General features: G+C 68.9%; 56 protein-coding genes, 6 pseudogenes and 1 riboswitch (1 of these 63 cut by a window edge). Of the genes and pseudogenes, 32 read left to right on the top strand and 30 right to left on the bottom strand.

The features are described 5' to 3' along the window. A protein-coding gene (locus tag ACFVIU_RS28265) for a purine-cytosine permease family protein (protein ID WP_385845930.1) crosses the window boundary here: on the bottom strand, window positions 1-1,529 show its 5' portion. 121 nt of this gene lie to the left of the window's left edge; the window shows 1,529 of its 1,650 coding nt (coding positions 1-1,529); it begins with the start codon at window positions 1,527-1,529; the stop codon falls past the left edge of the window. Window positions 1,530-1,849: 320 nt separating this feature from the next. On the opposite strand from ACFVIU_RS28265, the gene ACFVIU_RS28260 reads away from it, so the two are divergent. The 4 genes from ACFVIU_RS28260 (at window position 1,850) to ACFVIU_RS28245 (ending at window position 3,887) form a co-directional block, all read left to right on the top strand. Continuing rightward, complete coding sequence (locus ACFVIU_RS28260; RefSeq protein ID WP_385845929.1) at window positions 1,850-2,248, top strand: (2Fe-2S) ferredoxin domain-containing protein; 399 nt, start codon at window positions 1,850-1,852, stop codon at window positions 2,246-2,248. 97 nt (window positions 2,249-2,345) lie between these two features. Continuing rightward, window positions 2,346-2,488, top strand: a riboswitch (cobalamin riboswitch). A 36-nt stretch (window positions 2,489-2,524) separates the two neighbouring features. Next, entirely contained in the window at window positions 2,525-2,746 is a 222-nt protein-coding gene (locus tag ACFVIU_RS28255) for a CbtB-domain containing protein (RefSeq protein ID WP_385845928.1), read from the top strand. Window positions 2,747-2,768: 22 nt separating this feature from the next. Continuing rightward, window positions 2,769-3,521: a CbtA family protein gene (locus ACFVIU_RS28250; RefSeq protein WP_385845927.1), complete on the top strand. Its 753-nt coding sequence runs from the start codon at window positions 2,769-2,771 to the stop codon at window positions 3,519-3,521. A 126-nt stretch (window positions 3,522-3,647) separates the two neighbouring features. Beyond that, a complete protein-coding gene (locus ACFVIU_RS28245) occupies window positions 3,648-3,887 on the top strand; it encodes a hypothetical protein (protein WP_385845926.1) in 240 nt (79 codons plus the stop codon). A gap of 35 nt (window positions 3,888-3,922) precedes the next feature. On the opposite strand, the gene ACFVIU_RS28240 is transcribed toward ACFVIU_RS28245, so the two are convergent. Further along, window positions 3,923-4,786 carry an SDR family oxidoreductase gene (locus ACFVIU_RS28240; protein WP_385845925.1) on the bottom strand — a complete coding sequence of 288 codons (864 nt, stop codon included), beginning with the start codon at window positions 4,784-4,786 and terminating at the stop codon, window positions 3,923-3,925. Between the two features lie 152 nt (window positions 4,787-4,938). On the opposite strand from ACFVIU_RS28240, the gene ACFVIU_RS28235 reads away from it, so the two are divergent. The 5 genes from ACFVIU_RS28235 (at window position 4,939) to ACFVIU_RS28215 (ending at window position 9,207) form a co-directional block, all read left to right on the top strand. Then, window positions 4,939-5,316 carry a winged helix-turn-helix transcriptional regulator gene (locus ACFVIU_RS28235; protein ID WP_385845924.1) on the top strand — a complete coding sequence of 126 codons (378 nt, stop codon included), beginning with the start codon at window positions 4,939-4,941 and terminating at the stop codon, window positions 5,314-5,316. Between the two features lie 467 nt (window positions 5,317-5,783). Further along, window positions 5,784-6,026, top strand: coding sequence for a DUF5302 family protein (locus ACFVIU_RS28230; RefSeq protein ID WP_028424692.1), 243 nt, complete (start codon window positions 5,784-5,786; stop codon window positions 6,024-6,026). Between the two features lie 687 nt (window positions 6,027-6,713). Continuing rightward, window positions 6,714-6,917 (top strand): cold-shock protein, encoded by a 204-nt coding sequence (locus ACFVIU_RS28225; protein ID WP_385845922.1) that lies wholly within the window; start codon window positions 6,714-6,716, stop codon window positions 6,915-6,917. Window positions 6,918-7,263: 346 nt separating this feature from the next. Beyond that, complete coding sequence (locus tag ACFVIU_RS28220) at window positions 7,264-8,760, top strand: DEAD/DEAH box helicase (protein WP_385845921.1); 1,497 nt, start codon at window positions 7,264-7,266, stop codon at window positions 8,758-8,760. 45 nt (window positions 8,761-8,805) lie between these two features. Then, window positions 8,806-9,207 carry a CBS domain-containing protein gene (locus tag ACFVIU_RS28215; RefSeq protein ID WP_385845920.1) on the top strand — a complete coding sequence of 134 codons (402 nt, stop codon included), beginning with the start codon at window positions 8,806-8,808 and terminating at the stop codon, window positions 9,205-9,207. Between the two features lie 166 nt (window positions 9,208-9,373). On the opposite strand, the pseudogene ACFVIU_RS28210 reads toward ACFVIU_RS28215, so the two are convergent. Beyond that, window positions 9,374-9,481: pseudogene (locus tag ACFVIU_RS28210) on the bottom strand (IS30 family transposase); the annotation flags it as partial. Window positions 9,482-10,096: 615 nt separating this feature from the next. Here ACFVIU_RS28210 and ACFVIU_RS28205 point away from each other — a divergent pair. Beyond that, complete coding sequence (locus ACFVIU_RS28205; protein ID WP_251097368.1) at window positions 10,097-10,441, top strand: MerR family transcriptional regulator; 345 nt, start codon at window positions 10,097-10,099, stop codon at window positions 10,439-10,441. 276 nt (window positions 10,442-10,717) lie between these two features. On the opposite strand, the gene ACFVIU_RS28200 is transcribed toward ACFVIU_RS28205, so the two are convergent. Beyond that, the gene (locus tag ACFVIU_RS28200) at window positions 10,718-11,836 is read right to left on the bottom strand and encodes a fatty acid desaturase family protein (protein WP_385845919.1); all 1,119 of its coding nucleotides are present in this window, start codon (window positions 11,834-11,836) and stop codon (window positions 10,718-10,720) included. Between the two features lie 7 nt (window positions 11,837-11,843). Further along, the gene (locus tag ACFVIU_RS28195; RefSeq protein ID WP_385845918.1) at window positions 11,844-12,899 is read right to left on the bottom strand and encodes a ferredoxin reductase; all 1,056 of its coding nucleotides are present in this window, start codon (window positions 12,897-12,899) and stop codon (window positions 11,844-11,846) included. A gap of 87 nt (window positions 12,900-12,986) precedes the next feature. On the opposite strand from ACFVIU_RS28195, the gene ACFVIU_RS28190 reads away from it, so the two are divergent. Next, window positions 12,987-14,126 (top strand): PucR family transcriptional regulator, encoded by a 1,140-nt coding sequence (locus tag ACFVIU_RS28190; protein ID WP_385845917.1) that lies wholly within the window; start codon window positions 12,987-12,989, stop codon window positions 14,124-14,126. Window positions 14,127-15,029: 903 nt separating this feature from the next. On the opposite strand, the gene ACFVIU_RS28185 is transcribed toward ACFVIU_RS28190, so the two are convergent. Next, window positions 15,030-15,200: a hypothetical protein gene (locus ACFVIU_RS28185; protein WP_055495969.1), complete on the bottom strand. Its 171-nt coding sequence runs from the start codon at window positions 15,198-15,200 to the stop codon at window positions 15,030-15,032. A gap of 139 nt (window positions 15,201-15,339) precedes the next feature. On the opposite strand from ACFVIU_RS28185, the gene ACFVIU_RS28180 reads away from it, so the two are divergent. Then, complete coding sequence (locus tag ACFVIU_RS28180) at window positions 15,340-15,513, top strand: CsbD family protein (protein ID WP_079102980.1); 174 nt, start codon at window positions 15,340-15,342, stop codon at window positions 15,511-15,513. Window positions 15,514-15,728: 215 nt separating this feature from the next. Here ACFVIU_RS28180 and ACFVIU_RS28175 read toward each other — a convergent pair whose 3' ends face one another. Next, the gene (locus ACFVIU_RS28175) at window positions 15,729-15,884 is read right to left on the bottom strand and encodes a hypothetical protein (protein WP_159039827.1); all 156 of its coding nucleotides are present in this window, start codon (window positions 15,882-15,884) and stop codon (window positions 15,729-15,731) included. A gap of 17 nt (window positions 15,885-15,901) precedes the next feature. Between ACFVIU_RS28175 and ACFVIU_RS28170 the strand changes: the two are divergent. Beyond that, window positions 15,902-16,090 (top strand): annotated as a pseudogene (locus ACFVIU_RS28170) (ATP-binding protein); the annotation flags it as partial. Window positions 16,091-16,209: 119 nt separating this feature from the next. Here ACFVIU_RS28170 and ACFVIU_RS28165 read toward each other — a convergent pair. Both ACFVIU_RS28165 and ACFVIU_RS28160 read right to left on the bottom strand, forming a co-directional pair. Further along, window positions 16,210-16,632 carry an STAS domain-containing protein gene (locus ACFVIU_RS28165; RefSeq protein ID WP_385845915.1) on the bottom strand — a complete coding sequence of 141 codons (423 nt, stop codon included), beginning with the start codon at window positions 16,630-16,632 and terminating at the stop codon, window positions 16,210-16,212. Window positions 16,633-16,714: 82 nt separating this feature from the next. Beyond that, the gene (locus tag ACFVIU_RS28160) at window positions 16,715-19,045 is read right to left on the bottom strand and encodes a SpoIIE family protein phosphatase (RefSeq protein WP_385845914.1); all 2,331 of its coding nucleotides are present in this window, start codon (window positions 19,043-19,045) and stop codon (window positions 16,715-16,717) included. A 915-nt stretch (window positions 19,046-19,960) separates the two neighbouring features. On the opposite strand from ACFVIU_RS28160, the gene ACFVIU_RS28155 reads away from it, so the two are divergent. Further along, window positions 19,961-20,197 carry a hypothetical protein gene (locus tag ACFVIU_RS28155; protein ID WP_385845912.1) on the top strand — a complete coding sequence of 79 codons (237 nt, stop codon included), beginning with the start codon at window positions 19,961-19,963 and terminating at the stop codon, window positions 20,195-20,197. 183 nt (window positions 20,198-20,380) lie between these two features. On the opposite strand, the gene ACFVIU_RS28150 is transcribed toward ACFVIU_RS28155, so the two are convergent. The 3 genes from ACFVIU_RS28150 to ACFVIU_RS28140 form a co-directional block, all read right to left on the bottom strand. Next, window positions 20,381-20,809, bottom strand: coding sequence for a DUF3147 family protein (locus ACFVIU_RS28150; RefSeq protein ID WP_385845911.1), 429 nt, complete (start codon window positions 20,807-20,809; stop codon window positions 20,381-20,383). Continuing rightward, window positions 20,806-21,150: a DUF3147 family protein gene (locus ACFVIU_RS28145; protein WP_385845910.1), complete on the bottom strand. Its 345-nt coding sequence runs from the start codon at window positions 21,148-21,150 to the stop codon at window positions 20,806-20,808. Before ACFVIU_RS28145 ends, ACFVIU_RS28150 begins: the two co-directional genes overlap by 4 nt. 131 nt (window positions 21,151-21,281) lie before the next feature. Next, a complete protein-coding gene (locus tag ACFVIU_RS28140) occupies window positions 21,282-21,437 on the bottom strand; it encodes a DUF6131 family protein (protein WP_167528460.1) in 156 nt (51 codons plus the stop codon). A 320-nt stretch (window positions 21,438-21,757) separates the two neighbouring features. Here ACFVIU_RS28140 and ACFVIU_RS28135 point away from each other — a divergent pair. Beyond that, a pseudogene (locus ACFVIU_RS28135) lies at window positions 21,758-22,178 on the top strand (alpha/beta fold hydrolase). Between the two features lie 313 nt (window positions 22,179-22,491). On the opposite strand, the gene ACFVIU_RS28130 reads toward ACFVIU_RS28135, so the two are convergent. After that, a complete protein-coding gene (locus ACFVIU_RS28130; protein WP_385845908.1) occupies window positions 22,492-23,187 on the bottom strand; it encodes a PP2C family protein-serine/threonine phosphatase in 696 nt (231 codons plus the stop codon). A gap of 65 nt (window positions 23,188-23,252) precedes the next feature. Here ACFVIU_RS28130 and ACFVIU_RS28125 point away from each other — a divergent pair, with 65 nt between their 5' ends. The 3 genes from ACFVIU_RS28125 to ACFVIU_RS28115 all read left to right on the top strand — a co-directional run bounded on the left by ACFVIU_RS28125 (window position 23,253) and on the right by ACFVIU_RS28115 (window position 25,550). Then, window positions 23,253-24,128, top strand: coding sequence for a serine hydrolase domain-containing protein (locus ACFVIU_RS28125; RefSeq protein ID WP_385845906.1), 876 nt, complete (start codon window positions 23,253-23,255; stop codon window positions 24,126-24,128). Between the two features lie 153 nt (window positions 24,129-24,281). Then, complete coding sequence (locus tag ACFVIU_RS28120) at window positions 24,282-24,758, top strand: transposase (RefSeq protein ID WP_106979999.1); 477 nt, start codon at window positions 24,282-24,284, stop codon at window positions 24,756-24,758. A gap of 342 nt (window positions 24,759-25,100) precedes the next feature. Then, window positions 25,101-25,550, top strand: a complete 450-nt coding sequence (locus tag ACFVIU_RS28115) for an ATP-binding protein (RefSeq protein ID WP_385845905.1) — start codon at window positions 25,101-25,103, stop codon at window positions 25,548-25,550. Window positions 25,551-25,603: 53 nt separating this feature from the next. Here ACFVIU_RS28115 and ACFVIU_RS28110 read toward each other — a convergent pair whose 3' ends face one another. Further along, window positions 25,604-26,062: an ATP-binding protein gene (locus ACFVIU_RS28110; RefSeq protein ID WP_385845904.1), complete on the bottom strand. Its 459-nt coding sequence runs from the start codon at window positions 26,060-26,062 to the stop codon at window positions 25,604-25,606. A gap of 184 nt (window positions 26,063-26,246) precedes the next feature. On the opposite strand from ACFVIU_RS28110, the gene ACFVIU_RS28105 reads away from it, so the two are divergent. Then, window positions 26,247-26,606 carry an STAS domain-containing protein gene (locus tag ACFVIU_RS28105; protein WP_037664513.1) on the top strand — a complete coding sequence of 120 codons (360 nt, stop codon included), beginning with the start codon at window positions 26,247-26,249 and terminating at the stop codon, window positions 26,604-26,606. 80 nt (window positions 26,607-26,686) lie between these two features. Here ACFVIU_RS28105 and ACFVIU_RS28100 read toward each other — a convergent pair whose 3' ends face one another. Then, window positions 26,687-27,529 carry an RNA polymerase sigma factor SigF gene (locus tag ACFVIU_RS28100; RefSeq protein WP_385845902.1) on the bottom strand — a complete coding sequence of 281 codons (843 nt, stop codon included), beginning with the start codon at window positions 27,527-27,529 and terminating at the stop codon, window positions 26,687-26,689. A gap of 281 nt (window positions 27,530-27,810) precedes the next feature. After that, a complete protein-coding gene (locus ACFVIU_RS28095; RefSeq protein ID WP_051850793.1) occupies window positions 27,811-28,170 on the bottom strand; it encodes an STAS domain-containing protein in 360 nt (119 codons plus the stop codon). Between the two features lie 358 nt (window positions 28,171-28,528). Between ACFVIU_RS28095 and ACFVIU_RS28090 the strand changes: the two are divergent. Continuing rightward, a pseudogene (locus ACFVIU_RS28090) lies at window positions 28,529-28,675 on the top strand (IS630 family transposase); the annotation flags it as partial. Here ACFVIU_RS28090 and ACFVIU_RS28085 read toward each other — a convergent pair. Beyond that, window positions 28,672-29,016 carry a type II toxin-antitoxin system PemK/MazF family toxin gene (locus ACFVIU_RS28085; protein ID WP_037664509.1) on the bottom strand — a complete coding sequence of 115 codons (345 nt, stop codon included), beginning with the start codon at window positions 29,014-29,016 and terminating at the stop codon, window positions 28,672-28,674. The pseudogene ACFVIU_RS28090 and the gene ACFVIU_RS28085 sit on opposite strands and share 4 nt — an antisense overlap. Window positions 29,017-29,184: 168 nt before the next feature. Here ACFVIU_RS28085 and ACFVIU_RS28080 point away from each other — a divergent pair, with 168 nt between their 5' ends. Beyond that, window positions 29,185-29,721 carry a GNAT family N-acetyltransferase gene (locus ACFVIU_RS28080; RefSeq protein ID WP_385845900.1) on the top strand — a complete coding sequence of 179 codons (537 nt, stop codon included), beginning with the start codon at window positions 29,185-29,187 and terminating at the stop codon, window positions 29,719-29,721. A gap of 54 nt (window positions 29,722-29,775) precedes the next feature. Here the strand turns inward: ACFVIU_RS28080 and ACFVIU_RS28075 are convergent, their stop codons facing one another. Then, on the bottom strand, window positions 29,776-30,336 hold the full coding sequence (locus tag ACFVIU_RS28075; RefSeq protein ID WP_055495989.1) for a hemerythrin domain-containing protein: 561 nt from the start codon (window positions 30,334-30,336) through the stop codon (window positions 29,776-29,778). A 257-nt stretch (window positions 30,337-30,593) separates the two neighbouring features. On the opposite strand from ACFVIU_RS28075, the gene tkt reads away from it, so the two are divergent. Further along, window positions 30,594-32,807: a transketolase gene (tkt, locus tag ACFVIU_RS28070; RefSeq protein WP_385845899.1), complete on the top strand. Its 2,214-nt coding sequence runs from the start codon at window positions 30,594-30,596 to the stop codon at window positions 32,805-32,807. 4 nt (window positions 32,808-32,811) lie between these two features. On the opposite strand, the gene ACFVIU_RS28065 is transcribed toward tkt, so the two are convergent. Continuing rightward, window positions 32,812-33,003: a hypothetical protein gene (locus ACFVIU_RS28065; protein ID WP_385845898.1), complete on the bottom strand. Its 192-nt coding sequence runs from the start codon at window positions 33,001-33,003 to the stop codon at window positions 32,812-32,814. Between the two features lie 31 nt (window positions 33,004-33,034). Between ACFVIU_RS28065 and ACFVIU_RS28060 the strand changes: the two genes are divergently transcribed. Further along, window positions 33,035-33,169, top strand: a complete 135-nt coding sequence (locus ACFVIU_RS28060) for a hypothetical protein (protein WP_267887667.1) — start codon at window positions 33,035-33,037, stop codon at window positions 33,167-33,169. Window positions 33,170-33,504: 335 nt separating this feature from the next. Here the strand turns inward: ACFVIU_RS28060 and ACFVIU_RS28055 are convergent, their stop codons facing one another. The 3 genes from ACFVIU_RS28055 to ACFVIU_RS28045 form a co-directional block, all read right to left on the bottom strand. Beyond that, window positions 33,505-33,996, bottom strand: a complete 492-nt coding sequence (locus ACFVIU_RS28055) for an STAS domain-containing protein (protein WP_385845896.1) — start codon at window positions 33,994-33,996, stop codon at window positions 33,505-33,507. Continuing rightward, on the bottom strand, window positions 33,996-35,480 hold the full coding sequence (locus ACFVIU_RS28050) for a PP2C family protein-serine/threonine phosphatase (RefSeq protein WP_385845895.1): 1,485 nt from the start codon (window positions 35,478-35,480) through the stop codon (window positions 33,996-33,998). Before ACFVIU_RS28050 ends, ACFVIU_RS28055 begins: the two co-directional genes overlap by 1 nt. Window positions 35,481-35,979: 499 nt before the next feature. Then, a complete protein-coding gene (locus tag ACFVIU_RS28045; RefSeq protein ID WP_385845893.1) occupies window positions 35,980-37,176 on the bottom strand; it encodes a flavin-containing monooxygenase in 1,197 nt (398 codons plus the stop codon). 290 nt (window positions 37,177-37,466) lie between these two features. On the opposite strand from ACFVIU_RS28045, the gene ACFVIU_RS28040 reads away from it, so the two are divergent. Then, a complete protein-coding gene (locus ACFVIU_RS28040; protein WP_385845892.1) occupies window positions 37,467-38,102 on the top strand; it encodes an ABC transporter ATP-binding protein in 636 nt (211 codons plus the stop codon). Beyond that, complete coding sequence (locus ACFVIU_RS28035) at window positions 38,099-38,890, top strand: hypothetical protein (RefSeq protein WP_385845890.1); 792 nt, start codon at window positions 38,099-38,101, stop codon at window positions 38,888-38,890. The genes ACFVIU_RS28040 and ACFVIU_RS28035 overlap by 4 nt, the downstream gene beginning before the upstream one ends. Window positions 38,891-39,323: 433 nt before the next feature. Here ACFVIU_RS28035 and ACFVIU_RS28030 read toward each other — a convergent pair whose 3' ends face one another. Next, on the bottom strand, window positions 39,324-41,054 hold the full coding sequence (locus tag ACFVIU_RS28030) for a SpoIIE family protein phosphatase (RefSeq protein ID WP_385845888.1): 1,731 nt from the start codon (window positions 41,052-41,054) through the stop codon (window positions 39,324-39,326). 310 nt (window positions 41,055-41,364) lie between these two features. On the opposite strand from ACFVIU_RS28030, the pseudogene ACFVIU_RS28025 reads away from it, so the two are divergent. Continuing rightward, window positions 41,365-41,877 (top strand): annotated as a pseudogene (locus ACFVIU_RS28025) (ArsI/CadI family heavy metal resistance metalloenzyme). Between the two features lie 16 nt (window positions 41,878-41,893). Here the strand turns inward: ACFVIU_RS28025 and ACFVIU_RS28020 are convergent. Beyond that, complete coding sequence (locus tag ACFVIU_RS28020; protein WP_385845887.1) at window positions 41,894-42,082, bottom strand: hypothetical protein; 189 nt, start codon at window positions 42,080-42,082, stop codon at window positions 41,894-41,896. Window positions 42,083-42,426: 344 nt separating this feature from the next. Between ACFVIU_RS28020 and ACFVIU_RS28015 the strand changes: the two genes are divergently transcribed. Continuing rightward, entirely contained in the window at window positions 42,427-43,524 is a 1,098-nt protein-coding gene (locus ACFVIU_RS28015; RefSeq protein ID WP_385845885.1) for an IS110 family transposase, read from the top strand. 512 nt (window positions 43,525-44,036) lie between these two features. Next, window positions 44,037-44,549 carry a GNAT family N-acetyltransferase gene (locus tag ACFVIU_RS28010; RefSeq protein WP_385845884.1) on the top strand — a complete coding sequence of 171 codons (513 nt, stop codon included), beginning with the start codon at window positions 44,037-44,039 and terminating at the stop codon, window positions 44,547-44,549. A 538-nt stretch (window positions 44,550-45,087) separates the two neighbouring features. Here ACFVIU_RS28010 and ACFVIU_RS28005 read toward each other — a convergent pair. From ACFVIU_RS28005 to ACFVIU_RS27990, 4 genes and pseudogenes are all read right to left on the bottom strand, one after another. Beyond that, a pseudogene (locus ACFVIU_RS28005) lies at window positions 45,088-45,349 on the bottom strand (dipeptidase); the annotation flags it as partial. Beyond that, entirely contained in the window at window positions 45,256-45,597 is a 342-nt protein-coding gene (locus tag ACFVIU_RS28000) for a hypothetical protein (protein WP_177232881.1), read from the bottom strand. The gene ACFVIU_RS28000 and the pseudogene ACFVIU_RS28005, both read right to left, overlap by 94 nt. Before the next feature lie 179 nt (window positions 45,598-45,776). Further along, window positions 45,777-46,109, bottom strand: coding sequence for a cupin domain-containing protein (locus ACFVIU_RS27995; RefSeq protein WP_359378571.1), 333 nt, complete (start codon window positions 46,107-46,109; stop codon window positions 45,777-45,779). A 658-nt stretch (window positions 46,110-46,767) separates the two neighbouring features. Beyond that, the gene (locus tag ACFVIU_RS27990) at window positions 46,768-47,727 is read right to left on the bottom strand and encodes a helix-turn-helix domain-containing protein (protein ID WP_385845882.1); all 960 of its coding nucleotides are present in this window, start codon (window positions 47,725-47,727) and stop codon (window positions 46,768-46,770) included. A gap of 223 nt (window positions 47,728-47,950) precedes the next feature. On the opposite strand from ACFVIU_RS27990, the gene ACFVIU_RS27985 reads away from it, so the two are divergent. From ACFVIU_RS27985 to ACFVIU_RS27970, 4 genes are all read left to right on the top strand, one after another. Continuing rightward, window positions 47,951-48,796, top strand: a complete 846-nt coding sequence (locus ACFVIU_RS27985; RefSeq protein ID WP_385845881.1) for an SDR family oxidoreductase — start codon at window positions 47,951-47,953, stop codon at window positions 48,794-48,796. 75 nt (window positions 48,797-48,871) lie between these two features. After that, a complete protein-coding gene (locus ACFVIU_RS27980) occupies window positions 48,872-49,354 on the top strand; it encodes a nitroreductase family deazaflavin-dependent oxidoreductase (protein WP_385569123.1) in 483 nt (160 codons plus the stop codon). A 377-nt stretch (window positions 49,355-49,731) separates the two neighbouring features. Then, window positions 49,732-50,712 carry an aldo/keto reductase gene (locus tag ACFVIU_RS27975; RefSeq protein ID WP_385845880.1) on the top strand — a complete coding sequence of 327 codons (981 nt, stop codon included), beginning with the start codon at window positions 49,732-49,734 and terminating at the stop codon, window positions 50,710-50,712. Between the two features lie 91 nt (window positions 50,713-50,803). Beyond that, window positions 50,804-51,346 (top strand): NAD(P)H-dependent oxidoreductase, encoded by a 543-nt coding sequence (locus tag ACFVIU_RS27970; RefSeq protein WP_385845878.1) that lies wholly within the window; start codon window positions 50,804-50,806, stop codon window positions 51,344-51,346. A gap of 266 nt (window positions 51,347-51,612) precedes the next feature. Here ACFVIU_RS27970 and ACFVIU_RS27965 read toward each other — a convergent pair whose 3' ends face one another. Continuing rightward, window positions 51,613-52,020 carry a hypothetical protein gene (locus ACFVIU_RS27965; protein WP_385845877.1) on the bottom strand — a complete coding sequence of 136 codons (408 nt, stop codon included), beginning with the start codon at window positions 52,018-52,020 and terminating at the stop codon, window positions 51,613-51,615. After that, a complete protein-coding gene (locus ACFVIU_RS27960) occupies window positions 52,010-52,297 on the bottom strand; it encodes a hypothetical protein (RefSeq protein ID WP_385845875.1) in 288 nt (95 codons plus the stop codon). The genes ACFVIU_RS27965 and ACFVIU_RS27960 overlap by 11 nt, the downstream gene beginning before the upstream one ends. Between the last annotated feature and the right edge of the window lie 1,554 nt (window positions 52,298-53,851).

Genomic DNA, 53,851 nt, shown 5'->3' with positions numbered 1-53,851 from the left:
ACATGGCAGTCGAGGGTGAGGGCGCTGGGGTTGCCGTCCGCGTCCAGCAGGGGCTCGTCCATGCCGTCGTCGGTGCGGCGGAGGTAGTACCTGCCCTTGGTGACGATCGCCATCAGCGGGGTCAGGGCGAAGGCGATGACGGCGGAGGCGACGGGGGAGTACGGCTGGAGGGTGTCGCCCAGCAGGTGGAAGTACATGGCGATGGACAGGCCGGAGGCGGCGACGAAGGCCACGACGCCGACCGGGTTGACGGCATGGAGCATGCCCCGGCGGAACTCCGGCTGGAGCGGGGAGAGCTTCAGCAGGTACTTGTTGACGCCGATGTCGGTGGCGACGGTGACCACCCAGGCGATCGCACAGTTCGAGTAGAAGCCCAGGATGCTGTTGAGGAAGCTGAACATGTCGGCTTCCATCAGGACGAGCGCGAAGCCCAGGTTGGCCAGGACGAAGACCATGCGGCCGGGGTAGTGCCTGGTGATGCGGGTGAAGGAGTTCGTCCAGGCGAGCGAGCCGGAGTAGGCGTTCGTGACATTGATCTTGATCTGGCTGATGACCACCAGCGCCACGGCGAGCGGGACGACCATCCAGGAGGGCATCATCGCGTCGAAGGCGCCGCGGAACTGCTGGATGGGCTCGGTCGCGGCAGCCGGGCCGACCTTGGCGAGGATGTACACCGCGAGGAAGACGCCGATGGCCTGCTTCAGCGCGCCGAGCACCACCCAGCCGGGGCCCGCCATGACGACGGCCGTCCACCAGGTGCGCCTGTTGCTCTCGGTCTTGGGCGGCATGAAGCGCAGGTAGTCGATCTGCTCGCCTATCTGGGCGATGAGCGAGAGGCAGACACCGGCGCCCAGCAGGACCGAGGCCGTGTTGACGCCGCCGTCGCCGTCCGTGCCGGTGTAGGCGAGGAAGCGGTCGACGGTGCCCGGGTCGGTGGCGATCAGGTAGACCAGCGGGCCGACCATCAGCAGCAGCCAGATAGGGGTGGTCCACACCTGGAGCTTGCTGAGCGCCTTCATGCCGTAGATCACCAGCGGGATGACCATGAGCGTGGAGACCAGGTAGCCCAGCCACAGGGGCAGCCCCAAGCCGAGTTTGAGACCCTGGGCCATGATCGAGCCTTCGAGGGCGAAGAAGATGAAGGTGAAGCTGGCGAAGATGACGCTGGTGAGGACCGAGCCGTAGTACCCGAAGCCCGAGCCGCGGGTGATGAGGTCGAGGTCGATGTTGTAGCGGGCGCCGTAATAGGCGAGCGGGAAGCCGGTGACGAAGATGACCACGGCAGCCACCGCGATGGCCACGAGCGCGTTGCCGGTGCCGTGCGCCAGGCCGATGCCGGCGCCGATGGAGAAGTCGGCCATGTAGGCGATGCCGCCCAGGGCGGTGGTCGCCACGACCATGGGGGTCCAACGGCGGTAACTGCGCGGAGCGAAACGGAGGGTGTAGTCCTCCAGTGTCTCCCTGACCGCCTGGTCGGCGGCGGCCTTCGGCGCGTCTGCCGTTTGCGTGCGTGACTCGGTGGTGCTCATGCCGCGCCTCCCGATGCTGCTGGTGCGGGTGCCTCTGTGGGAGGGAAAGCCCCGCTTGGCGTCATCGGCAGGACGGGGGAGCCGACGGACCGTCATGCGTACCGTTCGGCCGTCGTGTACACGACTCTGATCCCACGGCCGGTCACGCTAGAAAGCGGCTGTTACTGTCGGTGCTCGCCATCGTGAACGCGAAGTTTCCGAGAACTCACCTGCTGCCGCGCGGCGTTGGTCCAGCCCCGGTGACGCGACACCACTCCTCACGGGCCGGCCTCGCTCGATGAGATCATGACCGTGACAACAGGCGACCGGAGGGGTGTGCCATGCCGGAGACGCCGTCGGAAGCGACATCGGCCCAGGCCGTGCAGGTGGGCGAACCGGTGCCGTGCCGGGTCGTCGTGTGCCGGGACTGCTGCTGCGGGAGCCCCAAGGTGACCGGAGTGGATCACGCCGCGCAGACCGCGCGACTGCGGGCGGAGGTGCCGGTGCGCATCTCGGAGTGCCTCGACGTGTGCGATCAGGCCAACGTCATCGTCGTACAGCCATCTGCCGCGGGCCGTGCCGCCGGTGCCCGGCCGGTCTGGCTCGGGCTCGTCAACGACCCCGACGCGACCGAGGACATCGTCACCTGGGTCCGTGCCGGTGGTCCAGGCGTGGCGCCACTGCCGGACATCCTCGACCTGTACGCCTTCACCCCACCGCGGCGCACCGCGGCTCCCTGAACCGAGGCCCGTGGAACCCCTTTTCCCAGGAAGTCCGTTACGCCCCGCACCCGGTGCGAGAAGAAGATCACGCCAGGATGAGGCGGTCTTGGCCGTGCTCGTGGCACGCGGTACGGTCTGTCCGATATCGACGACGGCGAGACGGAAGCCGGTGGGAATCCGGCACGGTCGCGCCACTGTATGCCGGACACCGCGGGGTGTCCGGTGAGTCAGACCCGTGGCCGTCGTCCAGTGCACCACCGAGATGGGACGCGAACTCCCAGAGGAGGTTCTGCCATGGCGCAGACCGTCGCCCAGCCGACAGCCACCACTCCCGCCATCCCCGCCACGCTGCCGCTGAAGGCGATAGCTCCCTGGGCGGTCTTCTTCGGCATCCTGATGCTGGTCCTGCTGTACTTCGTCGGCGCCGAGCAGGGCGCCACCTCCGTGTTCAACGGCACGGACGTCCACGAGTGGGTGCACGACGCCCGCCACCTGCTGGGCTTCCCCTGCCACTGACGCGAGGGACGCCCCGACTCCCATGAACTCCGCAACGGTAAGAAACCTCCTCGTGCGGGGCATGCTCGCCGGCCTCGCGGCCGGCGTGCTCGCCCTCGTCGTCGCCTACCTCCTCGGTGAGCCGAACGTCGACAAGGCGATCAGCTTCGAGGCGGCACACTCCCACGAGCACGAGAGGGAGGTCGTCTCCCGCTCCCTGCAGTCCACGGCGGGCCTCGCCACCGGCGTCCTCGTGTACGGGGTCTCCTTCGGTGGCATCGCCGCGCTCGCCTACTGCTTCGCGCTCGGCCGTGTCGGCCGGTTCGGGCCGCGGGCGACCGCGCTGCTGCTGTCCGGCTGCGCGCTGCTCGCGGTGTACGTCGTCCCGTTCCTGAAGTACCCGGCCAATCCGCCGTCGGTCGGTGACCCCGACACCATCGGCCAGCGGACCACCCTGTACTTCCTGATGATGCTGCTCGGCGTCCTCCTCGCGGTCGCCGCCACCCTCCTGGGCAAGCGCCTGGCGCCCGGCCTGGGCACCTGGTGGGCGACGGTGGTCGCGGTGGCCGCCTTCGCCGTCGCCGTCGGCCTGGCCTACCAGTTCCTGCCCGCCATCAACGAGGTGCCGAGGGACTTCCCGGCCACCTTGCTGTGGCGGTTCCGGCTCTCGGCCCTGGCGATCCAGCTGAGCCTGTGGACAGGTTTCGGCCTGCTCTTCGGTGAACTGGCGCAGCGCCTGCTGAACCCCAAGCCGGCAACGGCCGCGAGCAGCCGCCCGGTTCCGGCCGCGCACTGATTCCTTCCGGACAACAGAGGGCCCTTCGGAACCATCCGAGGGCCCTCTGGCGTTCCCGGACACCGCCTGCGCTGCGAGTTGGCTGCGCTCCTGCGCCGACACCGGGATACGACGTCCTGAACCACGGTGCTGACGGCCGAGTGGGGATACCCGGCCGTCAGCGACCACGATCCCTCGGCATGCCCGGCGCCGGAGACCACCTTCGCCACGGCTGACCGCGCGCCGGCGCGCACCCGCCAGACGCCGCTGGTGACGGCGTTCACCGGATGGTGCAGGAGCGGCACACACACCGGGTCGGGCGTCCGCTGGCCGAAGACCACCCTCACCTCCCGGATGAGGGCCGAACTCGCGGTGCCGCGGGCGTGATACCGCGACGACGGGGCTGCACACCTACGGGCGTCTCAGTGATGCAGGGCGGCCGCGAGTGCCTCGGCCAGGGTCAGGGGCGGGCGGCCGATCAGGCGGTGCAAGTCGCCGGAGTCGGTGTACATCTCGCCGTGGCTCATGCCGCGGTCGGCGTCGGCGAGGACCTCCGCCAGCTCGGCGGGCAGGCCCGCGGCGGCCAGCGCCTGGGCGAAGTCGGTCACCGGGAGGTCGGCGTAGGCAACCTGCTTTCCGGCCGCGGCGGAGATCGCGGTGGCGAGCTCGGTGAGGGTGAAGGACGCGTCGCCGCCGAGCTCGTACACGGCGCCGGTGTGGCCGTCGGCGGTGAGGACGACCGCTGCGGCCTCCGCGTAGTCGGCGCGGGCCGCGGCGCTGATCCGCCCCTCGCCCGCGGCGCCGACGACGGCGCCGTTCTCCAGGATCTGCGGCAGTTGGCTGGTGTAGTTCTCCAGGTACCAGCTGTTGCGCAGCAGCACGCTGGGGATTCCGCGGTCCCGCAGATACTCCTCGGTCTCCCTGTGCGTGGCGCCGATGACGGTGGTGGCCGCGTCCGCGTGCGTCGTGCTCGTGTACGCCACCAGCGACACCCCTGCGGACACCGCGGCGTCGATCACGCGGCGGTGGTTGGCGACCCGCTCGCCCACGGGGACCGAGGCCGAGACCAGCAGCAGCCTGTCCGCCCCCGCGAATGCCTTCGCCAGGCCGTCGGTGTCCGCGAAGTCGGCGCGGCGTACCGTGATGCCTCGGTCGGCCAGGTCCTGGATCCTGCCGGTGTCCCGGCCGGTCGCGATGATGTCCCCGGCCGGGATCCCGCGCCGCAGCAGTGCCTCGACGGTGAGCCTGCCCAACTGGCCGGTGGCTCCGGTGACGACGATAGGCATGAGGGTCGTTCCTTCCTTCCGCGCGTGTCTCGCACGCCTGCCGTGGTCCGTCCGCGGCGGGATGGAACAAGACTGACCTGGACACTCTCTGCTGGGAAGTAGCCACTTCTTGGTAGGGTACTTACCCGACCGATAGCATCGAGGTGAGCCGTATGGCTGCGTCATTCGATCCGTACGAGCGCGGCTGCCCGTCGCGGGACCTGCTCGACCAGATCGGCAGCAAGTGGGCGGTCCTCGTGCTGGGCGAACTCGGCCGGAACGGAACCTCCCGGTTCGGCCAGCTCCGGCAGGCACTGGCGGGCGTGAGCGAGAAGATGCTCACCCAGACGCTGCGCACCCTCGAACGCGACGGGCTGGTCAGCCGTACCGTCTACCCGGAGGTGCCGCCGCACGTGGAGTACGAGCTGACCTCGCTCGGCCAGACGCTGCGGGAACCGCTGAAGGCGCTCACGGAGTGGTCGGTGCTGCACATCGAGGAAGTCATCACCGCCCGCGAGGAGTACGACGACCGCACGGGGCGCACCAGGTAATCGGCACCGACCGTCTTCGGGCGTCCACGTCAGTCCAGGCCGGGCGCGTAACAGCAGGTCAGGCACCGAGGTCCGGGGGAGTCGACGTAGTGGGTGACAGACGTGTGAGAGTGCCGGTGAGAGCTGCGCTCGACGGCAAGCGCGTCCTCGCGTCGAGTGCTCGGCAAATCCGGCCGCGGCTCTTGGCGACCAACAGTCATAGTCTTCGCCCCTGCAAAGTCGAACGCTCCGGGAGTTGTCTGAGTCGAGCCTGCCCCCGCCGAGGGGCGCAACGTGGTCACGCTCGTGCTGGCGGGCCAGCGCCGCCCGCTCGACGGCGGGCCCACCGTCCCCCGACCCAAGAACACCAACGCTCCCTTGGCCGGGGGAAGGACGCCCGCCGAAACGGAGCAGGATGATGTCGCCGGCGCCTCGCACTGCGCCCGGCATGACAAGCTGTGCTTCCCCCCGGAACCCAGGAGGTCACCATGACCGCAGAGCCCGTATCCACGGAAGGTTCGGAGCCGGCTGTCCCCGAGACGTCCCCTCTGGAGCCGGACAGTGACGGCAACTACGACCTCAAGCGCAAGTTCCGCGAAGCCCTGGCGCGCAAGCGCGGTGCGCAGGCGGATGCCGCTGATGTTGCCGCCAAGTCCGATGCATCGAAGGTGCGTTCTGCGCACGGCCCGGCTGCGAGCCAGCGGTCGTTCAGGCGCAAGAGCGGCGGCTGAGTCGCTGAGTCCGGCGATCCAACCGCTTCACCGGCCCTCGCGCCATCCACTCGCGCGTCCCGTGCAGTGGCCCGCGACATGCGCATGCCCGTGCGCGCGTTGCGGGCGGGCATCGCCGGGTGCTCGCCTGGGGGAATGGCCCAGATGCGGTTGGCTCGGGTCGGCGGCGCCGCCGAACCGGAATTCCGGGATGAGGGCACTGCCTTGTCCGACGTACCCGGCCGGTGTTGCGCGCCTTGCGTGCCCCTGTACCGCGGTGAAAAACGACTGCGGCTGTCGAAGTTCCTCGCCGTCCGGGCCTGAGGCTCGTACGGCGGGCCACAGCACCGTACGTTGCCGCACCAGGATGCTGCTGTTTCCACCGAGCTGATCGAAAACTTCCCGAAGAGTTGCGCTTCGGCTGGGGCAAAATCTGTGCCCGCGAGCTGAGGTTTCAAGGGGACAGGCAGACAGATTCTCTATCGCATTAAGTGGGGTGGGATTCTTCACCGTACACAGGCCGCTTCGGCGTGCTACTGTCGATCTCAGTTGCAGTTGTGGTCCCAAAACTTCAAGTGCTCTCCGGGCGGCGCCTGTGCCGCTGGAAGCACTTTTGTTATCCGGTCTTTTTCCCGGCGGGGTGATCATCGCGGCGACACGGGGTCCGTGCAGTGCGGATCCCGATGCACTGCCCAGAGGAGAAAAGACATGGCTACTGGCACCGTCAAGTGGTTCAACGCGGAAAAGGGCTTCGGCTTCATCGAGCAGGACGGTGGCGGCGCTGACGTGTTCGCCCACTACTCGAACATTGCCGCCCAGGGCTTCCGTGAGCTGATCGAGGGCCAGAAGGTGGCCTTCGACATCGCGCAGGGCCAGAAGGGCCCGACGGCCGAGAACATCGTTCTCGCCTGACGTCGACTGTCGCGTACGTGTAGCTGGGGCCCGCGTCCTTCGGGGTGCGGGCCCCAGCTACTCGCGTTTTCCGCAGTGGTTTCACCTGCGGACGACAACCAGGAAACCCGTAGGCTCAGCGCATACGGAGCATCCTTCAGGGGTGTACGCACCCTTCATGGCTTCATCGCGGCGGACGCCCGAACGTTGCGTCCGCTTCGCGCCACTCATTCCAGCGTCTGTGCCCGCACGGATTTTCCGTCGGTCAGATTCGCTGCCGCATTCCACCGGTCCATTCTTGCAATTCTCTGTGCTGCTGATCGCTGTGGGAATTCCTTGATATGTGCCGCATCGAGGAAGGTTCCGCATGAACCGCACACGCACGAACGACCGCTTCACCCGCACCCGTAACGGCAGTACCGACTCCGGCAGGGGCGGCAGCCGATTCGGCTCGTCGGCCAGGAGCCGCTCCGGCGGGCCGAGCCGCTCCGGTGGTTACGGCCGCCGGCCCGCCGCGGTCCAGGGCGAGTTCGCGCTGCCCAGGACGATCACACCCGCGCTCCCCGCCGTGGAGGGCTTCGCCGATCTCGACATGCCGGGGGCGCTGCTGGCTGCGCTCAGCTCGCAAGGCGTGACCGTACCCTTCCCGATCCAGGCCGCGACCCTGCCGAACTCCCTCGCCGGCCGGGACGTACTGGGCCGTGGCCGCACCGGCTCCGGCAAGACCCTCGCCTTCGGGCTGGCGCTGCTGGCCCGTACGGCCGGGCAGCGCGCCGAGGCCAGGCAGCCGCTGGGGCTGATCCTCGTACCCACGCGTGAACTGGCGCAGCAGGTCACCGACGCGCTCGCCCCGTACGCCCGCTCCGTGAGGCTGCGGCTGGCCACGGTGGTGGGCGGAATGCCGATCGGCCGACAGGCGAGCGCGCTGCGCGGTGGTGCCGAGGTCGTCGTCGCCACGCCGGGACGCCTCAAAGACCTCATCGATCGTGGCGAGTGCCGGCTGAACCAGGTTTCCACCACCGTCCTCGACGAGGCCGACCAGATGGCCGACATGGGCTTCATGCCGCAGGTCACCGCCCTCCTCGACCAGGTCCGCCCCGAAGGGCAGCGCATGCTGTTCTCCGCCACTCTCGACCGCAACGTCGACCTGCTCGTGCGCCGCTACCTCAGCGACCCCGTCGTGCACTCCGTCGACCCCTCGGCCGGTGCGGTCACGACGATGGAGCACCACGTGCTCCACGTTCACGTCGCCGACAAGCACACGGCCACCACCCAGATCGCCGCACGCGACGGCCGCGTGATCATGTTCCTCGACACCAAGCACGCCGTCGACGGCCTCACCGAACACCTCCTGAACAGCGGGGTACGGGCCGCCGCCCTGCACGGCGGGAAGTCACAGCCACAGCGCACCCGCACGCTGGCACAGTTCAAGACCGGACACGTCAACGTGCTGGTAGCGACCAACGTCGCGGCGCGCGGCATCCACGTCGACAACCTCGACCTCGTCGTCAACGTCGACCCGCCGACCGACCACAAGGACTACCTCCACCGCGGCGGCCGTACCGCCCGTGCAGGAGAGTCCGGCAGCGTCGTCACCCTGGTCACCCCCCACCAGCGCCGCGGCATGACCCGCCTCATGGCAGCGGCCGGCATCGTCCCGCAGACCACCCAGGTCCGCGTCGGCGAAGAGGCCCTGCACCGCATCACCGGCGCCCAGACACCCTCCGGCATCCCGGTCGTCATCACCGCACCGGTGGTCGAACGCCCCAAGAAGCGCGGCGCCACCTCACGCGGTCGGCGCCGCCCCGCCTCGGCGGCTCGCCGTGCGCTCGTACGGCAGTCCACCGCCGGTGCGGCGGCATAGAACCTTCGTGTCAGGAAGCCCGCCCAACTTCGCAGGAGGCACCCTTTGACGCTGGACCAGACGCAGTTCCGCTCAACACGTACCAACGTCGTGCAGACGGCGGCCGATCCCGCGGACGCGGCCGGACCGCAGGTCTGGGAGGACATGACCGTGGAGGTGGCACTGTGCGTGATGACCGCCGCCCGTACAGGTCATCTGGTCGTCTGCGACGAGGACGGTCTGCGCACAGGTCTGGTCACCCGGGACCGGCTCACGGCCGTTCGTGACGGCTCCGGATACACGGACCGGATCCGCCTGCGGGACATCGCCGACGTCATCGGGCCCTTCGCCCCACCGCCGGCCACGAGGGCCGAAGCCGAGCGTGCGATGCGCTGCCGCCGGCTCGGGGCCCCGCCCGTCGTCGACGGACACGGCAAGGCTCTGGGCGTCCTCGCCCTCTCTCGCTGAACCGTCGTCACCCCTGCCCGGCCCCGTCTGCGCCCCTGGCCGACCCGTACGGGCCGGCTTGCGCAACGCTCGGCGCTCCCCCTGTCCGCCTGACGTACGGACAGGTGTGAGCCGAACCGAACCGTGAGGCCCCACCGGCGTGGGCGAATTCCAGGCGGTGAGTTGATCAAGCCGCGAGCAGTGTGGACAGACGCTCGGCTGGGGTCTCCCAGCCGAGCGTTGTGCGTGGGCGGCTGTTGAGTTCCGTGGCGGCAGCGTCCAGGTCCTCGCGGGTGTGATCCGGCCGGCCGCCTGCTGTGACCGCCCCGGGGCGCCGGAACCTGCCGCAGGTGTCTACCGGCCCGCCAGGTAGCCGGCGCCCGCTCGGCTACCTCATGGAGAGTCCGCCGCCGGGCCGGGAAGCAGCCAGGGACAGCCCTCTTTCGAGTGTATCTACGGAAGAAGTTCAGACACTGACCGTGGAGAAAACCTGTCGTGACGACAGTAGACATTGGCCCGTCGCAAGGTTACTGTCTTTGTCGTACCCAGGAAGTCGAAGTGGGCACGGCAGGCACGAACTGCCGTGCCGGCAGCTCAAGCAGGACACGGCCCAAGAGGGGCGTCAGCAGTACCCGCGGTATCCAGCAGTATCACCGAGTAACCGAAGGTGAGGAGCGAGACGCCATCAGGATCGCCCGGGCGAGGAAGCAGTCCGCCCGGGTACCGCAGGCCCCGGATTGGAAGGTGGTCCCCGGTCACGCATCCGCGATCCCCGCAGTCCTGCCCTCCCAGGCGGACCCTGCGGACATACGAGGCCGGCACAGTTCGCCGGTAGATGGTGTTGAAAGCTCGGGGCCCGGGTGCCAGTGCGGCGCCCGGGCCCCCCGACGTCCCCCGGAAGAAGAGGTCTATGCCCCCTGGCAGTTCCCGCGCCGTCACCCCTCTCGATGACGACGACTATCCCGCCTACACCATGGGCCGGGCCGCCGACATGCTCGGCACCACCCCCGCCTTCCTTCGTGCCCTCGGCGAACACCGCCTGATCACACCTTTGCGCTCCGAAGGCGGCCACCGCCGCTACTCCCGCTACCAGCTGCGCATCGCTGCCCGTGCCCGCGAACTCGTCGACCAGGGCACCCCCATCGAAGCTGCCTGCCGCATCATCGTCCTCGAAGACCAACTGGAAGAAGCGCAGCGCATCAACGAGCAAATGCGCACACAAGGCTCCGAGCCGCAGTCGAAGACCTCAGCCTGACCGGGCGCCGGCACGAAGACACGGACGACGCTCCCGGCCCGCCACCGACTGACCCCGCCACGGCCCCTGAAGCGAGCGCCCCTGACTCCCGCAGGGCAAGGACCCCGGCGATCATGACGCTGGGGTCCTTCTCCGTACAAAACCGTTCCACCAGTCCCGGGCCGGAGCCCTGCCGGCGCGCCGGTTGCCCATCGGCGGCCCGCCAGGCGTGGCGATCCTGGAGCCTGCGGACACGGGCGCCTGACCTCGGGTTCGTGAGCCAGGCGTTTGTGACCATCAGGCGGCGACGAGCTCCTGCTCCCGGTCCGGCGTCTTGACCTCGGGCTTCCTGTTCGGCAGCGAGAGCCGGAAGACCTTGCGCCACGCGGAGAACACCTGCTTGGGCAGCGGTCCGGTGACGTACTCCAGCTCGTACTTCTCGAACAGCGCGCGCACCTTCACCGCGACCTCGGCGTACCGGTTGCTCGGCAGGTCCGGGAACAGGTGGTGCTCGATCTGGTGCGACAGGTTGCCGGTCATGAAGTGCATGGCCCTGCTGCCGCTGATGTTCGCAGAGCCCATCATCTGGCGCAGGTACCACTGGCCGCGCGTCTCGCCGTCGATCGACCGGCGCTCGAAGACCTGCACGCCCTCGGGGAAGTGCCCGCACATGATCACGGAGTGGGACCAGATGTTGCGGACCAGGTTCGCGGTGAACGTGGCGGCGAGCGTGGGGAGGAACGACGGGCCCGACAGCAGCGGGTGGATCACGTAGTCCTTGAGCACCTGCTTGCGGATCTTACGGCCCACGGCCTTGGCCCGCGCGCGGAACTCCGGGTTCTTGCGGCGGCGCTTGTCCAGGTTCTTGCCGAGCTCCAGGTCGTACGCCGCGATGCCGTACTCGAAGAAGCAGGCGTTGACGAAGTTCCACAGCGGCTGGCCGAGGTGGAACGGGTGCCACTCCTGGTCCTCGTCGACGCGCATGATGCCGTAGCCGAGGTCGTTGTCCTTGCCGATCACGTTGGTGTACGTGTGGTGCAGCTCGTTGTGCGAGTGCTTCCACTGGTCGGCCGGCGAGACGTGATCCCACTCCCAGGTCGTGGAGTGGATCTTCGGGTCCCGCATCCAGTCCCACTGGCCGTGCAGGATGTTGTGGCCGATCTCCATGTTGTCCATGATCTTCGCCACGGACAGCCCGGCGGTGCCGAGCAGCCACGCGGGCGGGAACATCGAGAACAGCAGCACGCCCCTGCTGACCAGCTCGAGCTTGCGCTGCGCCGAGATGACCTTGCGGATGTAGGCGGCGTCCTTCTCGCCGCGGCCGGCGATCACCTCGTCACGGATCGCGTCCAGCTCGCGGCCGAGCTCCTCGATCTGCTCCGCCGTCAGGTGGGCGGTGGGGTCGATGGCGGTCAAGGTGCTCCTACCGGTCGATGTCGCAAGGGCCCGCCGCGGCGGACACGCAGGTCTGGATGAGGACGCCCGGCTCGGCCTCGGTGATCTCGCCGGTGCGCAGGTCGCGGACGGCGCCCGCCTTGAGCGGCGTGACGCAGCCGAAGCAGATGCCCATGCGGCACCCGGAGGGCATGAGCACACCGGCCTCCTCGCCGATGTCCAGCAACGGCGTGGTGCCGTCCGCGTCGACGGTCTTGCCGGTGGTGCTGAACGTGACCTCACCGCCGTCGCCGGTGGCGACGATGCTGGGGCGGAAGCGTTCGGTGTGCAGCCGCTCCGGTACGCCGTGCTCGCTCCAGTGCTTCTCGGCGGCGTCGAGCAGGCCCGCCGGCCCGCAGGCCCAGGTCTCGCGCTCGGCCCAGTCGGGTACGAGTGCGTCGAGACGGGTGATGTCGAGCGTGCCGTGGGTGTCGGTGTGCAGCTCGGTGAGGCGCAGCTTCCCGGCCGCGACCAGGTCGTGCAGTTCGCTGCGGAAGATCACGTCCTGCGGCTGCGGGGCGGAGTGGACCATGACGACGTCGTCGAACTCGGAGTCGCGCAGCATGCCCATCACGGGCGTGATGCCGCTGCCGGCCGTCAGGTAGAGCACCTTGGCGGGCTTGACCCGCGGCAGCACGAAGTCACCGGTCGCCTGGTCGAGCTGGATCAGCGTGCCCGGCTTCACCCTGCGAACCAGGTGGTTGCTGACCTTGCCGTCCGGGATCGCCTTCACGGTGATCGTGACGCGGCCGTCGGGGCGGTTGGCGGGCGAGGTGAGGGAGTAGGCACGCCACAGGCGGACCCCGTCGACGTCGACCCCGATCCGCACGTACTGACCGGCCATGTGGCCGCGCCAGCCCCGTCCCGGCCTGATCACGATGGTCGCGGCGTCATCCGTCTCGGGGTGCACGGCCTCGATGCGCCCCCGCAGGTCAGCGCCCGCACGCAGTGGGCTGACCAGGTCGAGGTAGTCCGACGGCAGCAGCGGCGTCGTGACCATCTCCAGCAGTTTCCACGCCCTGCTGCGAAGGGCTGCACTCGTCATGACTCCAGCTTGCTGCGTCTCAGGGCGTAAAGTCCTGACCGTAGGACGTGAATCTGGCGGGTTGAATTGTTCGCAGGGAATAGAAACGTGAGTCGGGTAACCCAGAGGGCTAGCGAACTGGCCCTCGATGAGACGACGGTCACGGCACTTCGGGCTGCGCTGAAGACCACCGCCGACGAGGTCGTCCAGGCGATCATCGACGAGGTCCCTTCCTACGCAGGCGCCCTGTCGGGCAGCATGGGCGGCACCATCCGCCGAGCCGTCCGCACCGCCCTCGGACACTACCTGGACCTCGCGAGCGGGAACGCCACGGGCGGCGACGGCGGTGACGCGGCCTACGAGCTGGGCCGCGGCGAGGTGCGCGACGGCCGTTCGATGGACGCCCTGCTCAGCGCCTATCGCGTCGGCGCCCGCGTGGCCTGGCGAGGCCTGGCAGCGGGCGCCGTGTCCGCAGGTCTGCCCGCCGTCGAGGTCGCCAAGTTCGCCGAGCTGACCTTCGCCTACATCGACGAGCTCTCCGCCGCGAGCGCCGCGGGCCACGCCGACGAACTGGCCGCCCGGGGCAGGGCCCACGAGCGCCATCTGGAACAGCTGGCCCGCGACCTCCTCGCCGGCGCGAGCCCGGACGTGCTGCTGGCCTCTGCCCAACGGGCCGGATGGCAGCCTCCGGTTACGCTGACGGCGGTCCTGCTGCCCGCCGCCCAGGCCCGGCCTGCCTATCGCGCGCTCGACCCGAGCACCCTCGTCCTCGACGATCTGCCCGACGCCACCGGTGTGCTGCTCGTCCCCGATGCCGACCGGTCACATCTCCTGCGGCAGCTGACCGACCGCACCGCCGTGGTCGGCCCGGCCCGGCCATGGACTCGTGCGTCCGCCTCGTACGCACGAGCCCTACGCGCGCGCTCCCTCTCCTCTGATATCCGCGACACCGAGGACCACCTGCCCGAGCTGGTGCTGAGCGCCGACGCGGACGCGTTCGCAGACCTGCGTGCCCGAGCCCTCGCACCGTTGCGCACCTTGCCTGTCTCGACCGCACAGCGGCTGGAGGAGACGTTGCGGGCGTGGCTGCTGCACCAGGGCAGGCGGGACGAGGTGGCGGCGGCGTTGTTCGTCCATCCCCAGACGGTCCGGTACCGGATGTCGCAGCTGCGGGAGCTGTTTCCGGATCTCGCATCGCCGCACCGGGTCCTTGAACTGACGCTGGCGGTCGGTCTTCGGGCCGGTTGACGCGTACAAGCGAACGCGGCCGGGAGGTCTTCCGCCTGGTCAGACCTGTGCAGTCGTCACCTCCGTTACAGGGGCAGTCGTGAGACGTGAGAAGGTCTGGGGCGTGAGTGAGACACCCCCGAACACCCTGCAATACCGCTTCGACGGGCCAGAAGACGCTCCGGTCCTGATCCTGGGTCCCTCACTGGGTACCACATGGCACAGGTTGTAGAGACCGTCTTCGGGCGTCCACGTCAGTCCAGGGCGGGTGCGTAGTAGCAGGTCAGGGCACCGCGGTTCGGGGGAGTCGGCGTAGTTGGTGACAGACGCGTGAGAGGGGCGTTCGATTTCAAGCCCCTGCAAAAGCGGCCGGCGGGGGATCCAGAGTGGGTGCGCTGCAGCTCCAGCCGCGGCACCGTACCCGTCGGGTTCTCCTCGACTGAGCACTCGATGCGACGGTGCTGTGATGACACACATCTTGGTGAATGCCGCCGGAGACCCTTCGTGATTGAACCGGCGTAGCCTTCGCCTGCGCGAAGCATCTGCAAGGTGTACCTCCCTGCCATGAGGGCGCGCCCGCCGCCGACATCGCTGCCGCCCGCCTGCTGCCTCACGTGTCTGGCAACTTGTCGACCAGGGGCATGTGGTGCTCGTTGTAGCGGTCGCCCTGGAAGTCGATCCGGCCGGTCAGTTCGTCGGCGAAGAGAGGAAGCCGAATGGCGCCGATGTCCTCCTCGACGGACGTCGTGTACGGGGCGCCAAGCCCCAGAGGGGAGAGTGTGCGATTCCGCGAAGGGCCTCCGCAGACGCCTGTTGGAACGTGATGGTGCGCGGTCCTCGGCCGGCGGCCATTCGGCATAGCAAGACGCCCGCAGGGCCCGTACCGGGACGGTACGGGCCCTGCGGGCGTGACGGGTGGTCAGGTCACCACCGATACCAGCGGCCGCGACCACCCCCGGCACTGGTGGATCGCATGACGAAACCGAGCAGCCACACGACCAGGACGGCGAGGGCCACCCACCAAAGGATCTTGACGGCGAAACCGGCACCGAAAAGGATGACCGCGAGAAGCAGGACCAGAAGCAGGGGAACCATAGTTATCGACCTCCTGCCCGCCCGTCTTCCCTGCCTTTTCTTCGATATTCGAGATCAGCACCTTGTTTATCAAGGGGAAGCAGGGGCACGAGCCGATTACCGCGACAGCGGTCCCGAAGCTACGAGGAGGCGTTGTTCTGTGACAGCCAACGAGAAGGCAAAGGCGAAGACCGAGCAGGCCAAGGGCAAGGCCAAGGAGGCTCTGGGAAGCGCCATCGGCAACGACCGTATGGCCGCCGAAGGTCAGGCAGAGAAGAGCACCGGGGACGCCCGCGAAGCCAAGGAAAAGGCCAAGGACGCCTTCAAGCACTGACCTCCGCGAACCGGAAAGAGGCCCCCACAGGGGGCCTCTTTCCGGTTCGGCGGGGCCACGCGTTGATCCGGCACCGTCGATCTCCTGCTCCGGCTGTCTGCGGCTGGCCCGAGAAGGTCGCTTGCAGGTCTCCGCCGGAATCGTCTCGCTCGCGCCGATGATCTCGGCAGATCTTTCGTGACTGCTTCTGTACGAGCGAGGCCCTGCCCAAGCCCTCAGATCAGCTGGGGCCCGAAGCCTGGGCCTGCAGCCTGCATCGACTGCTGCCAATCAATCTGGTCAAGGAGGGCCAAGACCCGGATGAGCTGGGCCGCGACCGTATCGTTGGTAGCCGCGGCGGCCATCAGCCGGCTCATCAGGGCGCCCTGCATGTTCTGAGTCAGATTCGCAGCGCTACGGCGACTCCCCGCGCGGCAACGGGGTCGGACTCGGCCTCGCGGTCGCCCGCGGCTTCACCGAGGCCACCGGCGGCGCCTTGCGCGCCGAGGAAACGCCCGGCGGCGGACTCACCATGGTGCTCGCCGTGCCGACGGCTCCGGCGCGGCGTCCGGAGGAGTCGGACCTGCCGGCCACCGCTGCCCACTGGGGAGATCAGGCGCCGGGCGCACGGCATGCTGACGACCTGCGGCAACCCCCTTTGTCGGCCGTGCCCCTCGGCTGGGCGGCAACCTTCATTCCTCGCCGGCGGTTGGGGAGTCAGTCTTCGGAGAGGACGTCCTCGGCCGTCTCGTGCAGCGGCAGCACGGACGCGAGACGGGTGAGCTCGAGGATGCGTCTGACCTCGGGTTGTATACCGATCAACGCGCACCGGTGTCCTGCGGCCGCACGGCGGCGGTGGATGTCGACGAAGGCTCCCAGAGCGCTGGAGTCGCAGAAGTCCACGCGGGTCAGGTCGAGGATCAGCAGGGGCAGATTCTGGATCTCCGTGGTGGTGAGATGTCCCAGCAGCTGGGGCGCGCTGTGGTAGTCGATGGGGCCGTCGACGGCGACGACCGTGTGTCGTGGACCGCGATGCGATGTGAGGCTCAGCGTCGGGCCGGGCGGGACCATACTCCGGGAGCCGACCGGTTGCGAGCTGTCGGAGGGCTTGCTGGCCCCGGTGCCGGGGGCAGAGGTCATCGAGGGCGTCTCTTCCGTGTCCGAGGCGGGCGGGTCGGCTGGTTGTTCCTGTGCCGGCCGAGGAATCGGCCGGGGTGAGTCGTCACGAGGTCTTGATCTCCGCCCACACCACTTTCCCTCCGTCGATCCAGCGGGTTCCCCATCGTGTGGCGATGGCGTCGATCAGGAATATGCCCCGGTGTCCGAACTCGCCGGGTTGGGACACGATGAGACGTGGCTCCTCAGGGCTGCTGTCAGTGACCTCCAGGACGATGCGTTCACCGGCGCGCCGCAGCTCGACACGCAGCGGTGTCCTGGCGTGGCGGACGGCGTTGGCGACCATTTCATCCGCGATGAGCATCATGTCGTTCGCCAGATGCCGCAGGCCCCACTGGCGCATGACGTCGGCCACCAGGTCGCGGGCGTCGGGGACGGCGCTGGAGACCGGGGCGTAGTCCCGTACGACCGTCACCACCTGGTGCGACACGTCCTCCGGCCGGTGCAGGTACAGCAGGGCGATGTCGTCGTCGTGCTGCCCGCCGGCCAGGGCGTCCAGCCACGAGTCGCAGTCCGCCTCGATCTCGCCCACAGGCCCGGCCAACAGCTCCCGCAGCTCCCGCAGCCCGTCGTCGATGGGGCGCCCGCGGCGTTCGACCAGGCCGTCCGTGTACAGCAGCAACCGGGCTCCGGGCGGCAGCGGGACCTCCTGCTCCGTGTAGCGGTGCCTGCCCACGCCCAGAGGCGGTCCGACCTGCTCGTCCATGAACGTGACGGTGCCTTCCTGGTCGCGCCGGGCCGGTGGCAGGTGCCCGGCGACGGCCGCGCGCAACCGGTCCCGGCGTGTGTCGAGCACCGCGTAGACGCAGGTGGCGATGGAGCCGGGGGCGATGTCGTCCACCAGGACGCTCAGCTGCTCCAGCACGTCGGCGGGGGCCAGACCGAGCTGCGCGTAGGCACGGCAGGCGGTGCGGATCTGACCCATGACCGCCGCCGCTCTGACGCCCTTGCCCATCACGTCACCGACGACCAGCGCCACTTCACCGTCCGGGAGCGGTATGAGGTCCACCCAGTCACCGCCGGCACCGCGATCCCGCGCGGCGGGCAGGTATCGCCACGTACTGGCCACCCCGTCCACGCGTGGCAGCGTCGGCAGCAAATGGCGTTGCAGTTCTGTGGCCGCCTCCCGTTCCTGGCGGTACGTCTGCGCGTTCTGCAGCGCCACGGCGGTCTGCGCGGCGACACCGGTGATCAGGCGCTCGTGTCGCTCCGTGAAGATCCCCGGCTCGGGATGGCCGAAGAAGAACCCGCCGAGCACGGTCCCACGGGACATCACCGGAACGGCCAGGTAGCTCCGCACCGGCAGGTGGCCTTCCGGCATCCCGTGGTGCGGTGCGTTGTGCCCGTACCGCGGGTCCTGCGTGATGTCGTCGGACCGCACCACGCTGAGGCCCCGGAAGGTCTGCTCGAACACCTGGGTGTTGCGCGGCATGGGGAACTTGTCGAAGGCCGACCGGTTGACACCGGAGATCACATAGAGCAGGTACGACTCTCCGGTCTCGCCCAGGATGTTGTAGAAGAAGGCACCGAACGCCGCCCCGGCCAGGCGGGTGGCCGCGTCGACCGCGTGCTGGACCAGCGCGTCGAGGTCGAGTTCCGCCGCCAGGAGGCTGCCGACCTCCTGCAGCAGCTCAACGATCGCCGCCTCCTCGCGGAGTTCATGTTCCCGCCGCTCCAGCTCCTTCTGAGATCGTCGCAGCTCCGTCGTGGCCGAGCGCAGCTGAGCCACCACCGTCTGCAGGTGCCCGGCCCGCTGTGCGACCAATTGCTCCAAGCTCTCCAGGACGGAACGGGCCGCGTCCGCCTCCACGGTGGGCGACGGCTGCCCGGCGGACAGCAGTGCCAGGCGCGTGCTGCCGGTGACAGTGCGGAACAGCGTGGCGACCTCGGCGGACAACGGAACCCGGGAGAACAGCACCACCGCGAACCGCTCGCCCGGCGCCAGGGTTCCCCCGAAGACGAGTGTGGAACGGACATCCTGCCCCGGGAGAAGTTTCTCCAGCCCGTCCACCTGGCTGCCGGGCAGGTGCACGACGTCGACGTCCCTCACGGGAGGTACTGCGCCGTTCGCGTCCTCGGCCGTGACGCTTAGGCGTTCGACCAGCCGGTACACCGACGGCGCCTTCTCGAAGGTGCCGGGCGACAGCGCGGGCACGTCCGTCGGGCCGGCACCCTCCGCGCCGGGCGAGCGGGCGCACGGTCCGCGGAATCCAGCCAGAAACATACGCCGTCGTGGACGCTCAGCCGCGGTGGCGGCCTCCCGGGGCCCGTTGAGGAAGACGCCTACCGCGGCACAGGCGCGTCCGGCCCGCCCGTCGACCAGACTGTCGTAGAAGAAGTCGGCGATCGCTTGTGCCGCCGTGTCCTGGGAGGGCACACGCGCGACGGACGTCCGCAAGTGGGCAGTACACCGGGCTACCTCACTGAGACCGAAGGCCGACAGGTCGATCCGGACGTCCTGCACGCTGAGCACACCTCGATACCTCAAGTGGGGGCCAGGGACGAGTACCGGGACCACGGGCGTCAAGGGTAGCCCCTGGCCGATTCCCGATCGTCCCGATCCGCGCCGCCATCCCTGTACCCGGTCGTCTCGTGCGGATGCGGTGTGCGCCACCATGACTGCCCGCCCGGCCGGGCAGAGCACGCCCGGGGGCGGAGTGCACGTCGTGGAAGGACGATCAGGCCGCTGGGGGAGAGCGGACTGCGAGCAGGGCCTGCCTCCCCGGAACAGCTCACCGGGCAGATCAATGAGCAGAACCGGCGATCTCGCCGGTCCGGGCGCTGTCCTGACCGGCCCAGTGGCCGTCGACCCCGCCGTCGACCCCCCGTGTCGGAGTTCGTCTGTCACGGCGGCTGGGCACGAGCGGCTGCACGTTCGGCCCGGCTCTGCATCTGTGAGAGGTCGGCGGGATCAGGCCGACCCAGATCTTGGGCGAGAGCGTTGCCGGCGCAGGTGGACCTCGGGTCGACCGCCAGACGCGACCATGTTCGCAACAGCGAGAAGCCGCACGCCGGTCACGGCGAGCCGCAAGGTTTGTCGAAGGCGTCTACGCCGGCACTTTCGGCCAACGGCTTGCAGCCCTGGGGCGGTGAACGCGAGCTTGTACACGCTGAATCCCCCGACCGGCAGTACGCGCAACCGCTCGCATGCGGCGGCGCGATCCGGGGACTCGTGTCGATGGCGACGGAATGGACCGGAGGTAGTTCGATGGCTGCCGATACCGCTTCCTCGACGACCCGGAGAAACCCACCTACCAGTAGCTCGGCACCGTCCGGGCACGATGGCCGACGGGTGGAGGGCAATGCGGCCGACCGCGGCACTGTTCGGTTGACCCTGCCGCTGGTGGGTGAATTCGCCCTACCGGCTTCGCCGGACCAGCTGGCGTTCTTCGGCGGGGTTGGCCTACTCACGGTGACCGGCTTGATCGAATGGCCGGTCGCCGGGGTGATCCTCGTTGGGCACCTCCTGGCGGCCAACCGGAACCACCAGGCTCTACACGAATTCGGAGAGAGCCTCGAGCAGGTTTGATTCCCGGCAGGCGGAACCGCCCTCCCAGCGACAGGGCAGGCCGCCCCGGTCGTACGCGGGCGGCATGCATGACTGGCCGCTCGTTCGCCGCGTGCACGTGAACCTGGGCGCCATGCCGCTCCGGGTTGCTTCGCCGGGACCCCAGAAGCCGGAAGGATCGGCTGTGCGTTCGGTCCGGGAGCGTCACTGTCTCTTGCCCGCCGCGCGAGCGAGGGCGAAAGCGGCGAGTGAGACCGCTAGCCAGGAGGCAGTGGCCACGGTCAAGGCGAGCCAGGCCGAGTGGCTGCGCAGCAGCGTGGTGGCGAGGAGCGAGAACGCCAGCAGGCCGAGCGTGCCCAGAGTCGCTCCGCGGGTGTCTTCGCGAGCGCTGCGAAGGCCCTCTTCCTTGGCCACCAGGGTGAGGCTCGCCAGCAGGATGGCGGGGAAGGCGAGGAATGCGCCGCCTGGGAGTGGACCGAACACCGTGGAGACGATCGCGGCGAGAAGGGACACACCCGCCCCGAAGGCGAAGCGGATGAGCAGGTCCTTGCGCGACATCTGCAGCGCGGCGCCCGGCATCAGCCGTACCCGGTCGGTGTTCTCTGCGTTCTGGGCGGGTTGCGAGGCGTTCATGGCGCCACCGCAAAGGTGACGGCGGCCGCCAGCGCGAGCCACACCACGAGCGCCGCCGCCGAGCCGCGCAGTGCCCCAAGCCTGCCCGAGGCGGGCACATCGACGATGGTGTAGGCGGTGAACGCGACCGCTCCGCCGATCATGCCGCGGGCCGCCAGCGACGCGTCATGGTTGCCTTTGAACACGACGGTCAGGATCAGACTGGCCAGGGCCACCGAGGGCGCCGCAGCGAAGATGCCGGCCAGCCGCTTGGGCTGGACGGCCTCGGCCAGCAGGGCGAACGCCACGACGAACAGGCCACCGGCGCAGGTTTTCAGGACGATCTCCGGCAAGGACTTCATCTGAACAACGTGGGCCTGACCCGTCGTGCAGGCAATGGGCCACGCCGTTCGGCTGCCTAACACTGAGCGGCCGGATCGTCCCGGCGCCCAGTAGCCGGTGCACCAGCGCCGAGTGGTATGCCCTCACGCGCCTACCAGTAGTGACGCCGACCGCCAACGGCGTGGCCCACGGAGCCGAGAAGGAACAGGATGAGCCCGATGACGAGCAGGATGATCCCGATCGTCCACAGAATGCCGATATGCAGGAGGAATCCGACGATGAGCAGGATGATGCCGAGGGCGATCATGGTGGCCTCCTTCGTTTGGTGAGGCGGTGAGCAGGCGGTCGAAGAATGACCGGTGCTGGCGCAGGGCTGTGCGGGCTTCAATGTTCATTTGGGGAAATTTGCCACAAGAAGGTGATACCCGGTCGTTCAAGACTCATAACTGGCCTGGGCGGCAGCCCAATTTCTACCTCGATCCGGTGGACCTTGGTATCGCGATCGAGGCTGCAGGCGCCATGGAGGCGTAGAAGGCGTAGAAGGCATCCACACACAGACTTGTGCAGGTCGTGGGCAGGGCGGGAGGTGCTGCATGCAGCCACGTCAGACGGGACGTGTCTGAGAGAGTGACGGCCACGGACATCCTCCGCAGGAACAACGTCTCCGTCACCGGCAATGCGCAGGGGCGAACGGTGGTACTGGCTCACGGCTTCGGCTGCGACCAGACCGTGTGGCGGTTGACGGTCCCCGCCCTGACCGATGACTACCGGGTCGTGCTGCGCCACCGATCCGGACATGGCGCGGATCTTCGCCCGGACCACTTTCCTGTCGGACTCCCGGCGCGATCTGAAGAGCGTGCGGGTGCCTACGCTGGTGCTGTAATGCACCCAGGATGTCATCGCTCCCCGGGAGGTCGGCGCCTTCGTCCACCAGGAGATCGCCGGCTCGACGCTGGTCATCCTGGAGGCGACCGGGCATTGCCCGCATCTGTCCGCTCCCGAGGCGACCAACGATGCGCTCACGGGTTTCCTGGCAGATCTGCGCTGATGCACCGCCCCGGCCGGCAGCTGGAGCGGCAGGGCACCGACCTCGCTACTGGAGGACGTCCCCGACCAGCTGTAAGCGCGCCCAGCGCGGATAGGTCCGGTCTAGTGGAGTCGGAACCGCTCAACCGAACCGGTCACGACACGGTGGGCGAGCGTTTCGAGTGTGGGATTGATCGGAAAGCATGTCACCGATGACGGCTCGATGGGCCGTACTTCGCCTGCTCTCCGAAGGCGAAGCCAGGTCGGCTGCGGGCATCGCGTGCTGCGTGCCCGCAGCCGACCTGGCGCTGGCCGGCGAGCCTCCTGCCCTTCTTTCACCTCCGCATCTCCAGGTGCTGGCCGTGGGTGCTACGAGAGCGGCACAGTGCGATCACCGCCGCATCGTCGTCGAGGCAGCCGCCCGCGTGGGCGAGGAGATCACAGCGAAGGAAGTGCACCAGCTTCTCGGGGCTGTAGCCGGTCCACTGCGCAGCCCGCTCGACGAAGGGATAGAAGCCACCGTCGGTGCCCCGTGCCTCGATGACACCATCGGTGTAGAGCAGCAGGGTGTCACCGGGTTGGAAGGAGAACGTTTCAACCATGTAGGTCACAGGCCCGAGCGAGCCGGTTCCCAAGGGTGGAGCGGGGTTCACCGGAACCAGGGTGACGCCGTCCGCGCTGATCAACAGCGGTGGGGGGTGTCCGCAGCTGACGATACGCGCGATGCCGCCCTCCTCAGGGATCTCGACCAGCAACGCGGTGGCGAACCGCTCCTCGTTCTCCTTCACCGGAGCCAGGCTCGCCAGGTTCCGGGTGACGCTGCGTTCCAGTGCGGCGGCCAGTTGCGGCAATCCGGCGTGCTCATGGTCGGCCTCCCGGAAAGCCCCGATGAGCAGGGCGGCCTCGCCGATGGCTGGGAGTCCCTTGCCGCGCACGTCACCGATCATGATCCTGACACCGTCCTCGGTGGAGGTGGCGGCATACAGGTCACCGCCGATCTGGGCTTCGTCCTCAGCCGCCAGATACAGCACGGCGACCTGGCACGCTCGCACTGGACGACCTGATCTGGACGTGGCTGCCGGAGCTGGGGAAGCCGATGGTCGTACGCACGCCGGCGAGCCCGGTGGACGACGTGGTGCCGGCCGACCGGCCCATCACCGTCTTCGACGTGCTGGCCTCCCAGGCCGGGTACGGATTTCCCTCCGACTTCACACTGCCGGCGGTGCAGGAGTTGTTCACGGTGCAAAAGGACGGCCGGGTGCCGAGCAGCTTCCCGCCGGCCGACGAGTGGATGGCGGCGCTCGGCCGCATCCCGCTGCTGTACCAACCGGGTGCTGCCTGGCTGTACGACACCTGCTCCGTCCTGCAGGGGGTACTGATCTCGCGGGTCACCGGACAGCCGCTGCCCGAGTTCCTGACGGAGCGGATCTTCCAGCCACTGGGCATGGTGGACACCGGTTTCGAGGTGCCGGCCGCCAAGCGGGGCCGGTTCACCAGCTTCTACAGGCCAGGTGACGACGGCAGCCTGGAGCTCGCCGACGGCCCGGACGGCGAGTGGAGCAGCCTGCCCGCGCTACCGCTCGGCAATGGCGGGCTGGCCTCGACCGCCGACGACTGGCTGGCCTTCTGCCGGATGCTGCTGGCCGGCGGGGTGGCAGCCGACGGCCGCCGGGTGCTGTCGGCCGACTCCGTGCGCATGATGACCACCGACCATACGAATCCGGCGCAGCGCGACATCGGCCGACTGTTCCTGGACGGCCAGGGCTGGGGCTTCGGCGGCTCGGTCGACATCGACCGGACCAACCCGTGGAACGCGCCCGGCCGTTACGGCTGGGTCGGCGGCACGGGCACAGCGGCGCACGTCATCCCGGCCACGGGCGCGGTCACCATCCTGCTGACCCAGGTGGCAGCGACGGGTCCCGTGCCGGCACCGGTGATCAGGGAGTTCTGGCGGTACGCGGCGGACGCCTGACACACGCATCTCACGCCCGGAACCTCACGGTGGGCCAGCTGACCGGGTGGCGAGATCGGACCACGACGCACGGCTGTTTAAGCACGCAAGGAGATCTTGCTGAGGTGTCCCGGTCGAGCGTGACTGTTGTGACGATCTGATCGCTCGGCGGGTATGACGACTCGGCCGTGGGTCGTGGACAATGACATGTGGGCGCTGACCGAACCACTGCGGCCGCCCTGGCCGACGCGGTCGCCGAGGCCGACGCCAGTGGGTGATCGGCTCTGTCTGCAGGACGTCCTGTACGTCCTGCACCAGGACATCGCCTGGCAACTCCTACCGCTGGGGCTGGGATTCGGATCCGGGCAGACCTGCTGGCGGCGCCTGAACCGCTGGCAGCGGGCCGGAGCCTTCGTGGTATTTGCCGCAGCCCGCTTGTCGGCACGCGCCTGCATCGGCGAATCACCCGTGCGAAGGACGACTCACCTGCCAACGCATTGGACCGTGCGCCATTTCCCCCAAGCGAACCCTGCCGACCGCGGCTGCGAGAGCGTCCCGGCCGTCTTGCGGCGGCCGGACTCGGAGTTGACCGAGCACGGTCCCTGGCGATCAGGGACTTTCGACTTCCACCGGCCTGAGGATGAGCACTGATTCAGGCACCGGCTTCACCTCCAGCCAACCGAGAGTCTGCTGCTCTGCACCGAGGCCCTCACCGAAGCCCCGACCACCAGGGGGAGCAGTTCGGTGAAGACCGCCTCACGCACGCGCTGGCCACTCAGAGTCACACCATCGCAGCGTTCACACTGTCACCCAAGTCGTGCGCGTACCGGTACCACGGGCATGGACGACGACCAAGCCGCTCTCGTCCTGACAGCCACACCTCAGTCGCCTAGTAGGCTGCCAGAGGCGTAATGGCGTCACAGCGGGTAGGCGAATACAGGCAAGTCCTATTGCACGTGAAGAAATGCCAAGGAAACCGACAAGGGATCCTCCATGACTACCACGCTCAGTAAGCAGACACCGGAAGAGGAGCGGCCGAGGGCGCCCTGGCGCTACGGCGCCGCTTGGGGCACCAGGGGTGCGCACATCGCCCAGGCTCGCCACGCCGTGCGTTCACTGCTGGCACGGGCAGGACACCATCCGCGCGAGCGTTCCAGCCAGGACGCCCAACTCGTCGTCAGTGAACTGGTCACCAACGCCGTCCGTCACGCACCCGGCCCGGGTGAACTCCTGCTCGAAGTCTCTCCGGACGCCGCGCAGTTGCGGATCAGCGTCCGTGACAGCTCCCCGCTCCCGCCACGTCTTCAGGTGCCCGACGCCGGCCGCATCGGCGGACACGGCCTGTACCTGGTCACCCGGCTTTGCGACCAGGTACGCACCATCGCCCTGGGCACGGGCAAACGAGTCGTCGCACACCTGCCCTTGCAGCAACCTGCCGGCTGACCCTCGCGAGAGTTGCGCACCGAGAGCGGCTGACATCTCCCGCCGGGCCGGCGTCAGGCCGAGGGCCGGGGATCAAGCAGGAGGCGGGCGGTGACCCGTTTCCCGGCCTCCTCGGGCAGGACGGTGAGGTCGGCCGCAACGGCCTTCACGATCTCCAGACCGTGCTGGCCCACCCTGTAAGGGTCCGCCTGCCGAGCCGTCGGAATCCCGGGATGGCTGTCCCACACTTCCACCTCCACCGCCTCGTCCGCCAGCCGCAGGCGCAACCGGATGGGGCCGGGTGCGTGTTTGCAGGCGTTGGTGACCAACTCGCTGACCACCAGCTGAGCCAAGCTCACGATGCGCCCCGTCACCCTCGTCGGACGGTTGTCGGCTGCGTCCCCGGTGAAGAAGGCGGCGGTTCGGTGACGGGCTTCGGCGATGCAGGAGCCGTCTCCTGACAGCGCGATGGTCTCCTCGACCGCCGTGGAGTTCGGTCCGTGGCAACACTCACGTTCTGGGACCGCGCCCATCTGTCCTGTCACTCCCGCCCTGCTCGCGTACGCCGTCCTCCCGGGCGGGTACCGCGCACGCGCAACCTGTACCTGTGGGTGGCAGGGCCATCCGGGTGCAGTACCAGTACCGTGCGCGAGCAGATCCACATCGAGGAAGTGCTGGGTACGGCGTCACCGACGCTTGCTGAGGTGCTGAGGGACTGTGGCGGACAACCGTTCTGCAGGAAATGCGCGTCTGTCGATCAACATGAGTCATACCAGTGGCGTCCGGGTGGTTACGGCGTGCGGCGAGATCGATCTTGACAGCGCTCCGCAGTTGCTGGATGCCCTGACCGCCGGTGACGCTGCCGCTCAGGTGACGGTGGTGGATCTCAGCGGCGTCACCTTCATGGATTCCAGCGGCATCAATGCTCTCATCGCCGCGCATCACGCCGCGCAGCGCCATGGCGGCCGGCTGCGACTCGCTGCGCCGAGCCCCGCCGTCTCCGAGACCCTCGGGATCGTCGGCCTCACCGAGGTCATCCCCTGCCACCCGACTCTGCGCGACGCGCTTGCCGTCTGACCCCGTCAGCCGGATGAGCTGAGCATGGCTGATGCCCGCCGCAGCCATGGCGGGCATCATGAGGGGTACCGCGGATGGACTCAGCCGGTCGTGAGCATGCCTTCGCGCAGCCGGGCCAGGCACCGGGACAGCAGTCGCGAGACATGCATCTGCGAGACACCCAGACGTTCGCCGATCTGGGCCTGGGTGAGCTCCTCCACGAACCGCATGTGAATGAGCTGTCGGTCTCGCTCGTCGAGCTCGGCGATCATGGGTGCGAGGGTATGGAAGTCCTCCACCAGCTCCAGAGCCGTGTCCTCGGTCCCGATGAAGTCCTGGAGCGCCGCCTCGCCGTCCTCGCTCCCGTTGAGCGTGGCGTCCAGGGAGGAGGAGTTGTAACCGTTCGAGGCCAAGCGGGCCTCACGCACCTCGTCCTCGGACAGGCTCATCAGCTCCGACAGCTCCTTGACCGTCGGGTCACGGTCGAGACGGCTGCGCAGCTCCTCGGTCGCCTTGGCGAGCTGGACACGGGCCTCCTGCAGCCGCCGGGGCACGTGCACGGCCCAGGTCGTGTCGCGGAAGAAGCGCTTGATCTCACCGACGATGTAGGGGATGGCGAAGGAGGTGAACTCCGCCTCCCTCGACAGCTCGAACCGGTCGATCGCCTTGATCAGACCGATCATGCCGACCTGGACGATGTCCTCCATCTCCTCCGGCCCACGGCTGCGGAACCGGCCCGCCGCGTAGCGGACCAGGGACATGTTCATCTCGATCAGCGTGTTACGGGCATAGCTGTACTCCCGCGTGCCCTCTTCCAGCACCGCCAACTGCTGGAAGAACAGCTTGGACAGCTCACGAGCGTCCTTGGGCGCCACCTGGGAAGGATCGGCGACCTCCGGCAACTCGGCCGTCCGGGTGTGCGTTGCCAGCGTGCTGGGCGCCATGCTGATACCCTCCCACGATCGATCTCACCGCTCCTGCCTGCCGAAACGGCCGACGACATGCCGCCTACCCCGCCATCCTGCACCCATGCCTGCTCCCTGAGCGAACGGTGAATCGGACTCCGCTCAGGCGCCAGGACGCATGGCGGGGGCAGTGTCCCTGAGCCGACAGCGGTCGTTGCGCAGGGCCGTACCGTCCGCCCGTCCGAACGCTCACAGCTGACCTGTCCGCAGCTGCTGGCGCCTCTGGGCGGCGCGGCTTTCGAGCGAGCGCCGACAGGGTGTCAGGAAGCAGGGTTGGACCTGGCAGCGGGACCGTGCTGTGGTCGCAGTACGAACAAGGCGTCGAGGCCCGTGATCGCAAGTACGCGAAGCAGAACCGGCTGGACGCCCGTCAGGGCGAATTCCGTCCCGGCCTGCAAGGCACCGCCTCTGGCCGCTACCAAGGCCGTGAGTCCGGCCGCGTCGCAGAACGACACTCCGGACAGGTCCAGCAGCAGCCGGACCGGCCGTTGATCTAGACATTCAGCCAGGACGGGGCACAGTTCCGGACCGGTGAACTGGTCCAGTTCACCGAAGACGCCCACCACCGCCGTGCCGCCCTCATGGACAACCAGGGTGGTGATGCCTCCCGCGCCACTCATCCCGCGTCTCCCTCGATCGCTGTGACGCCAGCGTGCGGGCATATCAGTCGGGTTCCAAGGACGCACCGGCACAGCGCGTTTCTGAGCCCGTGCGTGTCCCTGGATGGTTCGGTGGTGCCCATGGGCCAGTCGATGCCGTCCACCTGCTCCGAACCCGGGCCTGTCCTAGGCGTCAACGGTATCGACGCCCGTGAGAAGTGTCTCTCGAACCAACTCGCGGAGCGGATACCGACTGACACCTGCCGACGGCTTCTGGCTGTATCGGTGATTCCTGACACCGGTTGTCGAGCGGCCGCGACACCGCCCGGTGCTGGCGGAGAGTGATATCGCCAAGTTTTGACACCACTTGGGGGCTTGCGTCGAGGCCCGCTTCGGGCCGCTGCGGCAGTTCACCCTGGCTAATACGCATCATCCGAACCACACGATCCAGACCCGGGCCCTGCACGCCGAGAAGGGCCTTCGCTGGGGAAGCCGCCCCTGCTCGTTGCCTGATCAAGCAGCCTAGCGCGCAGCCTGCTCGAGTCCACCGGCACGGAGGGCATCCTCGATCTCGCCGAGCTTCGCTGACGACAAGACTCCCACCCGCTCGGTCAGATCTTCCTTGGCCAGCGTGACCAGCCAAGTGCACGGGACAAGACCGGGACGAGGCAGCGCCACTCGAAGGACGCCCTCGACAGGCAGCCCCTCGGGCGCCCCCACTGCCACCTCAACGGCCACACCGCTGATCTCGATCCCCGCAGGAGCGACGACCTGCATCGCTCGGAACCCGGACGCCTCGTCTCCTGACAGCAGTACCACCGGCCGCCGCTCGTCAAAGTCCGCCAACCAGACCTCACCGCGCTGCATGTGCCCTCCCGACGCAGGATCGCGGGGGAACCCTGCACGCCCCGGACCGAACACCCCATTGCCGACCGTAATCCAACCAGTCCAGCGGTCGCAGCGGCCAGCGAACCCGGTGAACCTGCGCGCTCACAGCCCTAGGCCAGTGCTCGGCGGAGAGATCATCATGTGGGAATGACTGAGAACCGATCCACTGTGGCACCGACTGTGGTGCGGCTCGCCCAGTTCACGAAGGCGGACCAGGAGGAGATCCTTGGCATCAGCGATGATCCCTTCGGTGTCGCCTGGACCGGTCTGACCTGGCTGCCGAAAGAAGAGCACTTCGCCATCCGGTACGACGGCCGCCTCGTGGCACACGCCGGCCTGCTGCGCCTGCCTGTTGCGATCGGCGACGCCGAGACAGAGGTGGTGGGCGTCGGCGGGGTGGCCGTCTCACCCGGCATGCAAGGTCACGGCCTCGCTCGCCTCGTCGTCACAGCTGCCCTGGAGCACGCCCGAACGATGGGTCCTCAACACGCACTCCTCTTCTGCCGGCCTCCCCTCGTGTCGCTCTACCAGCGCCTCGGATGGCACCCGCTCGACAAGGACGTACTCGTCGAACAACCCGAAGGCCGCCTCGTGACCATGCCGCTGCGGACCATGGTGACGCCCCTGCGCGACGACGCCCGGTGGCCCTCAGGGCCAGTACGGCTGTCCTCACTCCCTATGTGACGGGCCCCCTGTAGCAAAAGCCGCGCAGCGTTCCGGGCAGGACGCCGTGCGCCGTCAGTCCTTGCCGCGCCCCGTCAGGGCGTCCCTGATCCGGTCCACCATGCCCGTGCCGGGGGCCAGCAGCTTGTTGGCCGGCGGGGTGTCAGGAGCCGACGGGTGCGGCCGGGTGGGCGCCGTCTTCTTGGCCTGGCGGACCTTGTCGCCCAGCTTCATCAGCTCCTCTTCGGAGGCCGCCGACCGCAGCCGGGGGAAGAGGTTGTCCTCCTCGTCGCGGACGTGGCTGCGGATCTCGGTCATCAGCTCACCGATGAGCCGGTCGAATTCCGGATCGTCGGCGCCGACGGCTTCGAGCGCTTTCATCGTCCGTTCGGCCTCGGCGTGGTCCTCGATCTCCTTGTCGGCGACCGTGTCACCGTCGGGCAGGAACTCGCGCACGGCCGGGTAGAGGTACGCCTCCTCGGCGACCGAGTGCCGTACCAGCTCGATCACGGCCTGGTCGGCGTACTTCTTGCGCTGCTTGTCTCCCGGGCTCAGGGCCTCGATCTTCCCGAACAGCTCATCGACCTCGCGGTGGTCGGTGGTCAGTTCCGCGATGACGTCCCCGCCGTGTCCCATGGGCGTTCCCTTCTTTCACGCTGCGCCGTCCGGAATGCCTCGACCGTGTATCCACGGCCCAGCGCCCGCAAACCGGGTGGGCATTCGGCGCATCCGCTCACCGCGTGGCACCCAGTGGGCGGCACTGCGATGGAATGCCGTCGGTGGGGTACGCCTGTTCTGACCCGGGTCCGCACGTCGTCGAGGGGGCGTGTGCTGGTCTCCCGAAGCAGAGCACGGCTGAAGCAGAGGGCCCGGCTTGACGAAGGAGCAACGGCATGGCGAGTGAACAGCCCGACGGCACTGCGGGACGCGACAGGTCCTTGGCGCTCCCGGTAGCGGAGCAGGCAGGCTGGGACGAGGTCGATGTGCGGGCGGTGGACACCGTGCGACTGCTGGCGGCCGACGCGGTGCAGAAGGTCGGCAACGGGCACCCGGGCACCGCGATGAGCCTCGCCCCTCTGGCCTACCTGCTGTTCCAGAACGTCACGCGGCACGACCCGGAAGACGACCAGTGGCTGGGACGGGACCGGTTCGTGCTCTCCTGCGGGCACTCCAGCCTGACCCTGTACATCCAGCTCTACCTGGCCGGCTACGGACTGGAGCTATCGGACCTGGAGGCGTACCGGACCTGGGGCTCCGCCACTCCCGGCCACCCCGAGCACCGGCACACCCGCGGAGTGGAAATCACCACCGGACCGCTGGGCCAGGGGCTGGCCAGTGCGGTCGGCATGGCCATGTCGGCCCGCCGCGAACGCGGACTGCTGGACCCGGACGCGGAGCCGGGCACCAGCCCCTTCGACCACCACGTTTACGTCATCGCCTCCGACGGCGACCTCATGGAGGGCGTCACCAGCGAGGCCGCCTCCCTGGCCGGCCACCAGAAACTTGGCGACCTCACCGTCTTCTACGACTCCAACCACATCTCCATCGAGGACGACACCGACGTCGCCTTCAGCGAGGACGTACCCGCCCGCTTCGCCGCCTACGGCTGGCACGTGCAGACCGTCGACTGGACCGGCAGCGGCAGTTACGTCGAGGACGTCGACGCCCTGCTGGCCGCCACACGGGCCGCGAGGGAGGAGACTGGCCGCCCTTCGCTGATCATGCTGCGCACCCTGATCGGCTGGCCCGCCCCGAACAAGCAGAACACCGGCAAGGCCCATGGCTCCGCGCTGGGAGAGGACGAGGTCGCGGCCACGAAGAAGCTGCTGGGCTTCGATCCCGGCGCACACTTCACCGTCGAGGACGAGGTCCTGGCCCGTACCCGGCAGGCGGCTGAGCGCGGCCGGCAAGCGCGCGCGGCATGGGACGAGACGTTCACGGCCTGGCAGAAGGCCAATCCCGAGCGTGCCGCGCTGCTGGACCGGCTGCGGAAACAGGAACTGCCCGACGGCTGGACCGACGCGCTGCCCGTCTTCCCTGCCGATGCCAAGGGAATGGCCACCCGGGCCGCTTCCGGCGAGGTCCTCAGTGCGCTCGCGCCGGTCCTGCCGGAGCTGTGGGGAGGATCGGCCGACCTGGCCGGAAGCAACAACACCACCATGGACGGCGAGCCGTCGTTCCTCCCCGCCGACCGCCAGACCAAGGACTGGAAGGGTGGCCCCTACGGGCGGACCCTGCACTTCGGTATCCGCGAGCACGCCATGGGCGCGATCCTCAACGGCATCGCCCTGCAGAGCCTGACGCGCCCCTACGGCGGCACCTTCCTGACCTTCTCCGACTACATGCGCCCCGCCGTACGCCTGGCCGCCCTGATGCAGCTGCCCGCGACCTACATCTGGACCCACGACTCCATCGGCCTGGGCGAGGACGGTCCCACCCACCAACCCGTCGAACAGCTCGCCGCGCTGCGCGCCATCCCCGGCCTCGACGTCGTGCGGCCCGCCGACGCCAACGAGACCACCGCCTGCTGGCAGACCATCCTGGAGCACACCGACCGGCCCGCCGGCCTGATCCTGAGCCGACAGAACCTGCCCGTCCTGGACCGCGGCAACGGCGAGTACGCCCCGGCCCGGGAAGCGGCCCGTGGCGGTTACGTCCTCGCGGACGCCGTCGACGGAGCACCCGCGGTGATCCTGGTGGCCACCGGCTCCGAGGTCCATATCGCCCTGGCCGCTCGGGATCTGCTGGCCGCCGAGGACCTCGCGGTGCGGGTGGTCTCGATGCCGTGCCGGGAATGGTTCGCCGCCCAGCCGCAGAACTACCAGGACTCCGTCCTGCCACCCTCCGTCCGGGCCCGCGTCAGCGTCGAGGCCGCTGTGGCACAGGGATGGCGCGAGATCATCGGCGACGCCGGGCGAGTCGTCAGCCTGGAACACTACGGCGCCTCCGCCGACTACCAGCGCCTCTACACCGAGTTCGGCATCACTCCCGAAGCGGTCGCCGCCGCTGCCCGTGACAGCATCAACGACGCCCAGCACACCGTCCGCCCCGGCGGCCACCAGCACACGTCAGCACCCACCGAAGGAGGTACCGGCGACCGCCCATAGACCTTCATCCCCGCACCGGTGGGGTTTCGATCGCCTCCTGGTTACTGCCGCCGGAGATCTCCTTCTTTGCGTCTGAGACCTTCACCGCCGTCAGCAAGGACAGCGGCACGGCGGAGGACGTCAGGAGGTTCCGCATCTCCTTCGACCTGCCCACGGTCAAGGGCACGAAAGCCGAAGCCTCCGGCGTCGACGTCATCGCCCAGGACGGCAAGACCTACCTGAACTCGGTGGGCGACCAGTTCCTCGCCGCGGGCACGTCCCGGCCGATCACCGTGCTGATCACCGTGCCGGGCGACCCGGCTCATCTGCCGCGGGAGTACCCCCTCGACGGCCTGAGGGCCACGCGTCTGCCCAACCACTGATCACACTCCACGGGGCAACGCCTGCCGCCGCGCACCCGAACATGCAAGGCATCGCCCTGCGCGTCCGCAACCGTCACCTTTCAACGGAGTCCCCACGTGAGTCTGACTGCCGCCCGGACGTCCGCCGGGCAACCGGCTCCCGGCGATGCGCGGTATCTCTTCCACATCACCTGAGGAAGAAGAACGCCAGTTGCGTCTCCAAGGCGCCGATGCTGCCTATCGCTCGCGGGCCGCCGCAGCACACGGGGAACGGGACAGCCAGCGCGGGGGTACTGCGGTAGGAGCGCCGGGCTCGATCGCTGGTACAGACGCCCCGTCGTGACGCGTCCGCGCGATCAGTTCAAGTTCGCGGAGGGGTTACGAGCGCTGTCGCAGGCCGTGTGTTCCCCTTCGGCCGGCGTACCAGCCCCGTCGGCGGTGCTCACACGGTCGACGGAGCCCTGCGGCCCTGCGCTGGTGGGCTCGTCGGGGGTCATGGTGGTGACTGCTTCGCTGGTGGTGGCATGGACCGGCAGGATCGTGTCGACACCGGTGAGGACGAGCATCCGCATCAGGCGGTCGGGGACGTTGGCGAGCCCGAGTGCACCGCCCACCGCCTGGGCGGCGTGCCAGAGACCGATGAGCGCGCTCAGACCGGCGGAGTCGCAAAAACCCACCTGTGACAGGTCCAGAACCAGGTGCGGAGACCCTTGCTCGATGATCATCGAGGCGTCGCGGCGCAGGGTTTCCGCGGTGCGCATGTCCACGTCCCCGGCGACCGTGGCGATCGCGAGGCCGGGACGGGGGTGCTGGACGGTCAGCTGCAGCGTGTCGGTCACGTCGGTCATCACTCCTGGCCGAAGTGTTCGGGCGCGGCGGCGGTGTGGGCGGTGGCAGCGACACTGCCGTCGGGCATGGCGTGAGGGTGGGGGACGGACAGGGCCAGCAGGGCAACATCGTCGCCGGCTCCGTCGGGCAGCGAGGCCAGCAGGGTGATGCTGTCCTCGACCAGGGAGGTGGCGGTGACGGGCCCGGTGCGCTGGTGGAGGAAGCCGGTCAGGCCGTCGTCACCGAGCATGGCGCCCTCGGTGGTGCGGGCTTCGGTCAGCCCGTCGGTGTAGAGGAACAGACTTTCCCCGGCCGTCAGGGAGAACGTGGTCTGGGCGAAGGGCGCCTGGGGAAAGGCGCCGACGAGCATCCCGCCATGGGGGCGTACGGCCCGCACCCAGACGGCGCCGCTGTCGTCGGGGCGCACGTGGTAGGCCGGCGGGTGGCCGCCGGTGGCGACGGTGACGGTGAAGCCGCCGTCCTCCCGGGGCTCGAGGAGGCCGAAGAGGGCGGTGCAGAAGCGGCGGCCGGCGGTGACGTCGGTGAGCAGCATGGTGTTGAGCGCGCTGAGCACGGTGACGGGGTCGGCGTTGATCTGGGCCGTGGCGCGCAGGGTGTGGCGGGCCAGGGCGGTGACGGTCGCCGCCTCGGGGCCTTTGCCGCACACGTCACCGAGGAAGAACGCCCACCGGTCGCCGTCGAGGGGGAAGACGTCGTAGAAGTCGCCGCCCACGTCGTGGGCGGAGGCGGTGCGGTAGTGGCAGGCCAGTTCCAGGCCCGGTACCACGGGCAGGGCCGGGGGCAGCAGGGTGCGCTGGAGGGTGGAGGCGAACGCGGCGATGGCGGCCTTGTCCTGCTCCGCCTTCTCACGTGCCGCCCGTTCTGCCTCGGCCCTCGCCCGTTCCGCCTCGGCGTGCCGCCTCTCCGCCTCCCGGCGGGCCTGCTCGTCGCGCAGGGCGTGCAGCGCCGACAGTCGCAGCTCCATCTCGTCCAGCACGATCGCGGCGAGATCGGCAAGGGTGGCGGTGTCCTTCTCGGTGATCGAGCGCGGCCGGGTGTCGAGGACGTTGACCGTGCCCAGCTTGTGCCCGTCGGGGGTGGTGATCGGTGCGGCGGCGTAGAAGCGCACCCCCATCTCCCCGGCGACCAGCGGATTGTCTGCCGCGACGGGGTCCTTGAGGGTGTCGGGGATGACCATCGTGTCATCACGCAGGATCGCAGAGCCGCACAGGCCCGGATCACGGCCGATCTCCGCGACACCTTCCAGGCCGTGGGCGGCCTTGAACCAGATGCGGTCGGTGTCCACGATCGTGACCGTCGCCACCGGCACGTCGAAGAGCCGGGCAGCCATCGCCGCCACCCGGTCGAACGCCCCGTCGGGCGGAGTGTCGAGGATGTCGTAGCGGCGCACCGCCGCGATCCGGGCCGCCTCCGCATCCGGGTCGGGGACCAGCTCGGGGCGGCGCCCGGGAGCCGGGTCGGTGGCCGATGCCTGCTGCATCATCGGCTTTCCTCTCCGTCGATGGGCTGCCGCCGTGAACGGCACGAACCGACGCAGCCTAAAGCGACAACACGCCCGAACGCCAATGCCGCCGTCGGCCGGGCCCCGGTCGCGGTCTGCCGTGCGATGTGCCGTATCGGCGTCGGTGGGAGGGCCCTACGGCGGGGCCTGACTCAGGTGAGCGCTGACTGCTGTGCCCTGATCACACTGTGCCGACCGCTGGCGAGGGGGCGGTGCGTCGCTGGTCAGAGCCGACCGGGCTGCGGCCGGGCCGTGGGTCCATGGGGCGAGAGACGCTCGACAGGCCCTTATGAAGAACATGCTCGCATCAGCGGCCATCGAACGGCGGCCGAATCCGGGGTGCGTGAAGGTGCCTCACCCGCACGCGTGCGGGACAGCACGTCGCGCAGGCCGCTCCCCTCACTCCGCCCATGTTTGTCACCGTGGCGTCCAATCGCCCTGCAGGAGGCAAGCGCTGAAGGGTCAGGCTTCCGAAACGCCATCAGCTCGGAGCATGCCGCCGAGGGGCGAGAAGGGTCGGTCGGGCCTTCTCACGGCGGACCGCGTGGGCGATGGCGCGCGCCTCGATGCCCGCCTGGCGCAGAACCCCCGTGAGGGGATTGGTGTAGCCGGCGAAATACAGGCGCGGGGCTTCGGGATGGGTTTCCGCGCCTGCGACGAGGGGGAATCCGTTCTCGTCGAGTACGCCGAGGGATCCCACCAGGTCGTGGAGGTTGGTCCGGTACCCGGTGGCAGCGATGACCGTGTCGGGCCGCAGTAGGGTGCCGTCGGCCAGTACCACGTCGGGCCCGTCGAACGCCTGGACGGCCGGGACCGGTTCGAGCCGCCCGGACCGCACGGCATTCACGAAGCCGTGGTCAAGCACCGGGTTGACCCCCTCGCGGGCGTTACGGGTGTACAGGCCCGTGCGGGGCCGCGGCAGTCCCCGCGAGGTCAGGTCGGGTACCGCGACACGTTGCGTGAGCAGGGAGCTGCGGTCGCGCCACGCCAGCGGGAGGGCTTCCGTCAGCCGGCCGACCGCGTGCCATCGGGCGCTGGCGCGGGGCAGGATGTTGGGCGGAGTACGGACTGAGATCTGTACCCGTGCGGCTCCGGCCCCGGCGAGGACGGCGGCGATCTCGGTACCGCTGTTGCCGGTGCCGACTACCAGGACGTGTTGCCCGCGGTAGGGCGCCGGAGAGCGGTAGCGGGCCGAGTGCAGCAGCGTGCCGGTGTAGGCCGAACGCCCGGGCCAGTGGGGGACGTGCGGGGCGTGGCAGCGGCCGGTCGCAACCACGACCGCGTCGGTGGGGGCGGGGCCGTCCGGGGTGTGGACCAGCCAGCGGGGACCCGAGCCTGGCTCGGCGCGCTGGATGCGCAGTACCGGGGTGGTCAGCCGGACGTTGAGCCGGTGGTGGGCGGCGTAGCTCTCCAGGTAGCGCACGTAGTCGTCGCGGCTCACCCACGGGCCGGCCTGGCGCGGTACGGGCAGGCCGGGGAGTTTCGAGGTGCCGGGGGTGGTGTGCAGGCGCAGGTGGTCGTATCGCTGCGCCCAGCTGGCTCCTACGCGGTCCGACCGTTCGAGGATCACGGTCGGTACGTCGAAGCGTTTCAGTAGCGCGGCGGCCGCCAGGCCGTAAGGGCCGGCTCCGATCACAATCGTGGGAACGCTGAAGTCTCGCTGTGGTGTCGGGGGCATCGATCACTACAACGGCAGACCGCGGCGCACGTCACGCCTGACTGGCGGGTGTGGAACATCGAGCCAGCGCCGTTACACCAGCCGGTATGCAGTCGTTGGGCATCGAGCGGCAGCGCGCCGCCCCGCACGACGGGCCCGGCACGCCCGGTCCGGACCGTCCGGGCCGGACGTGGCTGAGCCGTCATGAGCCGGGCAGGCCGGCGGACGTGAGCCTGCGCGGACCCCGCCACCGTGGCGGGCTTTCCTGAGGGCCGGCTCGCTCCACCTGTCCGATCTTTCAAGGGGCTCATGTGCAGGCAGTAATCACGCGACACCGGCCACGGCTGCTGATCAGCGGAGTCTGCAAGGCGTACGGCCGCAGGCAGGTCCTGCGCGACGTGGACCTCGACGTGGCCGCCGGGACGCTGGTCGGAGTCGTCGGCGAGAACGGCGCGGGGAAGAGCACTCTGCTTCAGGTCGCCGTAGGACACCTCGCACCCGACCGCGGAACGGTGACACGGACCGGGGCAGTGGGGTACTGCCCGCAACGGGCTGTGCTGAACGACGCGTTCACCGTCGGACAGCATCTGCGGCTGTTCCGGACGGCCTACCGGCTGCCGACACTGGAACGCGCCGGCGAGCTGATGGAACTGCTGGCACTGAGCGACTGCCGGCGACAGCAGGTCGGCGAACTCAGCGGTGGAACACGGCAGAAGCTGAACCTGCTGATCGCTCTCATGCACGATCCTCAGCTGCTTGTCCTGGACGAGCCCTACCAGGGCTTCGACTGGGACACCCATCAGCGGTTCTGGACCCTGGCCGCCGACCTGCGTGATCGAGGCCGGTCGATCATCGTGGTGTCTCACCTGCTGCACGACCTGCACCACTTCGACGCGATCGCTCACCTGCGCCAGGGCCGTCTGCACTTCGAGGAGACCGTCCGATGAGGCTCTCCTGGACGGCATTCACCCAACTGCTGCGCTGCACTCTGCTGGGCCACCTGCGCAACCGGCTGGCCCTCGTTCTGGCGGTCGCGTTCATCCCCGTCTGGATCACCGTGGCACGCCTGTGCACCTCCGACCAAGTGGTGCGCATCTCGCTGGACACCATCAGCGCCCCTGTCTCCGCCCCGGCCGGCCAGGTGGGGCAGGTGGCCAGTGCGCTGGGCGCAGTCACCATGGTCGCGGGCTTCATCACCTTCACCGAGACCTTTCTGTCCCGGCAGTTGGACCGCCGTCTGCTGCTCGCCGGCCATCCCCGGCTGCCGATGTTGATGGCGAAGCTCGCTGCCATCGCCCTCACCGCCGCCGCGCTGGCCTTGTACACCACGATCCTGCTGTGCATCTCCCTGCCCGTTCGCCACGCGGCACCCCTGGCGCTGGCCCTCGCGGGCGCCGGCCTCGCCTATGGCGGCATCGGCCTTCTGCTCGGCTCCCTCGTCCGCGGCGAGTTGGAGGGCTTTTTCCTCATCATCATGCTCAGCCTGGTCGACACCGGCCTGCAGAATCCCGTCTTCAACACGCTCATGGATGTGGCGGGCGTGTCCGCGCTTCCCCTGTACGGCGTGACCCAGCTGGCGCTGAGCTCAGCTCTCACCCCGCACATCCCCTGGTCCTACGGCCTGCTCACACTGACCTGGTCCGGGGCGACCAGCGCCCTGGCGCTGCTCGTCCTCCACGCCCAGCGCCCTTCCCGCTCGCCATGGTTGCGCAGGACGAGAGTCCAGGCAGGGTGATCATGGTGAGGGCGGTCTACCTCACAGGACCTCGTCGTCGGCCCTGGAGTTGCCCCACCACCGGTGTGCGTAAGGTTGTCGAGATCAGTGTCGTGCTGCCCCGAGTCGCCGTCGAAGGTGATGGCCGTACGCCGGAGCCGACCTGGACGCCAGGGTTTGATAACCGCGAGTAGCGCAGGAGCCTGCCGTACCCCCTCACCAGCCGGCTCCTCCTGACCGTCCCCGACCTGGACGGCGCCCGTCCTCCTCGGCGAAGCGGCATGCGGACACTGTGTTCTGGCCCCGCTCACCCGCGGGGCAGTGCGGGGCCCGCACCGCGCGAAGTCTTCGCGCGTCGGAGAGAGGCCCCCGCAGGTGCAGCCCACCGGCTCAGGAGCCTCGACGGCCTGCCCTTCGACCCCACGCGGTCTGACGCACGCGTGGGTCAGGCGGGTCATACGGGATGGGGGGTACGCAGGGCGATCATGGCGACGTCGTCATCGTTGTCGCTGGGGCGCACCTGGTCCAGCAGCAAGTCGCAGAATGAGTCGAGGGGGCGGTGGGCGAGGGAGGCCGCGTGTCGGCGCAGCCGGTCCAGTCCATGATCGATGGAGTGGGGCGGGGATTCGACCAGTCCATCGGTGTAGAGCAGGAGCGTGGCCTGGGGTTGCAGGACGGTGTCGGCGTCGGGACGAGGTCTGGTGACTCCGGTGCCGAGGAGTATGCCGTGCGCCTCTTCGAGGTAGCGGGTCTGACCGTCGTGGGTGATGAGCAGGGGCGGCGGGTGGCCGGCGTTCGTCCAGCGTAGACGCCACAGTGAGTCGTCGCCGAGTGTGAGCCTGGCGAGGATCATGGTGGCCATGGGTACCTCGGCTATGTGCATCACTGCCTCGTCGAGCCGAGTGACGACGGCGCTGGGTGTGGCCTCGGGGTGGGACCAGGCGAAGGCCCGCAGCATGTTGCGAACCTGCGCCATGCCGGCTGCGGCGTCGAGATCGTGTCCGACGACGTCGCCGATGGCCAGTGCGTGAGCGTGGGCGGCCAGGGCGAAGGCGTCGTACCAGTCACCGCCCACGGATGAGGCGTCCGGAGCGGGTACGTAGCGCGCGGTCATCTCCAGTCCCGGCAGGACGGGCAGCTGAGGCAGCAAGTGGCGTTGCATGGTCTCGGCGACTTTGCGCTGGCGCTGGTACAGGCGCGCGTTGTCCAGTGCCAGGCCCGCCCGGCGGGTGAGGTCCTCCAGCAGCGGCAGGTCGGCAGGGGTGAAGGCGTCATGGCGCCGGGCCCGGCCCAGGGTCAGGGCGCCGAGCACGTCGCGCAGTCCGCGGATGGGTGCGATGGCGGCGGAGTGCATACCTGTCGCGGTGAACAGGCGCTGTTGCTCGACCGCTATACCGGAGTCGGGCGCACCTTGGTAGGTGGCGGGGCCGGCAAGTGAGGAGGCGGCGCCGCGCAGGGCCCGTGACAGGGGCATCGGTGACTCTGCCGGCACGGGAGGCATTGGGCCTTGCAGGTCCTCCCGCTCGACGAGAATGCCGTCCTTGTGCTCCATCACGAGAACGCGTCGTACTTCGTCACGTTCGGTGAGCAGGTCGAACACGGCCCAGTCCGCTAGCCGGGGCACGGTCAGGGCGGCCAGTCGGTGCAGCGCCTCGTCCGCGTCCAGGGTGGATGTGAGCCGCGTGGTCGTCTCTGCCAGCAGGGCCAGGCGGTCCAGTTCCGTCAGCGGCGCGGAGTAGCCGCCGTCGCTGTGGCGAACGTCCCCTGGCTTCGGTTCGTACAGCATCATCAGCGCACCTGTCCCGCCCGGAGCGGGTGAGTAGGGCGTGACCAGCCAGGACAACTGGACGAGAACGCCGTCCCCGCGGGCGAACCACTCGGCGTCGCCATGCCTGGTATCCCCCGTGAGCAGCGCCTTCCTCATCCAGCATCGCGTGCGCGGCACCGAGTGCCCGTATCTGTCCCGGTGCAGCAGGTCGTGGAAGTCCTGACCTACGAGTTCTGAGGCTTCCCTGCCCAGCAGGCTTAGGGCTGCGCTGTTGACCGCGACGATGAGGCCGGCGTCATCGACCGCGATGGCGGACTCCCGCAGGTTTTCCAGCGTTCCACCGAGCAGGGCGCCAGAACACGCCCGAACCCCGGACAGGGGACTACTTTCCCTGCCGGGGGCGGCGACGTCGTCCATGTTCCCTCCTCCGTTCAAGCCCGAATCAGCGCGCCTACCCCGATCGGATTGCGGCATGCGTCGACGGCTCGTCTTCCCTGCAGTGACCGTTCGGATCACCTCCTGGTGGTGCAGGAGGAAGCTGTCCTTCAGTCCCGAGAGCAGGTCGCGAGTGATCAGGAGGGATGGGCTGTTGGTCTTGACGCTCTCAGCGCACGCGTGGAGCAATGAGCCCGAAAACGGCCCCCGAGCTGGTGTTCTTCGTGATTCTCTTCCGGGCGGACATCTTTTCGATGACCCCCCACGTCGGTGTGTCGCGATTACAGCGAGGCTGCCTCCAGCACGTCCTACGCCTACAACCTGTTCCTCGCGATCCAGAGCGCAGAGACTCTACTCGAAGCTGTTCGGCACCGAGCCGGCCAAGCTTCGCCCCGGCTACGCGAACTTCGCCGTAGCCGAGCCCCCGCTCAAGCTCGTCCTCATCGAGGGCGACGCCGGAGAGGAGACCCGCCTGGACCACCTCGGCGTCGAGGTCGGGAGCACCGAGCAGGTCACCGCCGCCACCGCGCGACTGAAGGACGCGGGGCTGGCCACCTTCGAGGAGAATGACACCTCCTGCTGCTACGCCGTCCAGGACAAGACCTGGGTGACCGGCCCGGGCGAGGAGCCCTAAGAGGTCTACGTCGTCAAGGCTGACGCCGACACGCTGGGCAAGAGGGCGGACGGCACGCTGGACGCCTGCTGCGGCACTGCGGCCTGCTGCACCCATGACGAGCAGTCCGTCGACCCGGCCCAGACGCCGGCCGAGGCGAAGGCGTCCGCGGGCTGTGCCTGCGGCAGCTGACCGGCTGGGACCCCGCTCAACCGCGCCGGCCCGGGCGGCGCGCGGCCAGGTCCTGTTCAAGAACGCCGTTCGCTTCCCTCAGCGCGTTGCCTTCGAGCTCCAGGACGTGGACGACGCGGACGAGTTGTCGGGTCAGGCCCCGGAGGTCGTCGCGTCCGGCGCGGACGCGGGGCAGGCCGGACGGCTGTCCGCCATTGCTGGTCACGAGTGGGCGGGAGTCAACTCATTCCCGCACTGCTCCGGCCACGTTGAGGGCTGGTTCGTGCGAAGCCATCCGGCTGTGGTCGGGACGTGCCGTCGTGCCGGGATCGATGGGACCGTTGCGCGGAGCCGTCCCGGACGGGGGTCTGACTCGTGAGATCTATGACCGAAGTGTCCAGTCACAGGCATGTCGACCGCCGTTACGGGATGGCGCTTGCTGGTACCGAGCCACAGGGCGTGTCCCTATAGGGGCCTTGCCGCGTTCCAGGCGCCATCACGGTTCAGACCGCCCGAGCGGGCCGGTGCCATCCATCCAGGAGCACGTCATCACGTGGGAGGCGAACCATCATGACGAGACGACAGCGCAGCTCCTCCTCGAGCGCGGATCCTCTCGTTCGGCGCGAGGTCGTCCTGGGTGTGGACACGCACGGTGAGGTCCATGTCGCCGCCGTGCTCTCCCCGCTCGGGAAGATCCTGGGAACGGAGTCCTTTCCCGCGACGGCGGCCGGCTATCGGCAGCTGCTCGTGTGGGCCCGCAAGCGCGGGACGGTGCGCCGGGCCGGTGTGGAGGGCACCGGCACCTTCGGCGCGGGCCTGTCCCGCTACCTGCTGGCCCAGCAGATCCAGGTGTTCGAAGTGAACCGGCCCGACCGCTCGGCCCGCCGGCTACTGGGGAAGTCGGACCCGCTCGACGCTCAGGCCGCCGCCCGAGCCGTGCTCAGTGGCCGCGCCCGGGCCAGGGCCAAGTCCGGCGGCGGTCCGGTGCACAGCGCCCGGATCTTCAAGCTCGCCAAGGACTCCGCGGTCAAGGCCCGTACCCAGGCGATCAACCAGCTCAAAGCCGTCCTGGTCATCGCCGATCCCGCACTGCGGGAACGACTGTCCAGCCTGGGCAACCGCGAGCTGTTCCGCACCTGTGCGCGCCTCGCCCCGCACAACGGTGGGGGAGACGAGGACGCGGTGACCCAGGCCACCCACCTGACGTTGCGCATGCTTGCCGAGCGTATCGAGCAGCTCACTGGACAGATCGACGAGCTGAAACAGCGCCTAACTGGGCTCGTCGAACGCCACGCCCCACAGCTGCTCGAACCGGTGGGCATCGGTCCGGACAGCGCCGTCACGCTCCTGATCACCATGGGAGACAACCCCGAGCGACTGGACACCGAGGCGTCCTTTGCTGCCCTTTGCGGAGTCAGCCCCGTCGAGTATTCGTCGGGCCGTCGGAGCACGCGCCGGCTCAACCACGGCGGCGACCGCCAGGCGAACGCGGCCCTGCACCGCATCGTCTTCACCCGCCTGCGCCATGACCCGCGCACTCAGGCGTACTGCGAACGCCGCACCCAGGAAGGCAAGACCCGACGCGAGATAATCCGATGCCTCAAGCGATACGCAGCCCGCGAGGTATTCAACCTGGTCAGACCGGTTGCCCGCACACCCGCGTTATAGGGGCGTCTGTGAGAGCGGCACTCGATGAGAAGCCCCGCGGGTGCGGCCTGGCGGGGCTTCCGAACAGGTGGGTTACAACGCCGGCGCGGGCGCCGTTGCACTCGGTTGTCCTCCTGGGAGCCACCCGAAGCAAGGACACAGCGGCGGCACGCATTATACGGCCGATGCGCAACACACGACCCAGGGGCTTGGGGTGATCAACCAGGGCACATCCGTTTGCTGACACAAAGTCCAGCGTCTCCTGATGCGGCTCACGAGGCCAGCCTGAAGTCGTCCTGCGCAGGCTGGCCCTCGCTGCGGCAGGCCCAGGGGAAGCAGCGGTTGACCACCCCGTTCTCCGGCTCCTCCGCAGTGTTCGGGCGTCCCAGTTGCTGTCGGCGGGCGGCCGATGCGGCGGCAGTGACTTGGTCGGCCGGGGCCTGGGCAGGCGGTTCCCGGGAGCGGTGCAGGAATCCTGCCCGAGCAGCCGACCTGCCGCAGGAAGGCACTCCCCGGTGCGAAATACTCTCCCGATGAGTTCACGCACTTCCCCGATCAGTCAGCCGATCACGATACGGAGGGCCGTCGCGCGGGATGCCAAACGGCTCACGCGGCTCGTGCGTGGTTCAGGTGCCTACGAGGGCCGGTACGCAGCCGCAGTCGCGGGCTACCGGGTCGGTCCCGATTACATCGAGACCCACCGCGCCTTCGTGGCCGTCGGCGCCGACGAGCATGGAGGACGGGTCCTCGGGTTCTACTCGCTCGTCCTCGCTCCACCGGAGCTCGACCTGCTGTTCGTCGTCGGCGAAGCGCAAGGGCGGAGTATCGGACGGCTGCTCGTGACGCACATGCAGTCCGAGGCCCGTGCCGCCGGGCTCGACCGTGTCAAGGTCGTGTCGCATCCTCCCGCCGAGGACTTCTACCACCGCGTGGGTGCGGTGCGGATCGGGACCGCGTTCGCGAACCCGCCGGCCGTGCAGTGGGACCGTCCCGAATTCGAGTTTCGCATTCCTTCGGGCCTCCTCGGCGACCCGGGCACACTTTGAGCAGTTCGGTCTTGGTGACCGCGTCTTCCAACGCCGCACACAGGGTGCGCAATCGCGTCTCGTGCTCGATGGCCCGGCCGGTGAGGTGCTCGGCACTGCGGCCCTTCCAGCCACCGCGTCCGGCTACAGCCTGCTTCTTGAGTGGGCGTGTCGGTTCGGGCCGGTGACGCGAGCCCGAGTGGAAGGGACCGGCAGCTACGGAGCGCGCGGCTGCGGAAAGTCATCACCTCATTGCCGGAGACGGCGGTCGCCGGCCTGCCACGCGGTGCCGCAGGGGAGTTTGCCCGCTTCGTCGGGGAGCCCGCACCGCGTCTCTGACCTGATTGGATCCTGGGGCCACAGCCCGCCCGGCGTTGAAGGCTGTCCTGAAACGCGATATGACATGGGACGTTCCGGCTCTCGTGGCATGATGCAGTCCGCCTTCCTGCGAGCCCCCGGCGATAGGGGCTTGTGAGCGGACGGAGTGAGACGAGCCCTCACACGCCGATCCTGAGATCGCTTCTCGTTCGTGAAAGACGTGGGTGATGGTGCGGTGCCAGGGCAGTTCGACGGGGCCGTAGAGGGCGGCCAGCTGCTTGGTTTGCAGTGCCCAGTACCCGTTGCCGTACGACCAATGCCACCACTCGGTCTCGTAGTTGATCAACCCGGCGGCCGACAGCGCGCCGCTCAACGTGGCCCAGCCCGCGGCCGAGGTGGTCGATCAGCGTCACGTCGACGGCCGCGCCGGCGGAGTGCGGTGCGACCTCCGGAGGTGACACGAAGCGACTGGCGGCCTCGCGGAGCTCGGCGGACCCGCGGTCGCCCTGCGGGCGCGTTTCCGCAGCGTCACCGCCGCATAGATGTGAACCAACACGCTCGCGAGCAGCACCACCCAGGTGATCCACAGGGCGCCGGAGTAGGGAAGGAACGGTTCACCCATCGTCCACAGACAGCGGGCGTAGTCGTCAAAGGCAGCACGGCCGTTGAAGACGTTGAGGTCGCCGTACATGTGGATCAGGAGAAACAGCACCGTGATCAAGCCGGAGATCGCCATGGCCTTGAGCGCCACGGTCGAGCGCGAAGCCGGCACTCGGTGGCGAGACGTCGTCAAGGGATGGGCCGTCAACACTCGCGCATGGTTTCAGGCGACGCTGCTCACAGGCTCGGACACACGAGCCATCTGGGCGATCCACGCCGCGCGGTGGATGTACGCCGGCGACGTGGCCGTGGTGCGTTATACAGGTCAGGTCAGGGCAGCTTGGCCACCGTCAGCAGGATGGCGGAGTTTTCGAGCGCCTCGAGGCTGTGGCGGGAGTCAGGGACGATGAGCAGGTCCCCCGTGCGGCCCTCCCACGACACCTCACCTGCCGACAGTCGCACGCGCCCGTGCAAGACCTGCACCGTCGCCTCGCCCGGGTTCTCGTGCTCGGCGAGGCTGGCGCCTTCGGTCATGCCGATGACCGTCTGACGCAGAACCTTCTCGTGGCTGCCATAGACGGTCTCAGCGGTGTGACCACCACCCGCGGCGGCTGCTAGCTCCAGCTGTTGACGGGCCAGCGCTTCCAGGGAGGTTCTCTGCACCCCACCAGTCTCCCGCTTCGATGAGCCAGGGCAACTCGGGGCGGCCCGGGCGGGCCGCGTGACAACGCGCCCCACCGGTGTGGTCCCGCGTTTCTCTCGCCCATTGCAAGCTGTTGCTCCCAAGGTCAAACGGTCAGTGCCTGCTTTCGAGCTCCGGGGCGAGATCGCGCAAAGCATCGGTCTGGTGTCCCGTCAGCAAGCCGCCGTTCGTCGTCCGTGAGAGTGGCGGTTGCATATTTCCTGGATGACCCGATCTGCCCGGGGCACGGTAGGAATCTCAAGGCCCGAGCCGTCGGAGATCAGTGATGGCGCATCCCGCGATGAGGACCGCAGGCCCCTAGGCGATGACAGAGCCCCCCGGGCGGTTGGGCAGGTCAGGGGAGTGTCCCGCGGGTTCTTGGCCGTGGCCGCGCCGGAGGGCGAGGGCGGTGGACGCGGTATTGCTGGTGTCGGAGCTGTTCACCAACGCGGTGCGGCATGCCGACGGGGTCACCGGGTTCCGGCTGGAGGCCGGGCCGGATCGGTGACCGTGGCGGTCCATGACGCCAGCACCGTTTGTCCGCGGATCCTGCTCTTGGATGCCACCATGGGTGGTGCCGTCCGGGTGTCAGTTGTGGTGTTCTCGCTGGCGGGCATGTCGCCTCGCGTGGCCCGTCGTTCAGTCGGGTGTCTCGCCCGAGTCGGCGGGCTCGGAGTCGTTAGCCGGCTCGGACCGCTCGATGTCGTGGTTGGTCGCGGCCCAGCTGGCCAGCAGGTTCAGGGCGTCCTGCGAGGGTGAGTCGGGTTCGGCGGTGTAGGTGAGGAGGACCTGGCTGGGGTCGCCGCCCACCGGGAAGGTTTCGAACGGTAGGTCGAGGTCGCCGACGACCGGGTGGTGCAGAAGTTTCACGCCGGTGGTGTGCATGCGGACGTTGTGGGCGGCCCAGCGGTGACGGAAGTCCTCGCTGCGGGTGGACAGTTCGCCGATCAGGTCGGTCAGCCGCCGGTCGTAGAGATCGCGGCCGGCCTCGGCGCGCAGCATGGCGACACAGTCGCCTGCGACCTGGTCCCAGTCGCGGAAGAATTCAGTCGCGCGCGTGTCGAGGAAGACGAACCTGGAGTTGTTGGGCGGGCGCACCGGGTCGGCGTAGACCGGGGAGTACAGGGTGCGCCCGAGGTGGTTGGCGGCCAGGATGTCCCCGCGTCCGCTGAGGACGAAGGCGGGTGTGCCGGTCATCGAGTCGAGGACGCGCTGCACCGCGGGCCGCACGCGCTGCTGGGCCGGGCGGCGGCGTGGCGGGCGGGTCGTGCCGGCGCCGCGCAGGAGGTCGAGCAGGTGGATGCGTTCGGCCTCGTCGAGCTGAAGTGCTTGAGCGATGCCTTCGATGACGCTCTCGGAGACGCCGGTGGCGTTGCCGCGCTCCAGCCGGGTGTAGTACTCGCTGGAGATGCCCGCGAGGAGGGCGACCTCCTCGCGGCGCAGCCCGGTGACCCGTCGGCGCTCTCCGCCGTACACGGGCAGCCCGGCCTGCTCGGGGGTGACCCTGGCCCGTCGCGTGGCGAGGAATTCCCGGATCTCCGCGCGGAAATCATCGCGGATGTCGCGGTTTGTGCCGTTGGGGTCGTTTCTGCCTGCCATGCGCTTCACTCTACGAGCGCATCCGCCGGGTTGGGGGTCCCTGTCAGTGACCCCCTCATCAGGGACTCCCACCCTCGCGTGACAGCCGGTTTTGTTGGTGGTGCACCGCCCACGGCGGTGTGAACGTCCAGACAGACGGCGCTCTGCGGCCCCGTCGGCGCTGAATGCATCACCCCCGCACACAGTGGGTGCCGGAGCACGGCGCCTGAAAGGAATCCCCCCCATGAGCAAGGTCATTCTCGTCACCGGTGCCGGACGCGGTCTGGGCACGGACATCGCCCGCGAGGCCCTCGCCGCCGGCCACCAGGTCGTCGCCACCGGCCGCCGCCCCGCAGAGGTCGAGAAGACCCTGGGCGGGCCGCAGGACAATCTGCTGGTCACCAAGCTGGACGTCACCAGCATCGAGGACGCCGAGGCCGCCGCGCAGGCCGCCGTCGACCGTTTCGGCCGTATTGACGTCCTGATCAACAACGCCGGGTATCTTGTCGCCGGCTACTTCGAGGAGATCTCGCCCGCGCAGATGCGCCAGCAGTTCGAGACCAACCTCTTCGGCCCGATGAACGTCACCCGCGCGATCCTGCCCGTCCTGCGCAAGCAGCGCGCCGGTCACATCATCACCATCACCTCGACCGCGGGACTGGTCGGCATGGAGTTCACCTCCGCCTACGCCGCCTCCAAATTCGCGGAAGAGGGCTGGATGGAGTCCCTGCGCTACGACGTCGAGCCCTACGGGATCCACACCACAGCCGTGGAGCCTGGCTACTTCCGCACCGAATTCCTCGTGGACGGGTCCCCCACCTGGCCCGAGCTGTCCATCGACGACTACGCCCCGCGCACCGCCCCCAGGATCGAGGGCATCAAGAGCATCAACGGCAAGCAGGCCGGCGACCCCGCCAAGCTCGCCCGTGCCCTGCTGATCATCGTTGACCAGGACAAGCCGCTGCAGCGCTTCGTCGCCGGTGCGGACGCCATCGAGGCTGCCGAGGCTAAGGCGAAGGAGCTCCTCGCCCAGGCCGAGGCATCCCGCGAGCTGGGCGGCGCCCTGGCCTACGACGATGCCCACGCCTGAGCACCACGCCCCGCACCCCGGCCAGGACGGAGGACCGCGCCGGGTGCGCGTTTCGACAGCACGGAGAGAGTCAACATGCCCCTCAAAGGCGAGTACGAGCCGAGCAAGGCGCAGTTTGTACGTGACCAGGTGGAGCTGTACGAAAGCTCCGGCGGTACGCAGGGAACGACGCTGAGTGTCCTGGTCGCACGGGAAGAAGACGAGAGGCTCCGGGACCTGCCCGTCGTCATCCTGACCACTCTGGGCGCGAAGAGCGGCAAGATCCGCAAGACCCCGGTCATGCGGGTGGAGCACGACGGCGTCTACGCCGTGGTCGCCTCCATGGCAGGAGCCCCCAAGCACCCGGTCTGGTACCACAACGCGGTGGCCGACCCCCGGGTCGAGCTTCAGGACGGCCCGGTGCGCCAGGACATGCTGGCACGCGAGGTGACCGGGGACGAGAAGGCCCTGTGGTGGGCCCGAGCCGTCGAGGCGTTCCCCGACTACGCCGAGTACCAGAAGAACACGGACCGTGAGATCCCGGTCCTCGTTCTGGAGCCGGCGGCCCACGAGCACTGACCCGGCGCAGCCGGTTCAGCCTGCGGACCCACCGCAGCCCGGCCCTGGCAACACCAGCGTCGGACCACCCCACCTGACATCGGCAAGCTGAATCCCCCATGGTCGTCCCGCCTGACTGCCTGGGCGAAGCGCATCACCGGCGACCGCGGCATCGATGTCCTCGGCAGCCTGACCTTAAGACGACACCCACGCCTGAGCACCATGCCCGGCCGAGGCCGGAAGCCGCCGGGTGCACCCACGGCTCTGACCCCGCTACCCGGGCAACGGCTCCCGCGTCGCCAGCGCGCGGATCACCCCAGCACGGTCTGCCAACGGGTGGCGCCCCATTACTCACGACCACCGACCGGCCTGACGGCCGTCACGACAAGGAGTACCTGATGAAGCACGTATCGCTGGGCGGGCTCGATGTCTCCCGCATCGGGCTGGGAGCCATGACCATGGCCGGCATGTACACCACGGGCGGGGGGCTCGATGACGCAGAATCGATCCGCACGATCCACCGGGCGCTGGACCTCGGGGTCACCCACATCGACACCGCCGAGATCTACGGTCCCTTCCACAGCGAGGAACTCGTCGGCAAGGCCATCAAGGGCCGCCGTGACGACGTCGTGGTGGCGACGAAGTTCGGTCTCGTCTCCCACGCCGGCGACGGCCCCGGTGTCATCGACAGCAGCGCCGGCAATGTGAAGGCCGCGGTCGAGGGCTCGCTTCTGCGGCTCGGCACCGACCACATCGACCTCTACTACCAGCACCGTGTCGACCCGAACACGCCCATCGAGGAGACCGTCGGCGCGCTGGCCGAGCTGGTCGCCGAAGGCAAGGTGCGCCACATCGGCCTCTCGGAAGCCGGTCCCGAGACGATCCGCCGGGCGCACGCCGTGCATCCGGTGTCCGCGCTGCAGACCGAATACTCGCTGTGGACCCGTGACGTCGAGGCCGAGATCCTCCCGCTGCTGCGCGAGCTCGGTATCGGATTCGTGCCCTACTCGCCGCTCGGCCATGGCCTGCTGACCGGGCAGATCCGCACCGTCGACGACTTCGCCGACGACGACTGGCGCAAGACCAACCCGCGCTTCTTCGGCGAGAACTTCCAGCGCAACCTGCGCATCGTCGACGAAGTACGGGCCATCGGCGCTGAGATCGGAGCCACCCCGGCCCAGACCGCACTGGCCTGGCTGCTGACCCGCGGCGACGACATCGCCCCCATCCCCGGAACCCGGCGGGTGGCACGCGTCGAGGAGAACACCGCCGCCGACGGCATCGAACTCAGCGCCGCTCAGCTCGACCGCCTGAACAACCTCACACCGGCCGCGGGAGAGCGCCACGACGAGGCGAACATGGCCACCATCGACCGGTGATCTGACGCCCCGGCGACGTACTGACCCGTCGCACTCGGCCAACCCGCTTCCCTTCACCCATTTCACTGATCACTAAAGAGGTTCTCTCATCATGTCCAAGGTTCTCCTTGTCGTAGCTCACCCCGACCTGTCCCAGTCGAAGGCCAACGCGGCCCTGGTGGACGCCGTTCGCGATCTGCCCCATGTCACGGTGCACGATCTCTACGCCACCTACCCTGACTTCCAGATCGATGTCGACGCCGAGCAGGCCCTGCTGGCGGAGCACGACGTGATCGTCTTCCAGCATCCGGTGTTCTGGTACAACACCACCCCGCTGTTCAAGCTGTGGCAGGACAAGGTCTTCACCTTTGGCTGGGCCTTCACCCTGGACGGTTCTGCCTCGCAGCTGGCCGGCAAGAAGGCCGTCGTCGCCGTCACCGCCGGTGTCCCCGCCGATCACTACACCCCCGAGGGCGCGAACAAGGCCACTCTGGAGACCCTCCTCAACAGCTGGGAGGCGACCCTGCGGCTGTGCCAGCTCGACTTCCAGCAGCCGATGGTCAAGGTGTACGGCACCGCCTTCGGCCTCTCCGACGAGGACCTGTCCACCGCAGCCAAGCAGTACAACGAACTGCTCGCTTCCTTCGCCGCCTGACCGCGCTCTCACAACAACAGCCGCCCTCGCTGATCGCAGCGCAGCGGTGATAGCCCTGCCAGTCTCCGGTCACTCTTCGCCGGATCAGTGCCAAGCGACTGGAGACTGGTAGGACCACCCGCGCCGCGGAGATCTACGAGGAACTTGCGGCTCGCTGGTCGGCCGCTCGCGAAGGATCTCGAAGTCGTGCTTCAAGCGAAAGCAGCATCAAGGCCCTGCTTAGCGAAGCACAGCCCCTCATTTCAACGCCGCGACCGCCTCGCGCATCAGGTGACGCTGGCAGGGAGGCTCCGGACAGGGCTGCGCTGGGTGCTGTTGTCGGTGCGCCGGTCCAGCTCGGTGCGGAGTTCGTGGATGACCTGGGCATAGACGGCGACGCGCTCGCGAAGCCGGTCGTTGTCCTCCCGCAGGGCCTGAGCGGCGGCTTCGGCATCTACTGCGCGGGCGTGCAGATGCTGGAACGCGGGCGGAATGCCGTTCGCCTCGGACTTCCGGCGGGCGAATTCTTCTTTGAGGTCAACGTGCTTGTGGGTGAGGACCCAGCGCTTGACGCCCGCCTCGGCGGCGAGTTGCAGCGTGGTGAGCGCCCCGGTGGACCGGGTGGGACGGCCGTCGAGCAGCCGCTGGATCGCCGCGGTGATGGCGTCGCGTTCGGCGTCGCGGTCAGTGGCCATCGTGGGGTTCTCCGGTCGAGTCGTGGGCGGTGACGATGCGTTCCAGGCGGTCGAGCTCGTGCTGTTCGCGGGCGTGTCGGAAGGCGGGAGCCAGCGGGTCGTCGACGAGCGGTCGTAGCTGCTCGATCTGGACGATGACGTGTTCGATGTCGCGATCGGTCCGCGCGATGTTGACGCAGTTCGGGCGGCAGTCGTCGAGGTCGGGGGTGCGGCGGGTGCCGTCCTCCTCGCTGCGCAGGCGGCAGGCTGCCCGCTTGGGGTCCAGGACGCAGGTCATGCCCTTGCCGGGAAGATCTGCAGGTCAAGGTTGGCGAGCATGGTGCTGGCGTGCCGCTTGGTGCGCAGGACTCGGCCGGCGAAGCGAGTGGCAGCCTGGACGCGGTGCCGGTAGGTCTCGGCTGCTGGGCCGCTGACCTGCTCGCCTTCACGTAGGCGCTGGTGTGCGTCGGCGAGGGTGTCCAGCCTGGCCAGCCAGTCTTCGAAGGCGAGGTCGTCGGGGAAGCCCGAGGCGTAGTTTCCGGCGTAGCCGAGGGTCCGTATTGGATCGCGGCAGCAACCAGGCCCCGTGGCCGGCGGACGATGAACCAGGCCAGGGTGCGGCGCAGGCGAGCGGAGTAGATGACCGGGTGGACCGGGTCGGGCGGGATGCGGTCACTGCGGCCGTGCTCGGTGCAGTAGGTCTCGACCCAGGCCAGGAATTCGGCGATGTCGTGGTTGATCCGGGTCTCCGACCGGGAGCCGCCGACGCGGCTGCGCAGCATGGCCGCGCCGTCGCGGCCGTCGGTGAACAACGTCGCCGGGAACAGCCAGGTGCTCGTGTGCAGCCGTTCCAGGACGGCGACGGCCTCGGTGACGACCCACGGATCGGCCCGGATCTCGCCCTCGGGCATCTTGTCGCCGGCTGCGTCGCGGACACCTTTCCAGTGTCTGCCGCGCAGGAGGACCAGGCCGTGGGCGGGGTCTCGTTCGACGCAGCCGCGTTCCAGACTGAGAGCTTCCCCTGCCCGCATCCCCGACAGGTAGCTGATCACGATGAAGCAGGCCGTGCTCAGGTGCCGGGCCAGGAAGCCGGCCTCGGTGTAGTCGATGGCCCCGTCGTGCCAGGGCCGGCCGTCCAACAGCCCGGTGACCGGCGCGTCCAGCGGCGCGCCTTCGATGACGGGCAGCCCCATCTCCGTGAACACGGCGCGGTTGCTGGGGGCGTTCAGCGCCCCGCGGGCTGTGTCGAGCACCTTTCCCAGATGCGAGAGGTTGACCCGGAGCGTGCCGTCGTTGTCCCGGAGGCCGGGAAGCGGACGTCCCTGCTCGCGGTAGTCGCTCAGCAGGACGCGCAGCTCGTCGGTCAGCGCGCCCTTCGGGCGCCGCGGTGGGGGAATGGTCCGGCCCCCGCGGCTGCGGCCGCTGCGCTCGCTGAGTACGAGGTATTCGTCGAAGGCCGCGGTGATGTCCTCGGCGAAGGTCTCCACGAAGCGCAGGGACCAGGCCAGCAGCGCCGACATCGTCTCGGGGTGGATGCGGGGGGTGCGGTTCTCTTCGCGGATGGCGCGCCGCTGCTGGAGGATGTCCTGGATGCGCTCGCCGCGCCAGGGCGGTGTTTGCGGCAGCCGGTCGGCCTCGGGCAGCAGGTCCCGGTAGGACCACACCCGGTTCACGATCGAGAGCCGGTCTTCGCGCTGGGCGTGGCTGGTCTCGGTTGCTTTGACGTGCGCGGCGTAGTCGTCGAGGTCGGCCAGGGATGTCCAGGTACTCCTCTGAGTGCACCGCCGAGTACGAAGTTGTGTGCACCACAGCTCAGGCCACGTCGGTGTCCCGCTCGATGGCCTGGAGGCGG

Source organism: Streptomyces sp. NPDC127190 (assembly GCF_042672505.1).
In the GTDB taxonomy this organism is placed as follows: Bacteria; Actinomycetota; Actinomycetes; order Streptomycetales; family Streptomycetaceae; genus Streptomyces.
This window is presented reverse-complemented; position numbering and strand designations above follow the sequence as displayed.

Excerpts from the sequence above, each read along its gene's own strand:
- ACFVIU_RS28260 (WP_385845929.1), top strand. The coding sequence starts at position 1,850 with ATGCCGGAGACGCCGTCGGAAGCGACATCGGCCCAGGCCGTGCAGGTG.
- ACFVIU_RS28255 (WP_385845928.1), top strand. The coding sequence starts at position 2,525 with ATGGCGCAGACCGTCGCCCAGCCGACAGCCACCACTCCCGCCATCCCC.
- ACFVIU_RS28250 (WP_385845927.1), top strand. The coding sequence starts at position 2,769 with ATGAACTCCGCAACGGTAAGAAACCTCCTCGTGCGGGGCATGCTCGCC.
- ACFVIU_RS28240 (WP_385845925.1), bottom strand. The coding sequence starts at position 4,786 with ATGCCTATCGTCGTCACCGGAGCCACCGGCCAGTTGGGCAGGCTCACC.
- ACFVIU_RS28235 (WP_385845924.1), top strand. The coding sequence starts at position 4,939 with ATGGCTGCGTCATTCGATCCGTACGAGCGCGGCTGCCCGTCGCGGGAC.
- ACFVIU_RS28230 (WP_028424692.1), top strand. The coding sequence starts at position 5,784 with ATGACCGCAGAGCCCGTATCCACGGAAGGTTCGGAGCCGGCTGTCCCC.
- ACFVIU_RS28225 (WP_385845922.1), top strand. The coding sequence starts at position 6,714 with ATGGCTACTGGCACCGTCAAGTGGTTCAACGCGGAAAAGGGCTTCGGC.
- ACFVIU_RS28220 (WP_385845921.1), top strand. The coding sequence starts at position 7,264 with ATGAACCGCACACGCACGAACGACCGCTTCACCCGCACCCGTAACGGC.
- ACFVIU_RS28205 (WP_251097368.1), top strand. The coding sequence starts at position 10,097 with ATGCCCCCTGGCAGTTCCCGCGCCGTCACCCCTCTCGATGACGACGAC.
- ACFVIU_RS28195 (WP_385845918.1), bottom strand. The coding sequence starts at position 12,899 with ATGACGAGTGCAGCCCTTCGCAGCAGGGCGTGGAAACTGCTGGAGATG.
- ACFVIU_RS28185 (WP_055495969.1), bottom strand. The coding sequence starts at position 15,200 with ATGGTTCCCCTGCTTCTGGTCCTGCTTCTCGCGGTCATCCTTTTCGGT.
- ACFVIU_RS28175 (WP_159039827.1), bottom strand. The coding sequence starts at position 15,884 with ATGCAGGGCGCCCTGATGAGCCGGCTGATGGCCGCCGCGGCTACCAAC.
- ACFVIU_RS28165 (WP_385845915.1), bottom strand. The coding sequence starts at position 16,632 with ATGACCTCTGCCCCCGGCACCGGGGCCAGCAAGCCCTCCGACAGCTCG.
- ACFVIU_RS28150 (WP_385845911.1), bottom strand. The coding sequence starts at position 20,809 with ATGAACGCCTCGCAACCCGCCCAGAACGCAGAGAACACCGACCGGGTA.
- ACFVIU_RS28145 (WP_385845910.1), bottom strand. The coding sequence starts at position 21,150 with ATGAAGTCCTTGCCGGAGATCGTCCTGAAAACCTGCGCCGGTGGCCTG.
- ACFVIU_RS28140 (WP_167528460.1), bottom strand. The coding sequence starts at position 21,437 with ATGATCGCCCTCGGCATCATCCTGCTCATCGTCGGATTCCTCCTGCAT.
- ACFVIU_RS28125 (WP_385845906.1), top strand. The coding sequence starts at position 23,253 with ATGGTCGTACGCACGCCGGCGAGCCCGGTGGACGACGTGGTGCCGGCC.
- ACFVIU_RS28120 (WP_106979999.1), top strand. The coding sequence starts at position 24,282 with ATGACGACTCGGCCGTGGGTCGTGGACAATGACATGTGGGCGCTGACC.
- ACFVIU_RS28115 (WP_385845905.1), top strand. The coding sequence starts at position 25,101 with ATGACTACCACGCTCAGTAAGCAGACACCGGAAGAGGAGCGGCCGAGG.
- ACFVIU_RS28110 (WP_385845904.1), bottom strand. The coding sequence starts at position 26,062 with ATGGGCGCGGTCCCAGAACGTGAGTGTTGCCACGGACCGAACTCCACG.
- ACFVIU_RS28100 (WP_385845902.1), bottom strand. The coding sequence starts at position 27,529 with ATGGCGCCCAGCACGCTGGCAACGCACACCCGGACGGCCGAGTTGCCG.
- ACFVIU_RS28095 (WP_051850793.1), bottom strand. The coding sequence starts at position 28,170 with ATGAGTGGCGCGGGAGGCATCACCACCCTGGTTGTCCATGAGGGCGGC.
- ACFVIU_RS28085 (WP_037664509.1), bottom strand. The coding sequence starts at position 29,016 with ATGCAGCGCGGTGAGGTCTGGTTGGCGGACTTTGACGAGCGGCGGCCG.
- ACFVIU_RS28080 (WP_385845900.1), top strand. The coding sequence starts at position 29,185 with ATGACTGAGAACCGATCCACTGTGGCACCGACTGTGGTGCGGCTCGCC.
- ACFVIU_RS28075 (WP_055495989.1), bottom strand. The coding sequence starts at position 30,336 with ATGGGACACGGCGGGGACGTCATCGCGGAACTGACCACCGACCACCGC.
- tkt (WP_385845899.1), top strand. The coding sequence starts at position 30,594 with ATGGCGAGTGAACAGCCCGACGGCACTGCGGGACGCGACAGGTCCTTG.
- ACFVIU_RS28065 (WP_385845898.1), bottom strand. The coding sequence starts at position 33,003 with ATGACGTCGACGCCGGAGGCTTCGGCTTTCGTGCCCTTGACCGTGGGC.
- ACFVIU_RS28055 (WP_385845896.1), bottom strand. The coding sequence starts at position 33,996 with ATGACCGACGTGACCGACACGCTGCAGCTGACCGTCCAGCACCCCCGT.
- ACFVIU_RS28050 (WP_385845895.1), bottom strand. The coding sequence starts at position 35,480 with ATGATGCAGCAGGCATCGGCCACCGACCCGGCTCCCGGGCGCCGCCCC.
- ACFVIU_RS28045 (WP_385845893.1), bottom strand. The coding sequence starts at position 37,176 with ATGCCCCCGACACCACAGCGAGACTTCAGCGTTCCCACGATTGTGATC.
- ACFVIU_RS28035 (WP_385845890.1), top strand. The coding sequence starts at position 38,099 with ATGAGGCTCTCCTGGACGGCATTCACCCAACTGCTGCGCTGCACTCTG.
- ACFVIU_RS28030 (WP_385845888.1), bottom strand. The coding sequence starts at position 41,054 with ATGGACGACGTCGCCGCCCCCGGCAGGGAAAGTAGTCCCCTGTCCGGG.
- ACFVIU_RS28015 (WP_385845885.1), top strand. The coding sequence starts at position 42,427 with ATGACGAGACGACAGCGCAGCTCCTCCTCGAGCGCGGATCCTCTCGTT.
- ACFVIU_RS28010 (WP_385845884.1), top strand. The coding sequence starts at position 44,037 with ATGAGTTCACGCACTTCCCCGATCAGTCAGCCGATCACGATACGGAGG.
- ACFVIU_RS27990 (WP_385845882.1), bottom strand. The coding sequence starts at position 47,727 with ATGGCAGGCAGAAACGACCCCAACGGCACAAACCGCGACATCCGCGAT.
- ACFVIU_RS27985 (WP_385845881.1), top strand. The coding sequence starts at position 47,951 with ATGAGCAAGGTCATTCTCGTCACCGGTGCCGGACGCGGTCTGGGCACG.
- ACFVIU_RS27980 (WP_385569123.1), top strand. The coding sequence starts at position 48,872 with ATGCCCCTCAAAGGCGAGTACGAGCCGAGCAAGGCGCAGTTTGTACGT.
- ACFVIU_RS27975 (WP_385845880.1), top strand. The coding sequence starts at position 49,732 with ATGAAGCACGTATCGCTGGGCGGGCTCGATGTCTCCCGCATCGGGCTG.
- ACFVIU_RS27970 (WP_385845878.1), top strand. The coding sequence starts at position 50,804 with ATGTCCAAGGTTCTCCTTGTCGTAGCTCACCCCGACCTGTCCCAGTCG.
- ACFVIU_RS27965 (WP_385845877.1), bottom strand. The coding sequence starts at position 52,020 with ATGGCCACTGACCGCGACGCCGAACGCGACGCCATCACCGCGGCGATC.
- ACFVIU_RS27960 (WP_385845875.1), bottom strand. The coding sequence starts at position 52,297 with ATGACCTGCGTCCTGGACCCCAAGCGGGCAGCCTGCCGCCTGCGCAGC.